Origin of the sequence: Amycolatopsis sp. NPDC005232, from assembly GCF_040607795.1 — a bacterium.
Taxonomy (GTDB): domain Bacteria; phylum Actinomycetota; class Actinomycetes; order Mycobacteriales; family Pseudonocardiaceae; genus Amycolatopsis.
This window is the reverse complement of record NZ_JBEXHL010000016.1, coordinates 1-56,040: the sequence shown is the minus strand read 5'-3', so window position 1 is coordinate 56,040 and position 56,040 is coordinate 1. Positions and strand designations below refer to the sequence as shown.

Here is a 56,040-nt window from a genome sequence, read left to right as displayed (position 1 = left end):
TCGCCGTCGAGGGCGGCATCGCGCACATCCGGCTGAACCGCCCCGAGCGACTCAACGCCGTGGCGCCCGTTCTGGTGGACGACTTCCTGACCGCGCTGGACGGCGTCGCGCGCAGCACCGCCCGCGTGGTTCTGCTGTCCGGCAACGGCCGCGCCTTCTGCGCCGGCCACGACCTCAAGGAGCCGACCCCGGAAGGCGACTCGCGGGCCCGGCTCGACCGGCTGCAGGACGTGACTCGCAAGCTGCGCGCGCTGCCGCAGCCGGTGATCGCCGCCGTGCACGGCTACGCGCTCGGCGCCGGCGCGGAGTTCGCGCTCGGCTGCGACCTGGTACTGGCCGCCGACGACGCCGTGTTCGGCTTCCCCGAGGTCTCGCTCGGGCTGAGCGTGACGGGCGCGGCCTCGCGCCTGCTGCCGCTGCTCGTCGGGCCGATGAAGGCCAAGGAGCTGCTCCTGCTCGGCGAGCGCTTCGACGGCCTGCGCGCCCATGACCTGGGCCTGGTCAACGCCGCCGTGCCCGCCGCCGAGCTCATGACGCTGGCGCTGGGCTGGGCCGAGAAGATCGCGCACCACCCCGCCGAGGCCACCACCATGGCCAAGCGGGCGCTCGACTCCGGCATCGACCACGCACTGGAATCGGCCCTCGAACTGGAGGTCAGCCACGCGCTGATCACCGAGCACTCGGCCGCCGTGCGCGAGTCCACCGAGGCGTTCCGGAGCCGTGCGTGAAGACCCTGCAGCAGGCCGACACCCTCGTGGCGCTGCTCGACCGCGCCGCGCAGCTGTGGCCGGAGCGCACCGCGTGGGTCTTCGACGCGACGGGCGAGCGGTTCACCTTCGCCGACGTCGACGAGCGCAGCGGCCGGTTCGCCGCCGCGTTGCACGAGCTGGGCGTGCGGCCCGGCGACGGCGTGGCCGTGATGCTGCGCAACCAGCCGGAATTCCCGCTGCTGTGGCTCGCGCTGGCGAAGCTCGGCGCGGTGCTGGTGCCGGTGAACACGAACTACCGCGAGTTCGACGGCGCCCACGTGCTGCGCCACTCCGGCGCGCGGTTCGCCGTGGCGGCAGACGAGTTCGTGGAGCTGCTGGAGAAGATCGCGCCGGACACAGCCGTGGAGCGGGTGCTGACGCCGGCGGATCTGCGAGCTTCGGACGCGAAGCCGGCCGCGGACGTCGTCGCCGAGCAGCCCGTGAACATCCAGTACACCTCCGGCACCACCGGCGCCCCCAAGGGCTGCGTGCTGCCGCACCGGTACTGGACCACGCTCGCCGTCAGCCTCGCCACGGACTTCCCCGCCGTCGGCGAAGAAGACATCCTCCTGACCGCCCAGCCCTTCCACTACATCGATCCACAGTGGAACGTCGCGTTGGGACTCGCGGGCGGCGCGACACTCGTGGTGCTCGACCGCTTCCACCCGTCCACGTTCTGGGCCAAGGTGCGCGAGCACGGCGTCACGTGGTTCTACTGCCTCGGCCTGATGCCGACACTCCTGCTGCGCCAGCCGCCGCACGAAGACGACCGCAACCACCGCGTCCGCGCGATCTGCGCGTCGGCCATCCCGCGCGAGCTGCACGCCGAGCTGGAACAGCGGTGGGGCGCGCCGTGGTACGAGGCGTTCGGCATGACCGAGACCGGCGGCGACATCCGCGTACCGGAAGCGGACCACGACGTCGCCGTGGGCACCGGCTGCATCGGCCGGCCCAGCCGCGACCGCGAGGTGCTGATCGCCGACGAGCACGGGAAACCCCTGCCGCGTGGGGAAACCGGCGAGCTGCTCATCCGCGGTATCGGCCTGATGCACGGCTACCACGACGACCCGCAAGCCACCGCGCGCGCGTTCGCCGGCGGCTGGTTCCACACGGGCGACCTCGCGAGCATGGACGCCGAGGGCCGCGTGTTCTTCGCGGGCCGCACCAAGGACATGATCCGGCGCAGCGGCGAGAACGTCTCGGCCGACGAGGTGGAACGCGCGCTGCTGCTGCACCCCGCCGTGCGCCTCGCGGCCGTGCTCGCGGTGCCCGACGAGCTGCGCGGCGAAGAGGTGAAGGCCTACGTCGTCTGCGAAGGCGACGTGGCGCCCGAAGAACTCGCCGAGTTCTGCGCCGAGAAGCTGGCGTACTTCAAGGTGCCGCGCTTCTGGGTGTTCGCCGACGAACTGCCGCTCACCCCGTCCGAACGCATCGCGAAGGGCGAGCTGCGGAAGGTGGCGGACCTGCGCGCGGGCGCATGGGACCGGACCACTGGGACGTGGCTGTGAGCAGCGGGATGCGTGTGCGCGCGGCGGCGGTGAAACTGTTCGCCGCCAAGGGTTTCCACGGCACGGGCATCCGCGATCTCGCGAGTGAGGCCGAGCTGTCGTCGGCGAGCCTGTACCACTACATGGGCACCAAGGAGGACCTGCTCGTCGAGATCATGACCACCGCGTTGCGGCGGCTGCTCGACGCTGCGGACAAGGCCACCGCCGGGGCGGCCGATCCCGTGGCGCGCCTGCGTTCGCTCGTCGCGCTGCATGTGCTCGCCCACGCCGCGCGGCCCGCCGAAACCCGCGTGGTGGACAACGAAGTCGACGCGCTTTCGGATGCCGCGCGTACGCGAGTCGTCGCTCTGCGGGACGAATACGAGGGTCTGTGGGCGCGGGCGATCTCCGACGGCGTGGCGGCGGGCGTGTTCCACACCGCACACCCGGCTGTGACGCGCCTGGCACTGCTGGAGATGTGCAGCGGGGTGGCGCGCTGGTACTCGCCACTGGGGCCGTTGCCGCTCGAAGGGCTGGCCACGCACTACGCGGAGCTGGCGCTGGGCGCCCTCGGCCACCCCGTTGCCGTAGCCGTTCCCGATCTGCGACAGTGCCTCGAAGTGGTCGCCCAGGTGTGGGACATGCCTGTTCAGCCGGGGTTTTAGCGACCTACGCCTTGCTGATTGGGCGAACGTGGGGGACGCTCGAAGGGTGACTGAGCAAACGATCCACCTGGAATTGGACGACTCGGGTCTCGCACCTAGCCTGCCCGCTCCAGCAAATCCCCGCGACCAGGTGCAGGACGTGCCTTACCGCCCGGTCGAGTTCCGCGACGACGATCTGCCGACCGCACTCGAACGCTGTGCCAAGTGGCTGCGTCAAGCTCAGGAGTGGCTCGGTGAACCGCTCGACATCCTGGCGATTCACCTCGACTACGACGACCGCCAGGGGTCGCCCTACTACGACGTCAAGGTGCTCTGCAACGAAGAGGACTTGGCCGGCGTCCCCATCGCCCTCCGCAACAGCAGCAAGTGATTCGCTGAGAACACCATTCATCCTCTGAAGGCCTCGTGGCCGGACCGCGCGTCCCACCACGAGGCCTTCACGGTTTTCACGCCGTTTTCACATTCGGCTCTTACAGCTCAGCCGAGCGCGCCGCCGACCTTCACGTGGCCCTTGAGGAGGTTGCGCGCGATGGTGCGGCGCTGGATCTCGTCGGTGCCTTCGTAGATGCGCAGCAGCCGCAGCTCGCGGTACCAGCGCTCCACCGGCAGCTCGCGCGTGTAGCCCATGCCGCCGTGGATCTGCAGCACGCGGTCCACGATCTCGTTGGCCTTCTGGCCGCCGTAGAGCTTCGCCATCGACTGCGCGTGGCGCGAGTCCATCTTCTGGTCGACCTGCCACGCGGCGTGCAGCACGAGCCAGCGCAACGCTTCGAGCTCCACCCCGGAGTCCGCGATCATCCACTGGATCGCCTGGCGTTCGGCGATCTTCTGCCCGAACGTCTCGCGCGTGTTGGCGTGCTCGATGGCCATGGAGATCAGGCGCTCGCACGAACCGATCGCGCGGGCGGGCAGCAGGTAGCGGCCCTGGCCGATCCACTGCATCGCGAGTTCGAAGCCGCGGCCCTCCTCACCGAGGATCTGCGACTCGGGCACGCGCACGTCCTGGAACACCAGCGCCGCCGGGCCCCACTCGCCCATCGTGTCGATGTACTCGGACTTCCAGCCCATCTCGCGGTCGACGAGGAAGCAGGTGACGCCGCCGTTGGCGCCCTTTTCCGGGTCGGTGATGGCGAAGACCATCACGAAGTCGGCTTCGTTGCCGCCGGTGATGAAGGTCTTCTCGCCGTTGATGACCCAGTCGGAGCCGTCCTTGCGCGCGGTGGTGCGGATGGCCTTCGCGTCAGAGCCGGCGCCGGGTTCGGTGATGGCGAAGCACGACTTGCGCTCGCCGGAGATCGTCGGCAGCAGGTAAGTCTGCTTCTGCTCCTCGTTGGCGTGGAACAGGATGTTGTCCGCGGCGCCGCCGAAGCGGAACGGCACGAAGGTGCGACCGAGCTCGGCCTCCAGCAGCGCGGCCATCACGGCCGAGAGCCCCATGCCGCCGTACTCCTCCGGCGTGAGCACGCCCCAGAAGCCGGATTCCTTGGCCTTGAGCTGCAGCTCCGTCAGCTCCTCGGCCGTGACCCCCGGCCGGCCGGCGCGCTCGCGGCGGAGCACCTCCTGCTCACGCGGCACGAGCTCGCGCTGCACGAACGTGCGCACCCAGTCGCGCACTTCGCGTTCTTCGGTGCTCAGGGTGAAATCCATCGAGTCGTCCCTTTCCAAGCCGTCCGGCTAAGCGCTTGCTTACCCGAGGGTACCGCGTGGTCTCGGGGTCCCCCTAGTACCTGGCCGGTTACCGTGACAACGCGCCCCGGCGCCGGGAAGATCGAGGGTGGACGAGGAGGGTGCCAGGTGACGCAGATCGTGGTCCGGTGGTCGGAGCCGCTCGCAGCGGAGGACCGCTTCCTTCGGCTGCTCGACGAGCTCGAGCACGGCCGCTTCGAGGCCTACCGGCTGGAGCTGGACAAGCGCCGTTTCCTGACCGGCCGCGTGCTGGCGAAGACGCTCACGGCGGCGCGCCTGGGCGTGCCGGTGGAGTCCGTGGTCTTCGACGCCACCTGCGAAGACTGCGGCAAACCCCACGGCCGGCCCCGCGTGCCCGGCTCGGACCTGACGCTGTCCATTTCGCACTCGGGCCAGCTGATCGGGGTGGCAGCCACCGACGGCGTGCCGGTGGGGCTGGACGTCGAGACCTCTTCGCGCCGGGCCGACAAGTCGCTCATCGAGTACGCGTTGAGCCCGGCCGAGCAGCAGGCCGTGGCGGAGTTGCCCGAGGCCTCGCGGTCCGCCGCCTTCTTCGTTTACTGGACACGCAAGGAGGCCGTCATGAAGGCCACCGGCAAGGGCCTGAAGATCCCGCTGCAGAGCATCACGTTCTCGCCCTACGACGCGCCGGCCGAGCTCGTGTCCTCCGGGGACCCGGCGCTGGACCCGGCTCGCACCCGGCTGGCGGACCTCAAGGCGGCCGAGGGCCACCGCGCGGCCGTCGCGGCCCTCACCACGGAGGCGCTGGAGGTCACCGAGGAGCACTGGCTCCCCTGAGAGCCCCGAGCACCCCAATGCGGCGTTCGGTGCGTTGAGCGCACCCAATGCGGCGTTCGGTGCGTTCAGCGCAACCAACGCCGCATTGGGGTGGTGGACGCAGGCGGTGGGCGGGTGAGTCAGTCGAGACCCATCGCGCCCAGCAGGGTCCGGAACTTCGCGATCGTCTCGTCGAACTCCGCCTGCGGGTCCGACGCCGGCACGATCCCGCCGCCCGCGTACAGCCGCATCGACGTGTCGGCCACCTCCGCGCAGCGGATCGCCACGGCCCACTCGCCGTCGCCCACCGCGTCGACCCAGCCGACGCTGCCGGCGTAGTAGCCGCGGTCGAAGGGCTCCAGCTCCTGGACCAGGTCACGCGCGGCAGCGGTCGGGGTGCCGCAGATGGCGGGCGTCGGGTGCAGGGCCGCGGCGAGGTCGAGGGCGGTGACGGCGCGGTCGACGAGCTCGCCGGTGATGGCCGTGCGCAGGTGCCAGATGGCGGGCGTCGACACGAGCTCCGGGGCCGGCGGCACGTCGAGCTTGCGGCAGAACGGCCGCAGGGCCTCCACGACGTAGTCGATCACCACGGCGTGCTCTTCCTGGTCCTTCGCGGACGCCAGCAGGGCCTCGCCATTGGCGCGGTCCGCGACGGGATCCGCCGAGCGCGGCATGGACCCCGCGTGCGGGGTCGTGAACACGGAGTCGCCGGCGCGGGAGAGCAGCAGCTCGGGCGTGGCGCCCACGAGCGTGCGCCCGCCGGGCAGCTCGGCGGCGTAGGTGAAGTGGTGCGGGTTGCCGCGGGCCAGGTTGCGCACGATCTTCTCGACCGGCACCCGCGAGGCGAACTCGAGCTCCAGGGCCCGGGCGAGCACGGCTTTGCGCAGGCCACGGTCGCGCAGGGCCGCCACGGCGGCCCGCACGTTGGCCTTGTGGCCCTCCTCGGACGGCACCTCACGGGTGACGCTCGGGGCGGGCAGCTCTTCCGACGCGGCGACAGCACTGCCTTCGCCCTCGGCCTGCGCCCGGTGGACCGTGCGCGGCAGGACGAGATGACCCGGCGTGGTCGTGCCCGGGCCGGTGTCGAACGGCAGCGTCCCGACCGCGAGCGGCACGCCCGAGCTGGTCAGCTCTTCGGCCACGGTCCTGGCCAGCCGCCGTGGATCGGTATCGGTCACGGCGACGACCGAACCCTGGGCGAGGAGCGCTCGCCGGGCCGTCGCGAACAGGAAGTCGCCACGCTGGTAGCGGACGGTTGTCTCGACCGGGGTCGCCGGTGCGGTACTGGTCGTCACCGCTCCAGCGTCCCAGGATCCGGGAGCTCCGCGGGGAAAGTGTTGCCGGAAGAACACCTTCGGCGCACTTCCCCCGCGGGAGACCGGGGTCCTTACTTCAGCGCGTCGATAAGAGCTTCGCGCTGGCGCTCGCCGAGGCCCGCGGCCCGGCGGTCGGGGTCGATCCCCGCCTGCTCGAGCAGCGCGGCGACCTTGACCGCGCCCAGGCCGGGAACGGCCTTGAGCAGCTGGGTGACCTTCGTCTTCCCGATGGTCTTGTTCTCCTTGGCCTGCTTGAGCACCTTCTCGATGCTCGTGGTGCCGGACTTGATCGACGCGAGCAGCTCCGAACGCGCCTTACGCGCCTCTGCCGCCTTGGCGAGGGCGTCGGCGCGCTGCTCCGGAGTCAACGTGGGCAGAGCCAACGTAGTGTCCTTTCCTCTCAGGTCTCCGCTTACGCGGCCGACGGCTTTTCTCCGATGCTTGCAAGCGCAAGCGCTGGCCAGCCGTCTCTTACCACGGCCCCAGTAAACGCCACACCCTCGAAGAGCGCGCAACCGACACGCACTTATCACCCTCTGACCACCCGGTGGGCAAGTCACGAGATGACCCCTCGCGGCCTGCGGAAACGTCAGACGTCCCTCGTTTTCGACACCATTACCTCACCCGAATGAGGCTCTATTTCGAGACGGTTACGACGCCATTTTTTGTTGTCCCGCAAGGAAAAGTCCGGTAGTAAGTTGATCATGGACGCAGGAGGCCGCCACCCGATACGGGGATGGCCGTGACCGAACGGTTGCCCGAGTTGACCATGCCCCCGCGCCCCGTCCGCCGTTAGAGTCGGCGGCACCCCAGTTCACCGGCGAACGAGCACCACGGGAGTCACCCATGTTGAGCACGATGCAGGACGGGCAGCTTTCGCTGGCGAAGCTCCTGCGGCACGGCACGAAGGTGCACGCGAAGAGCGAAGTCATCACCTGGACCGGTTCAGAAGCCCGCCGGGAGACCTACGCCGAGCTCGGGCAGCACGCCGCCCGCCTGGCCAACGCGCTACGCACCCTCGGCGTGACGGGCGACCAGCGCGTCGGCACGTTCATGTGGAACAACGCGGAGCACCTCGCCGCCTACCTCGCGGTGCCGGCCATGGGCGCGGTGCTGCACACCCTGAACATCCGCCTGTTCCCCGAGCAGCTCACCTTCGTCGCGAACCACGCCGAGGACCACGTGGTGATCGTCGACGGCACGCTGGTACCGCTGCTGGCCAAGCAGCTGCCGCACTTCACCACGGTCAAGCACGTGATCGTGGCCAACGGCGACGCCTCGACGCTGGAGGCGCCCAACGGCATCACCGTGCACTCCTACGACGAGCTGCTGGCCGCCCAGCCGAGCGAGTTCGCCTGGCCCGAGATCGACGAGCGGTCCGCCGCCGCGATGTGCTACACGTCCGGCACGACGGGCGACCCGAAGGGCGTCGTCTACTCGCACCGCTCGATCTGGCTGCACTCGATGCAGGTCTGCATGACCGACAGCATGCGGCTGGCCCAGGAGGACACCGCGCTGGCGATCGTGCCGATGTTCCACGCGATGTCGTGGGGCCTGCCCTACGCCGCGATGATGGTCGGCGCGTCGCTGCTCATGCCCGACCGCTTCCTCCAGCCGGCCCCGATCGCCGCGATGCTGGCGGCCGAGAAGCCGACGTTCGCGGCGGCCGTGCCCACGATCTGGCAGGGCCTGCTCGCCCACCTCGACGCGAACCCGCAGGACATCTCCCACGTGCGCGAGGTCGTGGTCGGCGGGTCGGCCGCGCCGCCGTCGCTGATGCACGCGTTCGAGGAGCGCTACGACGTGCCGATCCTGCACGCGTGGGGCATGACCGAGACGTCGCCGCTGGGCAGCGTCGCGCGGCCGCCGGGCAGCGCGACCGGCGGCCAGCGCTGGGCCTACCGCTACACGCAGGGCCGGTTCCCGGCGTCGGTGGCCGCGCGGCTCATCGGCGACAACGGCGAGGAACTGCCGTGGGACAACGACGCCGTGGGTGAGCTCGAGGTGCAGGGCCCGTGGATCGCCGGCGCCTACTACGGCGGCAACGCCATCGACCCGGACAAGTTCCACGACGGCTGGCTCCGCACGGGTGACGTCGGCAAGATCAGCCCCGACGGCTATCTCACCCTCACCGACCGCGCCAAGGACGTGATCAAGTCCGGCGGCGAGTGGATCTCGTCGGTCGACCTGGAGAACCAGGTCATGGGCCACCCGGCCGTCGCCGAGGCGGCCGTGGTCGGCATCCCCGACGAGAAGTGGGACGAGCGCCCGCTGGTGGCCGTCGTGGTGAAGGAAGGCCAGAGCGTGACGGCCGAACAGCTGCGCGACTACCTGACCGACAAGGTCGCGAAGTGGCAGCTGCCGGAGAACTGGACCTTCGTGGACGAAGTGCCCAAGACCAGCGTCGGCAAGTTCGACAAGAAGCGCATCCGCGCGTCCTACTCAGAGGGAAAGCTCGACATCTCACAGCTCTAACGGGTAATTCTCCGGCGAGTCGCGGATGATCCGGCGCCTGTCTTGAGAGAGTCTTGCGCTCTCAAGGCAGGCGTCGGAGCTCGTCGGAGGAAGTACGGGGATGCAGTCACGCAGCAGGAGGTCGTTCCTGACCCTCGCGGGAACGGCGGCAGTGGGCGCGGTCGCGGCCGCGTGCGGTTCGAACACCGGGCGCCCGGGCGACCCGCCACCGTCCACCGCGATGTCGGCCGGACCGCCGCCGTCGAAACCGGCCGCGAAGGTGACGCTGCAGCAGTGGTACCACGCGTACGGCGAAGACGGCGTACAGGACGCCGTGCGCGGCTACGCGGCCTCGTACCCGGGCGCGACCGTGAAGGTGCAGTGGAACCCGGGTGACTACGACTCGAAGATCGTGACCGCGCTGCAGAACAGCGCCGTGCCCGACGTGTTCGAGGCCCAGGTGAAGATCGACTGGGTGCGCCAGAACCAGGTCGTGGCGCTCGACGACCTCATCGGCCCGGTGAAGAACGACTTCAGCCCCGCGGTGCTGGCCGCGCAGACCGTGGAGGGCAAGGTCTACGGCATCCCGCAGGCCACCGACACGCAGGTGCTCTTCTACCGCCCGAGCCTGCTGCAGGCCGCGGGCGTGCAGCCGCCGCAGACCGTCGACGAGCTGGTGGACGCCGCCGGCAAGCTCTCGCGCGAGGGTGTGAAGGGCCTGTTCGTGGGCAACGACGGCGGCGTCGCCACGCTGACCGGCCCGCTGCTGTGGTCGGCCGGGCTCGACTACCTCAAGCCCGGCGGCCGCGAAGTCGGCTTCGACGACCCGCGCGCGGCCACCGCGCTGGGCAAGCTGCGCGCGTTGAACGCCAACAGCTCCCTGCTGCTCGGCGCGCCCACCGACTGGTCCGACCCGGGCGCGTTCATCGACGGCCTGTGCGCGATGCAGTGGACCGGGCTGTGGAACATGCCGAAGATCCGCGACGCGTTCAACGACGACTTCGCCGTGCTGCCCTTCCCCAAGCTGGACAACAGCGGCGCGCCTTCGGTGCCCGTGGGCGCGTACGGCGCGATGGTGAACGCGAAGAGCAAGCACGTGGCCGAGGCCAAGGCGTTCGTGAAGTGGCTGTGGGTCGACCAGACGACCGACCAGCTGGAATTCGCCACGCGTTTCGGGTTCCACGTGCCCGCACGCCAGAGCGTCATCGACAAGGCCGACACGCTGCGCTCGGGCCCGGCCGCCGACGTCGCGCGGTTCGTGAAGGAGAACAGCCACCTCGTCGGCGGTCCCGTGTGGACCCAGCAGGCGAACACAGCGCTGTCCGACGCGGTCGCGAAGATCGCCAAGGAGGGCGCCGACCCGGTGGCGCAGACCAAGGCGGCGGTGACCGTCGCGCAGTCCGAACTGAAGCGCTTGTTCGGGTGAAGCTGCGTTGAAAGCCCCCGCCCGGAAGACCCGGGACACGCTGGCGTTCTGGGGATTCGTCGGCCCGTTCCTGATCGGGCTGGCCGTGTTCGCGTACCTGCCGATCGGCTGGAGCGTGTACCTGTCGTTCTTCGACGCGCGCAACACGGTGACGCCGAGCGTGTTCGTGGGGCTGGACAACTACGCGCACATGCTCACCGACGGGCCGTTCCTGGCCAGTCTCGGCACGTTCAGTGGGTTCGCGGTGGTGATCGTGCCGCTCACGTTCGTGCTGTCGCTCGCGCTCGCGGTCGGGGTGCACCAGCTGAGGTTCGCGCGCGCGTTCTTCCGCTCGGTGTTCTTCCTGCCCTTCGCGTGCTCGTACGTGGTGGCTTCGCTGATCTGGAAGACATCGCTGTTCTCCGGCGTCCGCTACGGCCTGGCGAACACCGTGTTGGGCCTGTTCGGCGCCGATCCGGTGGCGTGGACGGGCACGGTGGACCCGCCGTTGTACTGGATCGTGCTGGTGACCGCGCGGCTGTGGCTGCAGCTGGGCTTCTACATGATCCTGTTCCTCGCCGCGCTGCAACGGATTCCGGTCCGGCTCTACGAAGCCGCGTGGCTCGACGGCGCGAAGCCGGGCTGGCAGGTGTTCCGCTACATCACGCTGCCACAGCTGCGCGCGACTTCCGTGGCCGTGCTGCTGCTGAACCTGATCAACGCGTACCAGGCGTTCGACGAGTTCTACAACATCATGGGCGACTCCCGCGGTTATCCACCGTTCGCGCGGCCGCCGCTGGTGTACCTCTACTACACGTCGCTGGGTTCGGGCGGCCAGGACCTGGGCCGCGGCAGCGCGGGCGCGGTGCTGCTGGCGTTGCTCATCGCGCTCGTGACGTTGGCGCAGGGCAGGCTGTTCCGCTTCGACCGTGGTGCCCTCTCGTGAACAGCGCTGTCGTGAAGGCCGCATTGCGCTGGACGGCGCTGATCGTGGCGACGGTGCTGTTCCTGCTGCCGTTCTACCTGCTGCTGCGCAACGGTCTCGCCTCGCGCGCGGAGATCACGGCCCCTGATTGGACGCTGTGGCCTCGGCAGGTGCACTGGGAGAACTTCACGCGCCTGTTCTCACTGGAGGACGTGCCGTTCGCGCGAAGCCTGCTCAACTCCGCGGTCGTGGCGACGCTGCAGACGTCGGGACTGCTGGTGATCTGCTCACTCGCCGGCTACGGGTTCGCCCGGATCCCTTACCGCCACTCGAAAACCGTGTTCTACGCGGTGCTCGCGACGCTGATGATCCCGACGTCGGTCACGTTCGTGCCGAGCTTCGTCGTGGTGTCCACGCTCGGCTGGCTCTCGGACCTGCGCGGCCTGGTGATCCCGGGGTTGTTCAGCGCGTTCAGCGTGTTCCTGTTCCGCCAGTACTTCCTGGACTTCCCGCGTGAGCTGGAGGAAGCCGGCCGCGTCGACGGGCTCACGCGCTGGGGCGTGTTCCGGCGCATCGTGGTGCCCAACTCGCGCGGCTTCTTCGCCGCGATCGCCGTGATCTCGGTGATCGGCAGCTGGAACGCGTTCCTGTGGCCGCTGATCATCGCGCAGTCGCCGGACTCGTGGACGGTGCAGGTGGCGCTGTCGGGCCTGCTGACCTCACAGAACCCGCAGCTGAACCTGCTCTTCCTCGCCGCGGCGGTGTCGATCCTGCCGATCGTGCTGCTGTTCGCGTTCCTGCAGCGTTACCTCGTGCGCGGGGTCACGGAGTCGGGGTTGAAGGGCTGAGCCGCGACCGCATCCGGGCCGCCTGGCGCGCGGCCTTCGCGATCGCGCGCGCGGCGCGGTCGAGCACCGTGACGCGCCACCCGATCGCGGTGGTCAATCCGCCGATTCCGCCCCCAGCGACCACCGCATCCCCCATAAGCTCTTTGTACCCGACGTCCGGAACCTGGAGCGCCCGATGACCGATCCGTACCAGCAGCAGCCCCGCCAAGAGGGCCAGTACTACGGCGCCGACGGTTATCCGACGCCCCAGCAGCCCCCGCAACAGCCCTCGGCGCCGCTGCCCGTGCCGTACGCCGCGCCGTATTCGGGGCCGTACCCGACGCCGTACTCGGGACCGCAGCCCATGCCGTACGGGCCGTTCCCGGGTTACGTGCCGCTGCGGACGAGCGGCATGGCGATCGCAGGGATGATCATCGGGATCCTCGCGCTGATCACGTTCTGGGTGCCGTTCTGGGACGTGATCGCGGCGTTCACCGCGATCGGGCTTTCGTGGGCGGGCATGGTGCAGGCGCAGAAGCCCGGCTACACGGGCCAGGGCATGGGCATCGCCGGGCTCGTCTGCGGAATCATCGCCGCGATCCCCGCGGTGATCTTCCTGGTGCTGTTCTTCACGGCGATCGCGGCGACGAGCACGTCGTGCGCGTTCTACTGCTGAAACTTCGCTTCTGAACCCACCTTCGTCGGGTAGTCGAGCCGCAGTACCTGTGACAGAGTCAGCCGCACTGTCACGGTGAATGTGAGCGGGATTCATGTTGCGTTCACCGGAGGTCCACCGCCGTCCGGCAGCGTGCTGGGCAGCCGACACCGGGAGCGAAGATGGCCCAGCTGACCAGGCGGACTTTCACCGCGGCGGGTGCCGCGAGCGTGGGCTTGCTGCTGTGCACCCCGACCGCCAACGCGCTGGACCGGGCGCTCAAGCGCACGGCCTCGCGCACCGTCAGCACCGCCGGCACGACCCTCGAACAGGTCGCCACGGCCGTCTCCCCCGGTACAGCCACGTACTCCCGCCTCACCGGCGGCCCGGGCTGGCCGCTCGTGGTCCGCGGCGACCTTGCCGCGCCGAAGGACGGCCGCGACGACCGGCGCACCGCGCTGGGCGCGTTCGTGCAGTTCACCGACCTGCACATCACCGACACCGAGTCGCCCGCGCGGTTCGAGTACCTGCACCCGTACGTCGGCTCGGCGCACCGGCCGCAGGAAGCCCTCGGCACGGCCGCGACGAGCGCGCTGGTGCAACGGGTGAACAGCGTCGCGAAGGGACCGTTCACCGGTCGGCCGTTCGACTTCCTCGTGACCACCGGCGACAACACCGACAACCACGAGCTGCTGGAGCTCGACTGGTTCCTGACCAGCCTCAACGGCGGCGCCATCACGCCGAACTCCGGTGACCCCAGCCGGTACGAAGGCGTGCAGGCCTCGGGCAACGACGCGTTCTGGAACCCGTCGACCCCGCTCGCCGACGACTACTCGAAGAAGGGCTTCCCGCAGCTGCCAGGCCTGCTCGAAGTGGGTATCGCGCCCTTCACCGCGCCGGGGCTCGACGTGCCGTGGTTCTGCACGTTCGGCAACCACGACGACAGCGTGGTCGGCACGCTGCCGGAAGGTATCCCGGGCATCGAGAACTGGTACACGAGCCGGTACAAGGTGATCGGCAAGGACGAGGGCACCGCGAGGAAGCTCGGCGCGGCCATCAACAGCGGCAAGAGCGTGCCGCTGACCGAGCTGTTCGGCGGCACCGGCACGATCCGCGAGGTCACGCCCGACGCGCGCCGGCGACCGTTCACCACCGCGGAGTTCGTGACCGCGCACCTCGAGTCCGGCAACACCGGCCCGGGTCCGGTCGGCCACGGCTTCTCGGCGAACAACGCCGACGGTCGCAACGCCTACTACACGTTCCGCATCGCCCCTGGCGTCACCGGCATCAGCCTCGACACCACCACGCTGGGCGGTTTCGCCGACGGTTCGATCGGGCTCGGCCAGTTCAACTGGGTGGAGTCGACGCTCAAGCGCAACTCCTCGACGTACTACGACTTCTTCGGCCGCAAGGTCACGCAGCCGGTGACCGACGAGCTGTTCGTGCTGTTCAGCCACCACACGAGCGACACCATGGGCAACCTCCTGCCCGACTCGCGCCACCTGCTGGAGCCGCGCCTGAACGGCGACACCTTCGTAGGGCAGCTCAACCGCTTCCCGAACGTCGTGGCGTGGGTCAACGGCCACACGCACCTCAACAAGATCACCCCGCACGTCGGCAAGACGCCCGCGCAGAGCTTCTGGGAGATCAACACCGCCTCCCACGTCGACTTCCCGCAGCACGCCCGCATCCTCGAACTGGCCGACAACGGCGACGGCACTCTGTCGATCTTCACCACGTTGATCGAGGCTTCCGCGCCCTACGCGGTGGACTACTCCGCGCGCACGCCTTCCGCCCTGGCTTCGCTCTACCGCGAGCTTTCGTACAACGACATCCACGTGGACCTGGGCCGCGTCGGCTCGGCGGGCGACCACAACACGGAGCTGCTGCTCACCAACCCGCTCGGTTGATTACCTCCCGGGTAATCGACGCGCCTCCCCGGCTGCGGTTAGGTCATGGACATGACCGACGCCGAGGGCACTTCGCTGTTCCACCAGACCATGCCGTTCGCCTCCCGGCTCGGCATCGAAGCCCTCTCGCACGCCCCCGACCTCGTCCGCAGCCGGCTGGCGTGGTCCGAGTCGCTGTGCACCCTCGGCGGCGTCCTGCACGGCGGCGTACTCATGTCCCTGGCCGACGCGACCGGCGCCGTGTGCGCCTTCCTCAACCTCCCCTCGGGCGCTTCGGGCACCACGACCTTGGAGTCGAAGACCAACTTCCTGCGCTCCGTCCGTTCGGGCTACGCCACCGCGTCGTCCCGCCCGCTCCACGCGGGCCGCCGCGTGGTCGTCGTCGAGACGGAAATCCACGACGACGAAGGCAAGCTGGTCGCGAAGGTGACCCAGACGCAAGCGGTCCTCTAGGCGGCCCAGTCCACCGCCCATGGTCACCGAGACGGCGTCGAGGTCGAGCACGCCCTCATCGTCCCAGCGCCCGCCACCGATTTCACAGCCTTGCTCTGGTCGGCTCTTTACGAACCCGTCCCAACCGGCGAAAATCTTTCGCTATCACTGGGGTCTCGGGGACGGAGCACGGCATGCGGGTGCGGAGCTTGATCACGCTATTGTCCATCGCCATGGTGACGGCAGGAGCGACGCAAGTCGCCGACGCGGCGCCGGCGCACCCGGCGAACGACGAGGCGATCAACTACCACGAGTGGTCCGGCGGGACGTTCCACGCGGGCCGGCTCGACGGGCTGGCGCTGGGCCGCGACGGGCTGCGCATCACGCGGCCCGCGGGCACCGTCGAGCACACCGAGCCGGGGCTGGGCACGACGAAGACGTACGAGTACGGCTCGTGGACGTCGCCGCTGTTCCGGCAGGGGTTCGACGCGACGCAGCTCATCGCGTCGTGGAACGCGCAGACGCCGGCGAAGACGTGGCTGGAGGTCGAGGCGAAGGGCCGCACGTCGGCCGGCGTCGAGACGACCTGGTACGTGATGGGCCGCTGGGCCAGCGGCGACACCGACATCCAGCGCACGAGCGTCGACGGGCAGAGCGACGACAACGCGTCGGTGGACGTCGACACGCTGGCCACGAAGACCGGCGTCACGCTGCGCTCGTACCAGCTGCGCGTGAGCCTCTACCGTGAGGCGGGCACGCGGGTGACGCCGACGGTGTCCACGCTCGGCGCCGTGACCTCGAACGTCCCGGACCGCTTCGACGTCGCGGCCACCAAACCGGGCCGCGCGCGGGGCATCGAGCTGAAGGTGCCGGCGTACGCACAAAACATCCACAAAGGACAGTTCCCGCAGTACGGCGGCGGCGGTGAGGCCTGGTGCAGCCCGACGTCCACCGAGATGGTCGCCGAGTACTGGGGCAAGAAGCCGACCGCGCAGCAGATGAGCTGGATCCCGTCGGACTACCTTGACCCGTCCGTCGTCTACGCCGCACGCAACACCTACGACTACGCCTACGACGGAACCGGCAACTGGCCGTTCAACACCGCGTACGCCGCTTCGCTCGGCCTGCGCGGCCACATCACGCGCCTGCACGACCTCAACGAGCTCGAGGGCTACATCGCCCGCGGCATCCCCGTGATCACGTCGCAGTCCTTCCTCTCCGACGAGCTCGACGGCGCCGGCTACGGCACGTCCGGCCACATCATGGTCGTCGTCGGCTTCACCCAGGCCGGCGACGTGATCGTCAACGACCCGGCCTCCAGCACCGACGCCCGCGTCCGCAACGTGTACAAGCGTGACCAGTTCGAGAAGATCTGGCAGCGCACGAAGCGCTACACGGCCGACGGCAGCGTGGCGAGCGGGCCGGGCGGAGTGGTGTACATCGTGACGCCGGCCTGAGCAGGCTTTCCAGGAGTGCAAACCGACGCATCGTGGTATGGCCACGTGTGCATGTTCCGTGATTAGCTGCCCCGGCAAAGCAAGGGTGCCGGAAAGGGTGAGCGCATGCCGTACGAGGTCCAGGGAGTCGTGTCCCGCGCGAAGGGCGAGCCGGTGGCGCTCGAGACCGTGGTGGTGCCGGACCCGGGTCCGGGCGAGGCGGTCGTGTCGGTGCAGGCCTGCGGGGTCTGCCACACCGACCTGCACTACCGCGAGGGCGGGATCAACGACGACTTCCCGTTCCTGCTCGGCCACGAGGCCGCGGGGCGGGTCGACAAGGTCGGCGCCGGGGTCACGGACATCGCGCCGGGCGACTACGTGATCCTCAACTGGCGCGCCGTCTGCGGCACCTGCCGGGCGTGCAAGCGCGGCAAGCCGTGGTACTGCTTCTCCACGTTCAACGCCGAGCAGCCGATGACGCTCACCGACGGCACGAAGCTGTCGCCCGCGCTGGGCATCGGGGCGTTCCTCGAGAAGACGCTCGTCCACAGTGGACAGTGCACGAAGGTGGACGAGCGGGCGGAACCCGCGGTGGCGGGCCTGCTCGGCTGCGGCGTGATGGCGGGCCTCGGCGCGGCCATCAACACCGGCGCCGTGACGCGCGGTGACTCCGTGGCCGTGATCGGCTGCGGCGGCGTGGGCGACGCGGCCATCGCCGGCGCCAACCTCGCGGGCGCGACCACGATCATCGCCATCGACACCGACGACCGGAAGCTCGAGTGGGCCAAGGGCTTCGGCGCCACGCACACCGTGAACAGCAAGGGCCTCAGCCAGGACGAGGTGGTGGCGGCCATGCAGGACGCCACGCACTCGTTCGGCCCCGACGTGGTCATCGACGCCGTCGGCCGGCCCGAGACGTGGAAGCAGGCGTTCTACGGCCGCGACCTCGCGGGCACCGTCGTGCTGGTCGGCGTGCCGACGCCGGACATGCGCCTGAACGACCTGCCCCTCATCGACTTCTTCGGCCGCGGCGGCTCGCTGAAGTCGTCCTGGTACGGCGACTGCCTGCCCTCGCGCGACTTCCCCATGCTCGTGGACCTGTACCTGCAGGGCCGCCTGCCGCTGGACAAGTTCGTGACCGAGCGCATCGGCGTCGGCGACGTGGAGCGGGCGTTCGAGCGCATGCACCACGGCGACGTCCTGCGCAGCGTGGTGGAGTTCTGAGGCTTTTCACCGACGCCGACTACCCGGCCGTCCCCTACCCCGGGGCACGGCCGGGTACGTCGTTCGTCCACCTCGACGGCGCCGGGTGGTCGCTGGAAACCGCGCCGGCCGGCTGGCGCGACCGGCTGCCCGTGCTGGCGTACGGGTCCAACGCTTGTCCGTCGAAGATCACGTGGCTGCGTGACGAGCTCGGCCTGACCGGTCCCGTCGTGGCCGCGCGCGTGCGCTGCACCGGCCTGGCCGCGGTGTGGGCCTCGGGCCTGCGCAAGGTCGACGACCAGCGCCCCGCCACCCTCACCGCACTGCCCGGCGTCGAACACCACTTCCTGTGGTTCGTCACGCCCGAGCAGCGCGCGGTCCTCGACGTCTGCGAAGGCCGCGGCACCCGCTACCACCTCGCCCAGCTGGACGGCTACTCCGTCGAGACCTCCGATGGCACGCGTGTCGAGGGTGTCCACGCCTACGTCGGCGCCTCCGCCGTCCGCTACCCACTCCTCGTCGACGGCCACCCGGTCCGCGTCGCCGACGTCGCCCAGTCCGAAGCCGCCCTCCTCCTCGGCGACCCGGCGGGTGAGCACGGCCTGAAGTGCACCGTTGTGGAGCCGGAGCAGATCTTCACCTGACGCGCGGGTCGGGAATCGCCCGGATGGCGAGGAACCCGGTCGGCTCGCTGGAAAGCCGCTCGTACCGCTCGGGATCCACCTCGGCCCCGGCGACCTGCGGCCGAGGCTCGACCAGCCGCTCGATCAGGAACCCCGCCTCCCGCAGCTCGACGCACGTGTCCTGAAGCGGCGAGAGCCAGAACCGCACGTGCCAGCCGTTGACCCACGTCTCCTCCACCACGCGCGGCTCGAAGTAGTTGCCACCGTGGCGAAGCCAGTCGGCCGTCGGGTGTATCCGCGAGAGCACCAGCGCACCACCGGGCCGCAGCACGCGGTGAAGCTCACGCAACATCGCGACCCGGTCGTCCACGTACTCGAAAACCAGCGCCAGCAAAACGAGATCCACCGACGCGTCGGCCAGCCAGCCGAGTGGCGCGCCGAGGTCGTGCACGCGGAACGCCGCGCCCGGCACCCGCGCCCGGCTCAGCTCCACCATGCGCGGGCTCAGGTCGAACCCGGTCACGCGCGCGCCCCGAGCCACCAGCTCTTCCGCGTACAGCCCGGGGCCGCAGGCGGCGTCGAGCACGTCGCGGCCGGCGACGTCTCCGAGCAGCTCAAGGCAGGCGGGGCGATCGACGTGCGCGTTGTAGAACCCGTCGCGGGCGTGGTCGAGGAACTCGTCGGCGAACTTTTCGTACTGCGGGAACGATCCGATCATGCCGGTCAGTCTTCCGGCCGCGCCCGGATCAGCCGAGCAGTTTTCCCGGGTTCAGGATCCCCGTCGGGTCGACCGCCGACTTCGCGGCGCGCAGCACGGACAACCCCAGCGAGCCGATCTCCGCCTCCAAGTACGGCGCGTGGTCGGCGCCCACGGCGTGGTGGTGGGTGATCGTGCCGAGGCCGACGATCGCCTCCGAGGCGGCGTGCTTGGCGCGCTGCCACTGGCCGACGGGGTCGGCGTCGTCGCGGGAGGTAAGGACCGTGAAGTACAGCGACGCGCCCGTCTCGTAGACGTGCGAAACGTGGCACATCACGATCGCGCGGCCGAGCGAAGCCACGAGGGCCGCCCGGACGGCGTCGTGCAGGTCGTCCAGCCGAGACCAGTACGCGGCGGTCTCCAGGGTCTCGACGCACACCCCGAGGTCCATCAACGCGTCGCGCTGGCGCGGGCCCGAGAACCGGCCGTGCCGCCACGACTCGCCGAGCGCGGTGCCGATGCGCAGGGCGCCCGCGCGACGCAGGAACCGCGTCGTGCGGTGGCGGCGGGCCTGCACGTCCCTTTCCCAGCCGACGATCAGCAGACACGGGTGCTTCACACCCCGCGCGGCCAGGTACGCCCGCAGCGCGGACGTCTTCAGACCGGCGTTCAGCGCGAACGACACCGCCGTCTCGTCCACATCGGACAGTCGCGTGACGTCGGCCGTCGCGTGGTTCTGGGCGAGGGTGCGCATGGCCTCAGAACCAAGATCCCAGCCGTCGATCACCCAGCCCTCGTACCGGCGCGCGACAGGCACCGGCCGCACCCGCAGCGCGACCTCCGTGATCACGCCCAGCGTGCCTTCGCTGCCCACCGCGAGCTGCCGCAGATCCGGCCCCGCTGCCGACGCGGGCGCGACCCCGAGCCGCCATTCGCCCTGGGGCGTCGCCACGCGCACGCCCGCCACCATGTCCTCGAAGCGGCCGTAACCCGCCGACGCCTGCCCGGCCGAGCGCGTGGCCGCGAACCCGCCGATGGTCGCTCGCTCGAACGACTGCGGCACGTGGCCGAGGGTGAACCCGTGCTCACCCAGCAGCCGCTCGGCCTCGGGCCCGCGCACGCCGGCCTGCAGCACGGCCAGGTGCGACTGCTCATCCACCGACACCAGCGCGTCGAGCCGCACCAGGTCGAGCGCGATCACGGCCGCCTTGTCGCCGCGCAGCGCCGCGACGCCGCCGACCACCGACGTGCCCCCGCCGAACGGCACGACCCCCACGTCGTGGCGCACGCAGACCTCGAGCACGGCCTGCACCTGCTCGGGCGAAGCGGGCAGCACCACCGCGTCGGGCGCCGGCACCGAGTCACCGAGCCGGCGGTGCAGAAGGTCCAGATAGGACAGACCGCCCGCGCGCTCGAGGCGCGAGTCGGCGTCGACCAGCACGTTCTCCTCGCCGACCACGGCCGAAAGGTCCTCGCGAGCCTGGCCGGGAAGGGCAGAATCGGTCAGGTTCGGGACGGAATCCGGCTTACGCCCTCGATCAGCACCCACCGGGCCGATACGCTGGCCGAGCCACCGGACCGCCCGATCGGGCAGCGAGGCGGTGCCAGCGCCGTCGCCGGTCCACGACTGCCGGATACGGTGGTTTATGAGATCACTCACGACTACAGTGTGACATATGGACGTCAAACGTCACTCCCCACCGGGAGAGACTCCCTCGGCCCTCGCGGGGGCCCGCAGCCGCCAGACCTCAGCGCGCGTTGCCGACGACGTGCTGCTCGACGCCGCGCGCGAGTGCGTGCTCGCGGTCGGTGTCCGGCGCACCACGCTCGCCGAGATCGCGCGCACCGCGCGCGTGAGCCGCATGACCGTGTACCGCCGGTTCCCCGACGTACGCAGTGTGCTCGCCGCGCTGATGACGCGCGAGTTCAGCGGCCTGCTCCAACACGCCAGCCACGCGGGCGACGACGCGGCCAACACCCGCGAGCGCCTTGTGCTCATCGCGGCGGCCGGCGTCAGCGCACTGTCGGCCGACCCGCTGTTCCGCACGCTGCTCGACGTCGACCCGGAGCTCGTGCTGCCCTACATCGTGGAGCGGCTCGGGGCCACGCAGATCTTCGCCGAACAGGTGCTGCGCCAGCTGCTCGAGGCCGGGCACCGCGACGGTTCCGTGCGCCAGGCCGAGGTCACCGCGCAGGCGCGCTCGATCCTGCTGGTCGTGCAGTCGTTCGCGTTCTCGCTGCGGCCCGCCACCGCGGACCTCGACGAGCAGGCGTTGCTCGACGAGTTCCGGTACCTCGTCGATGCGGCCCTCAAGCCATGAGCACCGCCGACGTTCTCCTCCCCGCGGAGGCGGCATGAGCACCGCCGACGCACTCCTCCCCGCGGAGGCGGCATGACCACCGCCGACGTTCTCCTTCCCGCGGAGGCGGCATGACCACCGCCGACGCACTCCTTCCCGCGGAGGCGGCATGAGCACCGGCTCGCTGAACGCACGCCGGCGCGAACGTGAGCTGGACCGGCTCACGAACGGTGAGCGAGTCGATGTCATAGTGGTCGGCGGCGGCGTCACCGGCGCCGGTATCGCGCTCGACGCGGCGGCCCGCGGATTGTCGGTCGCGCTGATCGAGGCCCACGACCTGGCGTTCGGCACGTCACGCTGGTCCAGCAAGCTCGTGCACGGCGGCCTGCGCTACCTCGCGAAGGGCGAGTTCGGCCTCGCGCACGAAAGCGCTGTCGAGCGCGGGATCCTGATGACGCGCACGGCGCCACACCTCACGCGCGCGATGCCGCAGCTGTTCCCCTTGTACCCCAGCACTTCCCGCGCGCAGCAGGCTGTGATCGCCACCGGTCTGCGCGCGGGTGACGCGCTGCGCCGGACCGCGCGCACGCCGTCGTCGGTGCTGCCGAGGCCCCGGCAGATCCCGGTGGCCGAGGCCGTGGCGCTGGCCCCGGGCCTCGCGCCCGCCGGTCTGCGCGGCGCGTTGCTCGCCTACGACGGCGCCCTCGTCGACGACGCGCGCCTGGTCGTGAACCTCGCCCGCACGGCCGCGATGCTGGGCGCGCGGATCCTCACGCACCTGGAAGCCGTGTCGCTTTCGGGCACCGGCGTGCGCGTGCGTGAAGGCTCGGCGGAGTACGACCTCCACGCGCGCCAGGTCGTCAACGCGACAGGTGTCTGGGCGGGCACGCTCACCGACGCCGTGCGGCTGCGGCCGTCGCGCGGTTCGCACCTGGTCCTCTCGCCGGGCGCCGCCGCGGTGGGCGGGACGTCGGTGAACGTCGCCGTGCCAGGAGAGAGCAACCGGTTCGTCTTCCTGCTCCCACAGGTCGACGGCCGCGTCTACTTGGGACTCACCGACGAGCCCATCGAGGGTGAGATCCCGTCGGTTCCCGAGGTTCCGGAGTCCGATGTGGACTTCCTGCTGTCCGTGGCGTCCTCGGTGCTCGCCCGGCCGCTGTCCCGCGCCGACGTGATCGGCTCCTACGCCGGCCTGCGTCCTCTGGTCGCCGGCTCCGCCGGCAGCAGCGCCGATCTTTCGCGCAAACACGCCGTGGTAACCGGCACCGACGGCGTACTCACCGTGGTCGGCGGCAAGCTCACCACCTACCGCCGCATGGCCGAGGACGCCGTCGACGCCGCACTGGTGCACTCGGGCCTGCACGCCGGGCCGTCGCGCACCTCGCGGTTGCCGTTGCTGGGCGCCGCCCCGCGCGCTCGGCTGTCCCTTGTGGACGCTCCGGCCCGCCTGGTCGCCAAGTACGGCACGGAAGCTCCCCGCGTCGCCGCCCTCGGCGAGGTCGACCGGACGTTCGCCGCGCCCCTGTTCGACGGCACGCAGATCACCGCCGCCGAGGTCGTCTGGGCCGTCCGCCATGAGGGCGCACTGGACGTCGAAGACGTGCTCGAACGCCGCACCCGCCTGTCGCTCGTCCCCGCCGAAGCCGACGCCGCGCGCGCCCGCGTGGCGGAGCTCGTGGAAAAGGCCCTGTCCGGACTGTCCTGAACACCGGGAGAGGACACGCGCCGTTCGCTAGAGTTGGCGGCGCGCGGCTCACCACTGTCCACACAGGTGTTCGGAGAGGGGGCGGTTTTGCCCGGAGGAGCACTCGAGATCGACGCGATCTCCAAGCGCTACGGCCGCAAGCTCGCCCTCGACGGCGTGACCTTCGATGTGCGGCCGGGTGAGCTGTTCGGCTTCGTCGGCAGCAACGGCGCCGGCAAGACCACCACCATGCGGATCGCGCTCGGCGTGCTCGCGGCCGACTCCGGGGAGGTCCGCTTCGCGGGCGAGCCGGTGACGCACGAAACCCGCACGCGCTTCGGGTACATGCCCGAGGAGCGCGGTTTGTACCCGAAGATGAAGGTGCTCGACCAGCTCGTTTTCCTCGCGGAGCTCCACGGCCTGAGCACCAACGACGCCCACCGCGCCACCGAGCTGTGGCTCGCGCGGCTCGGGCTGGGCGAGCGCCGCAAGGACGAGGTGCAGAAGCTCAGCCTCGGCAACCAGCAGCGCGTGCAGCTCGCGGCCGCGCTCGTGCACGACCCCGACGTGCTGGTGCTCGACGAGCCGTTCTCCGGCCTCGACCCGATCGCCGTCGACGTGATGAGCGTGGTGCTGCGCGAGAAGGCGGCCACCGGCGTGCCCGTGGTGTTCTCCAGCCACCAGCTCGACCTGGTCGAGCGCCTGTGCGACCGCGTCGGGATCATCCGCGACGGGCGCATGGTCGCCGTCGGCACGGTCGAGGACCTCACGCGCGGCGCCGGCAGCCGGCTCGTGGTCACGGCGCCGGGCGCGCGGCCCGGCTGGGCGTCGACCGTGCCCGGCGCGCGCGTGGTCGAGTCTTCCGGCGCCACGACGGTGCTGGAGCTGGCGTCGAGCGCCGATGACCAGGCCGTGCTCGCCGCCGCGCTGGCCACCGGGCCGGTCACGGAGTTCAGCCGGCAGCGGCGATCGCTGGCCGAGCTGTTCCGTGACGCCGTCACCCAGGGAGGCCCGGCGTGAGCCGCATCAGCGCCGCGCGGGCCGTGCGGCTCGTGGCGAAACGCGAGGTGAACACGCGGCTGCGCACGCGAGCGTTCGTGGTCAGCACGGCGGTGTTGTTGCTGCTGCTTGTCGGATATGTTGCGCTGCAGGCGTTTCTCCTCGGGTCCGCCACCACGACCAAGGTCGCGCTGACCGGTCAGGCACAAGGGATCGCGCAGCAGCTGCAGCTCGCCGGGAAGGCCGGCGGAGAGACGATCGACGTGGTCACCGTCGCGTCCGAACAGGACGGGCTCGCGCAGGTACGCAGCGGCGACGTCGACGCGCTCGTGTCCGGCAGCGCCTCGCGGCTGCGGGTCACCGTTGAGTCCACTGTGGACCCGACACTGCAACACACCCTCGACGGGATCGTGCAGCAGCAGGTGCTCGACGCGCAGCTCTCGGCCGCACACCTCGACCCGGTCGCCGTGCACCAGGCCGTGTCCGCGGCCCACGTCGACGTGCTGCCGCTGGAGCAACGCGATCCGCGGGCCAGGCAGAAGCTCGTGGTCGGCGTGGTCGTGGCGGTGCTGCTTTACCTGAGCATCATCACGTACGGGATGCTCGTGGCCCAAGGCGTGGTCGAGGAGAAGTCGAGCCGGGTCGTGGAGATCCTGCTGGCGGCCGTGCGGCCGTGGCACCTGTTGCTGGGCAAGGTGATCGGACTCGGGCTGGTCGGGCTGGCGCAGCTCGGGATCCTCGCCGTGGTCGGGCTCCTCGCGGCGCTGGGCACCGGTGTGCTGGGGTCGATCTCGGGCATCGCCGTCGGCGCCGTGGTGTGGGGCGTCGTGTGGTACCTGCTCGGTTTCCTGCTCTACGCCATGATCTACGGCGCGGCCGGCTCGCTCGTCTCGCGCCAGGAAGACACACAGACGGTGGCGGCGCCGGTGAACATCGCGCTGGTCATCGGGTTCGTCGCGGGCATCAACCTCCTCACGCAATCGCCCGACGGCGCGGCGACGAGGATCCTCTCGCTCATCCCGCTGCTGTCGCCGATCCTGATGCCGGCGCGCATTGCCACGGGCTCGGCCGAGCTGTGGGAGATCGTGCTGTCACTGGTGTTGACGGCGGCGCTGATCGGCCTCGTGACGTGGGTCGGGGCGCGGATCTACCGCAACGGCGTGCTGCGCGTGGGCAGCCGGGTGAAGGTGCTCGAGGCCCTGCGCGGCTGACAGAGCGCTGATGACAGTGCACGAATGACAGTGCACGAATGACCCTGCGCGGCTGACCCTTAGGTAGCCGAGCCCGGGTTTCTCCCCGATGGCAGGTCGTTCGCGAGTCGAAAGACTCGCTGTCATGAAGAGAAACCCGCTGATCCGCATCGCCGCGGCCGCGAGCGCCGCGCTGCTGCTCACCGCCGCCGTGACCCCGGCCGCGCTCGCCGAGCCCGCCGCACCGGGACATTCAGCGCCGGCGCGTTCCACGCTGCCGCCGATGAACCCGGCCTCGCTGGCGGGCGCCATCGCCGGCCTGCCCAACGCCCAGGCCACCGGCGCGCTCGTGCAGGTCCGCGGCTCGGCCGGCGCGTGGAGCGGCGTCTCCGGGACAGCCGACCTGAGCACCGGGGCGCCCGTCCCAGCGAACGGGCACTTCCGCATCGGCAGCATCACCAAGACGTTCACGGCCGTCGTCGTGCTGCAGCTCGCCGCCGAGCACCGCCTCGACCTCGACGCGCCCGTTCAGCGCTACCTACCGGGCCTGCTGCCCGCGAACTATCCGCGGATCACCGTCGCGCAGCTGCTCAACCACACCAGCGGACTGCCCGGCGTCGACCTGCCCGAGGATCCACAGTGGATCGTCGACCACCGATACACCGTCTTCACCCCGCAGCAGGTGCTGGCCACGGCGTTCCAGCACGACCTGGTCTTCGCGCCCGGCACGAACCAGCAGTACACGAACACCAACTACCTCGTCGCCGGGCTGCTCGTCGAGAAGCTCACGCACCACTCCTACGGCGACGAGGTGCGCGACCGCATCCTGCGCCCGCTCGGCCTGCGCGACACCTCCGTGCCCGGCAACGACCCGAACCTGCCCGCGCCCTACGCCCACGGCTACCAGCTCGTGAACGGGCAGCTCGTGGACCTGACCCGCATGAACCAGTCCATCCCCTGGGCCGCGGGCGAGATGATCTCCACCACCGCCGACCTCGACAATTTCTTGATCGCCCTCTTCCAGGGCCGGCTGGTGCCGAAACCCGTTCTGCAGCGCATGTTCACCGTGCCGGCCGTGACCACCTTCGGCACCGACGACCCCGCGATCTACAGCCAGGGCCTCATGACCGAGACCGTCAACGGCGTCACCGTCTGGGGCAAGACCGGCAGCCGTTACGGCTACACCAACGGCATCTGGGCCACCCGCGATCTGCAACGCCGGGTCGTCTACTCGATCAACACGACCGACAAGGACTTCGACGGCCAGCCGGAGATCGTGCAGAAGCTCGCGCTCGCGATCGCCGGTCTCTGACCCTGAGTGGACGGCCCGGTCCGGGGGTACGGGCCGTCCACTCAGGACCTCAGCACCTCAAGAGCCCGTGATCGCGCCATACCGCTGCAATGCCACCTGCCGCTCGTGCGCGTGATCCACCAACGGCTCCGGGTAGCCCGACGGCCGCTCCTTCAGCTTGTGCACCGCTTTCCCCGCCACCCCACGCAGCTCCGGCACATAACGCCGCACATAATCCCCGTCTGGATCGAACTTCTCCCCCTGCGTGGTCGGGTTGAAGACGCGGAAGTAAGGCGCCGCGTCGGTACCCGAGCCCGCGACCCACTGCCAGTTCAGCTGGTTGGACGCGAGATCGCCGTCCACCAGATGACGCATGAAGTGCCGCGCGCCCCACCACCAAGGCAAGTGCAGGTCCTTCACGAGGAAGCTCGCGACGACCATCCGGACCCGGTTGTGCATCCAGCCCTCGGCCAGCAGCTGGCGCATGCCGGCGTCGACGATCGGGTAGCCGGTGCGGCCGGCGCACCACGCGTCGAACGCGTCCGAATCGGAGTCGTGGTCCATGCGGTCGAAGCGAGAGTCGTAGTTCTCACGGGCGGTTTCGGGGCGGTGCCACAGAACATCCGAGTGGAACTCGCGCCAGCACAGCTCCGAGCGCAGCGCCTGGGCGCCGTCGCTGGAATCACCCGACAAGTCGGCGAGCATCGTGCGCGGGTGAATGGCTCCCCAGCGCAAGTAGGGCGACATCCGCGTGGTGCCCGGACGGTCCGGGCGGTCGCGGTCGGTGGCGTAGGAACGCACGCCCGAGTCCAGGAAATCGTGCCAAGCCGCGAGTGCCGCCGGTTCGCCGGGCGCAGGCAACGCCATCTCCCCGAGGTCCGGAAGTGCGGGGAGCTTCCGCGACGCAGCAGGCGTCACCCAGTCCACAAGGGACGCACCCGTATCCGCCGGCCGCCGCCAGCCGTGCCGTGTCCACGCGCGGTGGAACGGCGTGAACACCCGGTACGGATCACCGTCCGGTTTGGTCACCCGCCCCGGCGCCACCGCGTAGGGCGACCCGGTGACCACCCACGAAATGTCGTGCTCCGCCAAGGCTTCCGCCACGGCAGCGTCACGGCGCCGGCCATAAGGACCGGCATCGGCGCTGACGTGCACCGCCGAAGCGCCCACCGACCGCGCCACCCGCACGACTTCCCGCACCGGATCGCCGTGGACCACCATCAGCCGGCCGTCCAGCGCGGCGTCCAGCGATTCCAGACACCCCAACAGAAACGCCCGTCGCGGCGCGCCCGATGGCTTCAGCAGCTTCTCGTCCAGCACGTACAACGCCAGCACCGGCTCGGCGGCCTCCGCGGCCGCCAGCAGCGCCGCGTGGTCGCCGAGCCGCAGGTCTCGCCGGAACCACAGCACGCTCGTCATACCCGCCAACGCTAAACGCCCCGCCGTGCGGCTGCACGGCGGGGCGTTCAGAACAGTCCAGAGCGGGAACTCAGCGCTCCGAGATCGACTTGTAGTCGCGCGACGCGTGACCGGTGTAGATCTGGCGCGGGCGCCCGATCTTGGTCTGCGGGTCGTTGATCATCTCGCGCCAGTGCGCGATCCAGCCGGGGAGCCGGCCGAGCGCGAAGAGCACGGTGAAGAACTTCGTCGGGAACCCGAGCGCCCGGTAGATGAGGCCGGTGTAGAAGTCCACGTTCGGGTACAGCTTGCGCTCGACGAAGTAGTCGTCGGAAAGCGCCGTCTCCTCGAGCTTCTTGGCGATGTCGAGCAGCTGGTCGCCGCCCGCGATCTTGCCGAGGATCTCGTCGGCGGTGTTCTTGATGATCTTCGCGCGCGGGTCGTAGTTCTTGTAGACCCGGTGCCCGAAGCCCATGAGCTTGACACCCTTTTCCTTGTTCTTCACGCGGTTCACGAACGAGGCGACGTCGCCACCCTCGTCGCGAATGCCCTCGAGCATGTCGAGAACGGCCGCGTTGGCACCGCCGTGGAGCGGGCCGAACAGCGCGTTGATGCCCGCCGAGATGCTGGCGAACAGGTTCGCCTCCGACGAGCCGACCAGACGCACCGTCGACGTCGAGCAGTTCTGCTCGTGGTCGGCGTGCAGGATGAACAGCAGGTCGAGCGCCTTGGCGACGGCCGGGTCCACCTCGTACGGCTCCGCGGGGAAGCCGAAGGTCATCCGCAGGAAGTTCTCCACCAGGCCCAGCGAGTTGTCCGGGTACAGCAGCGGCTGGCCCACGGACTTCTTGTACGCGTAGGCAGCCAGGGTCGGCACCTTCGCGAGCAGGCGGATGGTGGACAGCTCCACGTTGGGCTCGTCGAACGGGTTCAGCGAGTCCTGGTAGAAGGTCGACAGCGCCGAGACCGCGCTCGAGAGCACGGGCATCGGGTGCGCGTCGCGCGGGAAGCCCGAGAAGAAGGCCTTGAGGTCCTCGTGCAGCAGCGTGTGCCGCTGGACCTTCTCGGTGAAGTCGGCGAGCTGGGCCTCGGTGGGCAGCTCACCGTAGATGAGCAGGTAGGACACCTCGATGAAGCTGGACTTCTCGGCGAGCTGCTCGATCGGGTACCCGCGGTAGCGCAGGATGCCCGCATCACCGTCGATGTAGGTGATGGCCGACGACGCGGCACCGGTGTTCACGAACCCGGGGTCGTAAGTGATGTACCCCGTCTGCGCGAGCAGCTTCCCCAGCTCGATCCCGGGTGCGCCCTCCACCGGGTGGACGACCTTGAATTCGTGCTCGCCACTCGGCAGGCGCAGCGTCGCGGTTTCGCCGCCGGACTGCCCCGCATTCGTCGCGTCGGACATGCAGGTCCCTCTCACGTTGGCACGGGCCGGCGGCGCCTGTACGTTCCACAGGTAGCCACGTGTTCACGCGAGGAAACACGCGCCTCGCTGCACACCGCCCCGCTGGGGTATGAATTCCCCCCTACGCTAGTCGAAATAAGGGTGTGCGCGCAGCCGCTGCGTTGCCCTCAATAGCCCCTTTGGGACCAGGTTCACACGGTGGAAGCCATTTCCCGCGCCGTCGGCGGCTCCGCGCCGCTGCGCGAGACGGTGATCGAGGCCGCTTTCGCGGCGTAGCCGAGAGCCTCGCGCCACGCGTCGGCGTCGAGTGCGGCCAGGTCACGGACCTCGCGGGTGTGCAACCACGCCAGCAGCGCGCCCTGAACGGTGTCGCCCGCCCCGATCGTGTCGAGGACCGGTACCCGCCGCGAAGGCACGTGGGCCAGCTCACCTGCGGCGGTGATCACGGACAGCCCTTCGGCGCCGCGGGTCAGGACAACCGCGTCCACACCGGACTCGACCCACGTCTTCGCGGCCGCCACCGGATCGGCTCCTTCGGTGAGCCACGCCGCATCGTCGTCGGAGATCTTCAGCAACCGGACATCGGGCAGCCACGACGCGAACCGTGCGCGGTAGGCGGCCGGGTCGGCGATGAGCGCCTCGCGGATGTTCGGGTCGAGCGCGGTGAGCGTGCCGCGCGCGGCCTCGCGGCTCAGCATCGCTTCGTATGCGCTGGCGCCGGGCTCCAGCACCAGGCCGAGCGTGCCGAGCGAAAGGGCGGTGGCGTCGTCGGGCAGCGTGCCCGGGTCGGTCACGAGCCGGTCGGCCGTGCCCTCGACGTAGAAGGTGTATCGAGCGGCACCCGTTTGGTCCAGTGCCACCACGGCGAGCGTGGTCGGCTCGTCGCCGCGCTGCAGCAGCGAGGTGTCCACGCCGGAGTCGACGAGCCGGTCGACGAGCGCGACACCGAACCGGTCGGTGGACACGCGGGACAGGAACGACGCCGGCACACCGAGCCGCGCGGCGGCCAGCGCGACGTTGTAGGGCCCACCGCCCAGCCGTGGCAGCAGAGCGCGCAGCCCACCGTCCACATTGGAGTCAAGCAGTTCACCCGGAACGAGGTCGACCAGCGCCTCTCCACCCACCACGATCACGAGCGCGAGTGTAGAGGACGGTTTCGTGACAAATCCTGTCCTCAGTCCTTGTTCAACCCACCGAGGAGGAGCTCACCGAGCGCGGTGAACGCCTCGGCGTCGGACACGTCGGTGCGGCGTCCGAGCACGCCGGTCTGGATGCCCTCGACGATCAGCCCCGTCATCTCGGCGACGAGGCGGGCGTGCACGTCGCGGAACACGCCGTCGGCCACGCCCTTGTCGATGAACGCGCGGATGCGGCGGGCGGCGGCGCGGCTGTTGAGCTGGTAGGTGTCGCGGGCCGGCTCGAACTGCGCGATGTCGGTCATGAAGGCGGGCGACGCGCGATTCAGGTGCTCGGAGACGCCAGCGAGGTACTCCCCGATCAGCTTGCGCGCGTCGTCGATGCCCTCGATGCGGGTCTCGATGCGCTTCGCGGCACCCCTGAAGAAGTGGGCGACGACCTTCACCGCGAGCTGTTCCTTGCTGGGGGCGAGCGCGTAGAGGGTCGACTTGGAGCAGCGCAGGCGGGCGGCCAGGTCGTCGAGCGTGAAGCCGGCGAAACCCTCCGCGAGGAACAGCGCCTCGAGCTCGGCGAGCAACGCCTGCTGCCGCGCCGTCGGGCGACGTCGGGCTTCGGGGTCAGACGGTACTGCCATCGGGGGGCCACCAGCTTTCCTGATCGCGTCACTATCCCTCATTGACGCGGGACAGCTCCCACCTCCGTACGGTACTCTCAAACGGCCCCCAGTACTGTTTTCAGTACTCCTGCCACTGGAGGAGCCATGCCGGCGGAACGTTTGCTGCCCACCCCCGAGGCCGAGGACCTGCTCGCGCTGGTCAGGGAGATCGCGCGCGACGAGTTGAAGCCCCGCGCCGCGGCGGCCGAGGAGGCCGAGGAGTTCCCGCGCGACGCGTTCACACTGCTGGGCAAGTCCGGGCTGCTGGGGCTGCCATACGCCGAGCGCTGGGGTGGCTCCGACCTGCCGTACGAGGTGTATCTGCAGGCGCTGGAGGAGATCTCCGCTGCGTGGATGACCGTCGGCGTGGGGCTGTCGGTGCACACGATGTCCTGCTACGCGCTGGCCCACTACGGGTCCGACGAGCAGCGCTCCCGCTGGCTGCCGGACATGCTCGGCGGCGCACTGCTGGGCGCGTACGCCCTGTCGGAGACGCAGGCCGGCTCCGACGCGGCCGCTTTGTCGACCCGCGCGCGCCGCGACGGCGACGACTACGTGGTCAACGGCACCAAAGCCTGGATCACCCACGCCGGCGCCGCCGACTTCTACACCACCATGGTCCGCACGAGCGACGACGGCGGCCACGGCATCTCGTGCCTGCTCGTCGACGCCGCCACTGCCGGTCTGTCCGCGGCTCCTCGCGAACGCAAGATGGGCCTCACGGGCTCCCCGACGGCGCAGATGATCTTCGACAACGCGCGAGTGCCGGTCTCCCGCCGGATCGGCGACGAGGGTTCCGGCCTGAAGATCGCCCTGTCGTCTCTGAGCTCCGGCCGCCTCGGCATCGCCGCGTGCGCCGTGGGCCTGGCACAGGCCGCGCTGGACGAGGCCGTGGCCTACGCCAAGGGCCGCACCCAGTTCGGCAAGCCCATCATCGAGTTCCAGGGCCTGGAGTTCCTGCTCGCCGACATGGCCGCCACCGTCGAATCCGCCCGCGCGACCTACCTCGACGCCGCCCGCCGCCGCGACCGCGGCCTCGACTTCCAGCGCCAGTCGTCCGTCGCGAAGCTCGTCGCCACCGACGGCGCCATGCAGGTGACCACCGACGCCGTCCAGGTCCTCGGCGGCGCCGGCTACACGCGCGACTTCCCTGTGGAGCGGTACATGCGCGAAGCGAAGGTCCCGCAGATCTTCGAGGGGACGAACCAGATCCAGCGGATGCTGATCGCGAGGGCGCTGAAGGCTGCCTGACCCCCGCTTCGTGGGTGCTGCCGGCCGAAGCGGGCAGCACCCACGCGCAGGTCAGCGGGTTTCGCGGTACCGGCGGTCCGCCGCGACGCCCTCGCCCGTCGACTCGTCGTAGTGGTAGACATCGCGGCCGCGGACGAAGACGCGCAGGGCGCGGTTCATGACATCCAGCGGGTCGCCCGACCAGAGGACCACGTCGGCGTCCAGGCCGGGCGCCAGGGAGCCGATTCGGTCGTCCAGGCCGAGCATCTCGGCGGGGTGCACGGTGAGCGAGCGCAGCGCCGTCTCGGGGTCCAGGCCGTCCTTCACGGCGAGGGCGGCCTGGTAGACGAGGAAGTTGATCGGCACCACCGGGTGGTCGGTGGTGATGGCGATCTTCACGCCCGCGCGCGCCAGGATGCCGGCCGAGCGCAGGGAGCGGTTGCGCAGCTCGACCTTGGACTTGGTGGTGAACAGGGGGCCCAGGATGATGGGCACGCCGCGTTCGGCCAGCAGGTCGGCGATGAGGTGGCCCTCGGTGCCGTGGTTGATCACGAGTTTGTAGCCGAACTCGTCGGCCAGCCGGATGGCCGTGACCATGTCGTCGGCGCGGTGCACGTGCTGGTCCCAGTACAGCTCGCCGTCGAGGACCTTCGACAGCGTCTCGTGCGTCAGGTCGACCTCGTGCGGCTTGCCTTCCGCGAGGGCGTGCTCGCGCTTGGCCTGGTAGTTGCGGGCCTTCGTGAACGCCTCGCGCAGGATCGCGGCCACGCCGAGGCGGGTCGACGGCGTCTGCTTCTTGTCGCCGTACACGCGCTTCGGGTTCTCGCCCAGTGCGCTCTTCACGCTCACCTGCTCGGCGAACGTCATGTCCAGGATGCTGCGGCCCCACGTCTTCACGCCGATGGTCTGGCCGCCGATCGGGTTGCCCGACCCCGGCTTGATCACCACGCTCGTGACGCCGCCGGCCAGCGCGTCGTCGAAGCCCGGCTCGTACGGGTCGATGCCGTCGACCGCGCGGAAGCGCGCGCCGTTCGGGTCGGTCATCTCGTTGGTGTCGTTGCCGGCCCAGCCTTCGCCGTCCTCGTGGACGCCGAGGTGCGCGTGCGCGTCGATGAAGCCGGGCAGAACCCAGCTGCCGGACGCGTCGACGAGCTCGGCGTCCTCCGGTACGTCCACGTCGGCGGCGGCGCCGACCTGGACGATCCGGCCGTCTTCGATGAGCACAGTGCCGTCTTCGATGGGAGCCGAACCGACGGGGACGACGTAGCCCCCCACAATCGCCTTAGAAGCCATAGTTTGACACGCTAACGAATTGCCGCCGGCGCCCGCTCGCGGGGTTTCTCCAGGTAGATGAGCTCGTAGTCCGCCTCGGGGCTGCGGTGGGTCTCGCGGTAGCCCAGCTTCGCGTACAGCCGCAGCGGCCCGGCCGAGCGTTCGCCGGTGAACAGCCGGAACCGCGTGACCTCCGCAGGGGCCAGCTCCTCCGCCGCGAGCAGCAAAGCCGTGCCGAGGCCCTCGCCCTGCCGGTCCGGCGCCACGGCCAGCCGGCCGACCTCGCCGACGTCGCCGTTCACCCGGACCCGCACCGTCGCGATCAGCCGCGAGCCGGCGCGCACACCCCACACCGGCAGCGACGGATCGGCGAGCGCCGCGCGCACGCTCTCCAACGGCTCCACCAGCGGCGGGAGCTCGAAGTTGTCGTGCGCGCGGGCCTCGCTGAGGTACGCGGCGCGCTGCAGCGTGAGCAACTCACCGGCGTCGGCCTCGGTCAGCAAGTCGGGCGGCACCGTCACGGAACGCGGATGCCCCAGCTGCCGGTCCACGACGTCGCGGGCTCCAGCTCGATCAGGTCGGTGCCGGTGTTGAGCGCGTCGGCCGGGCAGGTCATCGGCTCGAGCGCGACGGCGCGGCCACGGCCGGTCAGGTCGTCGGGCGTGAACACCTGCACCCAGCGGAAGTCGGGACCGGTCCAGACCACCAGCCGCTGGTCCTCGTACGAGAGCACGTGGTGGTGGGTGCCGTCGTCAGCAAGGGAAAGCGACCCGAACGCGGTGTCGAGGTCGACGCCCGCGAGCACCTGGCCGCCGCGGAAGTCGTACTCGGTGTCCGCGACATCCTGCTCGTCCGCGTACGGCATCTGCTTGTCACCGACATACGGGCGCACGCGCGAAGCCGGCAGAGTGAGCGTGAGCTCGTCGGTCGGCACGTCGCCGATGCGGAAGTACGGGTGCGTGCCCACGCCGACGCCGATGGGTTGCTCACCCTCGTTGCGGATCTCGTGCGTGATCGTGAGCTCGCGCGGCTGCAGTTCGTAGGTGATGGTGGCGCGCAACGGCACCGGCCAGCCCGGCTGCACCTCGACGGCGACCGCGAGCGTGATCGACGATTCCGCGTGCTCCAGAAGCTCCCACTCCTTGTGGCGAGTGAGACCGTGGATCGCGTTGCCACGCGCGGCTTCCGTGATCTCCAGCTGCTGCTTCTCGCCCTGGAACTCCCACTCGCCGCCCTTCGTGCGGTTCGGCCACGGGAGCAGCACCTGGCCGAGGCCCTTCGGCGGCATCTCGTCGGCCGCGTACTCCTCGACGTAGGGCACGCCGCCGACCTCGAACGCACGCAGGCCGGCACCGATCTCGGTGACGATGGCGCGCGCGTTGCCGCGGGTGATTTCGAACTGCTCTCCGGTGGGGTTGGCCATGCCGCAGACATTACCGGCGGACACCACGTGGATGCGGCCGGTCAAACTAACTAGACCGGTCGTCATAGTTCGAGCTACGGTGAGCCGCATGGTCCGCCGCACCGACTCCCGCCGCCGCATGCTCGACTCCGCCGCCGAGCTGTTCCAGGCGCAGGGTTACCACGCCACCGGCCTCACGCAGCTCGTCGCCGCGGGCGGAGCCCCGAAGGGCTCGCTGTACTTCCACTTCCCCGGCGGCAAGGAGCAGCTGGCGGCCGAGGCCGTACGGCTGTCGAGCGAACGGGTGGCCGACGTGCTGACCGCCGTGGTCGCGGCCGCGCCGAACCCGGCTTCGGCGATCGACGCGTTGGTCGACGCCCTCGCCGCCTCGCTCACCGAGTCCGGCTTCCGGCGCGGGTGTCCACTTGCGACAGTCGCGCTGGAGGCCGCCGCGGAGAGCGAACCGATCCGCGAGGCCTGCCAGGACGGTTACGCCGGCTGGCACACGCGTCTGGCCGAGTACTTCACCGCCCAGGGTCTTGCGGTTGACCGCGCTGCGTCCCTGGCCACGGTGGCGCTCGCGTCGATCGAAGGCGCGCTGCTGTTCGCCAAGACCCGCCGCGACGTAACGCCTCTTCGCGACATCGCCGCCCACCTGCACACCACCGTCGAGAGGGAGTTCGCCTGATGCGCGTGCACCACCTGAACTGCGGCACCATGACCCCGATCGGCGGCCGCCTCGTCGACGGCCGCCCCGGCCTGTTCCGGCACGCCACACTCGTGTGCCACTGCCTGCTGCTCGAGACCGACACCGGCCTTGTCCTGATCGAGACGGGCATGGGCACGCCCGCCGTCGCCGACCCGGAACGCTGGCTGGGTCGCCGGTTCCTCACCCTGTCGAAGCCCATGTCCCGGGCCGCGGAAACCGCCGTGAGCCAGATCCGCGCCCTCGGCTTCGACCCGGCCGACGTGCGCGACATCGTGCTGACCCACCTCGACCTCGACCACGCGGGCGGCCTCGTCGACTTCCCGCAGGCCCGTGTGCACGTCTACGCGGCCGAACTGGCGGCCTACCACGCGGGCAACAAGCGGTACCGGCGCGTGCAGTTCGCCCACGGTCCACAGTGGACGCCCTACGAAGACGCCGGCGACGACTGGTTCGGCTTCTCCGCCGTCCGCGAGCTCGACGGCGTGCCCGACGTCGCGCTGATCCCCCTGGCCGGCCACACCACCGGCCACGCCGGCGTCGCCGTGCACACCGACACCGGCTGGCTCCTCAACGCCGGCGACGCCTACTTCTACCACTCCGAAATCGACGAACCGGCCCGGATCCCGCCGGGCCTGAAGCTGTTCGAACGGTTGGTGCAGACGGTGCCCGAGCAGCGCATCGAGAACCAGCAGCGCCTCCGCGAGCTGCGGCTGACAAGCGACGTCACCATCTTCGCCGCCCACGACCTCACCGACTTCGAACGCCTCAGCCAGAGGACCCGGACATGAGACCCGAACTGCTGAACGAGCTCGCCCAAGGCCTGCGCCCGCTGGACGAAGGCGTGGCCTTGTTCGAATCCCTCGACCAGCATGGCCGCCGCACCGCACTGAGCCGACTGCAGGAGTACTGCAGTCAAGCCAGGGCAACCGCCGACGACGTGGCGGAGGCCGCTACTCGGGTCGGGCTGAAGCCAGGCAACACCGCGGTGGTGGTCGCGTTGGCCGGACGGATACCCGAACCGATGGCGGTCCAGCTACGCAAGCTCACCGAGCTGCGCCCGCCCGACCAGCAGCGCAGTGCGTTCCGCCTCCTCGTCGGCCTCCTCAGCGTCGCGGACGAGCGTCGTCGACAGCGCTGCGGCGGCGATTGCACTCACTGGTGGCACCACCCGCCTACCCCACGCTCTCCGAACGGCGGTCAAGACCCCGCTTGACCAACCAGTTCACGAACCACAGCACCACACCCACCCCCAGCAGGATGGCCGCCACGCGGTAGTCGCTCGCCGGGCGGCCCGACAGCGGGCTCACGAGGTAGAGGCAGAAGATCGCCGCGAGCACGGGGATCACGGTGGGTGCGCGGAAATGCTTGTGCGCCACCTTGTCCTTGCGCAGCACGAGCAGTGCGACGTTGACGATGGCGAACACCACGAGCAACAGCAACGCCGTGGTGCCGCCGAGCGCACTGATGTCCACAAAGGACACCAGGAGGATCGCGATGGCGCTGGTGAAGATGATCGACACCCACGGCGTGCGGCGCGTCGGGTGCACGCGGCCGAAGACCGACGGCAGCACGCGCTCGTTGGCCAGGCCGTAGAGGAGGCGGCTGGCCATGAGCATGTTGATCAGCGCCGAGTTGATGACCGCGAACAGGCCGATGGCCGAGAAGATTTCGCGCGGGAAGCCGGGGGCGCCGACGTCAAGCACGGTGAGCAGCGCGCTGCTCTTGGCCGCGGCCAGGTCACCGGCCGGGACGAGCAGCGAGGATGTGATGGACACCAGCACGTAGATCGTCGCCGCGATGACCATGCCCCAGAGCATCGCCTTCGGGAAGATGCGGACGGGGTCGTGGCACTCCTCGGCCATGTTCACGGAGTCCTCGAAGCCGACCATGGCGAAGAAGGCCAGCGAGGTGGCCGACGTGATCGCCACCAGCCACGTCTTGTCGGCGGTGTTGATCTCGACCAGCCGCGACGGCTCGCCGTCGCCGTTGATCACAGCCCACACCCCAACGCCGATGATGATCAGCAGGCCGGACAGCTCGATACAGGTGAGCACCGCGTTGGCCTTCACCGATTCGCCCACGCCGCGAAAGTTGATCAGTCCCAGCGCGATCACGAACACGATCCCGACCAGCACCATCGGCAGCTTCACGAACGCCGCCAGGTACGTCGCACCGAACGCGACCGCGGCCGACGACGCCGACGTGATGCCGGAGCACATCACCGCGAACGCGACCATGAACGTCAGGAACGGCACCCCGAACGCCTTGTTCGTGTACAGCGCGGCGCCCGCGGCTCGCGGGTACTTGCCGACCAGCTCCAGGTAGCTGAACGCGGTCATGAACGCGACCACGAACGCCAGCAGGAACGGCAGCCACAGCGCGCCGCCGACCCGGCCGGCGACCTGGCCGGTCAGCGCGTAGATCCCCGTACCGATGATGTCGCCGACCACGAAGAACAACAGGAGCTTCGGCCCCATCACGCGTCGGAGACCCGGCCCACCCACCTGCGGACCGTCCGCCCTAACGTCCGTCATGGGCGAATAGTCTGCCTTGTCCGGCTGACTCGCGAAAGTCAGATGGCGGTGACAGCCGTTTTGACCAGCGGAACCATCATCTGCTGGGTCATCTTCACCGGACCGGTGTAGTTGACGAGCACGGGCACACCCTTGGCGATCTTGGCCGTGGCGAGCGTCGCGGTCTTCTGCTCATCGACGTAGTACACGGCGCCGTTGGCGAAGCCCGGCACGTCGACGGCGCCCGGCTTGGCCTTCTTGATCGCCGCGACCATCTCGGCCGGGTTGGCCTGGCGGCCCTCGTAACGGGTCACGGCCAGCGCGCCGGCCTGCTTGTCGCCGACGAGGTACTCGCAGCTCGTGGCTTTGCCGCCGTTGCCGGCGTTCTCCTGGTTCGGGCCGACCTTCGACGTGACGCCGGGGATCTTGATGGCGTTGCCGACCTCGCCGGCCGACAGGAGCGAGCACGTCGAACCTGGCGGCGCGGGCGTCGTGGAAGACGGTTTCGGCGGAGCGGCCTGCTGCTCACCCGAGGAGCAGGCAGTGAGCGCGGCGGCGGTGAGCAACAGGGCGACCGGATAAACACGCATGCCCGGCATGCTAGGCCGTTCGGACTAGTCCCCCGCGACCGGTTCGGCGCCCTTGGCCGCGACCGGCTCCGGCTTGGCCTCTCCCGTGGGCGCGCGGTAGCGCCAGAACGCGGGCAGCACCAGCATCGCCGCGAGCACCAGCACGATCACCAGCAGCCCACCGCCCGTCGCGGCGGCTTCGGTGCCCCACTCGGCGCCGGCCCAGCCGTGCGTCAGGTCGGCCAGCCGCGGCCCGCCCGCGACGACGACCGTGAACACGCCCTGGAGGCGGCCGCGCATCTCGTCGGTGGTGGCGGTCTGCAGGATGGCCTGGCGGTAGACGGAGCTGACCATGTCGGCGCCGCCGGCCAGCGCCATGAAGATCACCGCGAGCCACAGCGAGTGCGCGAGCCCGAACGCCGCGACCGCCGCACCCCACAGGCAGATCGAGACCACGACGGCCACGCCCTGCCGCGAAACGCGGTGCAGCCAGCCGGAGAACAGGCCGATCAGCATCGCGCCGGCCGGGAGTGCCGCGTAGAGCAGGCCCAGCGCCGGACCGCCGCCCGGCGGGTCGCCGAACGTGCGCTCGGCCATCTCCGGGATCAGCGCGCGCGGCATTCCGGCGACCATCGCGATGATGTCGGCGACGAACGACGCCAGCAGCACCTTCTGCTTGGCCAGGTAGCGGAACCCCTCGACCACATCGCCGAAGCCCGCGCGCCGCGACGGTCCGTTCAGCGGCGGGATCGGCGGCAGCCGCCACACGGAGATGAGGGTGATCAGCAACGCGCACACGTCGACGAGGTACAGCGTCGACAGGCCGATCACGGGGATCAGCGCCCCGCCGAACAGCGGCCCGAACACCGCGCCGAACGTCGACATCGTCGTGTTCAGCGCATTCGCCGACGGCAGCAGTTCAGGCGGCACCAGCCGCGCGACGACGGCGCCGCGCGTGGGCATGTTGATCGCGAAGAACGCCTGGTTGGCCGCGAGCAGCACCAGCACGAGCGTCACGGAGTGGAAGTTCGCGAAGGCCTGCAACCACAGCAGCGCAGAGGAGACCGCCACACCGATGTTCGTGACCAGCAGCAGCTTCCGCCGGTCGACCGCATCAGCGATCGCGCCGCCCCACAACCCGAACACGAGCAGCGGCACCAGCGCCACGGCCCCGGTCAGCCCCACATACCCGGACGACCCCGTCAGGTCGAACACCTGCTTCGGCACCGCCACGGCAGTCAGCTGCGACCCGACCGCGGTCACCGCCGTCGACATCCACAACCGCCGGAACGCCGGAATCTTCAACGGCCGCGTATCGACCACGATGCGCCCGAGGACTCCCCGCGCCCCCCGACGAGGGCGCGCCGCCCCCGGATCAGAACTCACGACTCACTATCTTAGCCGCGCTAACTATCGCCCCGCGGGTGATTTTGATCGCCGACCACACCGCCCGAAATGCCGCTTTCAGTAGAGCTCACCCACCACAACCCGACAGCCGAACCCACCTACCCCACGGCCACCGATGCACCCAACTCACCGTGCACCCAGACCCGCCCCTGCACCTCGATCCCCGCGCCCTTCACAGAAACAATCAAAGATCGGGGTGCCCACCGCTCACCGCAACGGCGACGAACCCACCCGAAGCAACCAGCGGACACTCGGCAACGGAAAACCAGATCAGGGAGCCAACCTCTCCACCAGCCACCCATCATCCGTCCGCCTGAACCTCAACCGGTCATGCATCCGGTCTTCCCGCCCCTGCCAGAACTCCACAAAATCAGGCCGGATCCGCCAGCCACCCCAGTGCGGCGGCGCCGGAATCTGCTCCACATCTCCGAACCGCCGCTCGATCCCGCGCAGCGCGTTCTCCAACGCCCGCCGGCCGTCGACGATCCGCGACTGCGGCGAAGCCCAAGCCCCAAGCTGAGACCCGCGCGGCCGCTGCGCCCAGTACGCAGCCGTCTCCGCGGAGCCGACCTTCTCCACCTCACCCCGCACCGTCACCTGCCGCTGCAGCGAGTACCAGGGGAACGTGGCCGACGCATACCGTGTGGCCGTGAGGTCGTGACTCTTCGCCGACGTGTAGTTCGTGTAGAACACCACGCCGCGTTCGTCCAGCCCCTTGCACAGCACCGTGCGCGACGAGGGGTGACCCTCGTGATCCGCCGTGGCGAGGACCATCGCGTTGGGTTCGGCGACGCCTTCGGAGATCGCCTGGCCCAGCCAGTTCTGCAGTTGCTCGGTCCAGGTGGCCGCGAGCGCCGTCTCGTCGAACGGAGCGCCGTCGTAGGCCACCCGCATCCCGGGCAGCCGGACCACCGCGTCGGCTACGTCGGCCACCTCGTCGGTCTCCGGCATCATGGCCCCAACCTCCGTACCCCTGGTGAGGGTGTCGACTCATCGGTATCCGGAGACGGTATTGGCTCCCCAGCTGCGGCGAAACCCACCGAACGGTGACTCCTGCCACCCTCACCGGACCGGGTGGCGTAACCCGCGGTTAACCCCGTGGTCCCGAATCGATCAAGATCGCGTGATCGCCGCCAGCATCAACCCCCGCAGCTCGGTGCCGACGTCCTCTACCGGCAACGGCGGTTCGTGCGCCTGCCATTCGCGCAGCAGACCCGTGGCGGCGCCGACGAGCGCGATCGCCGTGAGCCGGTAGTCCCGATCCGGCGCGGCGCCGGCTTCGGCCGCGCGGCGCGCCTCCGTCTCGATGAACGTGGCCCAGCGGTCCACCCACACCTGGTGCTGCGCTTCCAGCTCCGGGCTCACGCCCACGGCCTCGACGTAGTTCAGCCGTGGCATGCGCGGGTCGATGGTCACGGTCGCGACGAAGACGTCGAGCAGCTTCGCGATGCGCGTCATCGCGTCGGCGTCCTTGACCTCCTCCAGCGCGGCGGAGACGTGCGTGAGCGCGAGCGAGTTGATCCGGTCGTGCAGAGTCCGCAGCACCTCTTCCTTGCTGCCGAACTCCTCGTAGAAGTTCCGGGTGGACACCCCGGCACGAGTACACAACTGGGTGATCTTCGCCTGCCGGAAGCCCGTCGAGGTGAACAGCTCCAGCGCGGCCGTCAGCAGCCGCTCCCGGCGCTCGGCGCGTCTCTGCTCCGGCGGGACGCCACCGTAGGTACGGGCCACCGGCCCTCCTTCCCGCCGCGCGCCGCCCAAGGGCGACACCGGCGTCCATCTTGTGAAAATCCCAATTACCGATCGAACGGACGCGGGAGCGCTCGAAAATTGATTCCGGTAATCGCGGTGGCCACTCCGTCGAGCATTCACGAAACGCGGCCCACGCGCACGGTCCGGCGGACGGTCGCGCCGTCGAACCCGCGGCGATCACGGTATCGAGCAGCGGAACACCGGCTCGCGCAGGCCCCACCACAGGCGATCACCGAAAGCTAAGTCGTTGCCACGCCTGGGAATCGTCCCTGCACCTCGCGCTTGAACACTGTTCTGCACCGGTGCGTCACGGCGGCACGCGCCGATCCGCGGTCCGGCGTGCGCGACACAGCGCGGACGCCGCCGCGCGCTCGGTACCGACGTGGACTGGCAGGGCTTCCCCTCGCTGGAACACCGTGTCGGCGTTCCCGGTCGACGTGCGCTGGCTGGGCACGAAGTTTTAGCAGCCCAAGCGTTTCAAGGCAACAGCCGCAAGGCAACCACGGCGTCTTCCGCCAGCGCCGTGGTGAGCGTGACGCCGGCGGCCGGCGAGGTGCGCGCCCACCAGTCGCCCGAAGCCGTGGGACGCGCGGGAAAACCCACCTCGAGGTCGGTCGCGAGCACCCGCTTGCCCGCCAGCACCGCCAGTCCGCCGTCCAGCGCGGGGTCGCCGATCGTCTGCGTCTGGCGCAGCAGCGGCACTCCGCCGCGGAGCACGTGCGTGGACGTGGTGAGCCGGCCGGGCCGTTCACCCGCGCGGCCCAATACCAGGACTTCCCGGGTGTGGAAACGGGAATTTTCCCCGAGCCTCGCGCGCAGCACGGCCACGTGGTCCGCGCGGGCGGTGACGACCATCGGCTCGGGCAGGTAGGCCAGCGAACCATCGTCGGCCACCTCGATGTCCACAGTGGACGAACTGCGGCCACCGGACGGCCCCGGCAACGCCAGCGTCGCCGCCACCCCGGACAGCCGCAGCTCCGCGCGGGGCCCGACGCGGACGTCGAGCAGCAACTCGTCGCCGCCCAGCGGCGCGGTGGCGGAGCTGACGAGGTGCACCACGGCTTGCCGCCCGGTGCGGCGGCGCGGGAACAACGTCAGCGGCGCCATCGAGCGCAGCTCACGCAGCACCGTGCGGCCGTCCTCGAAGCGCGCGACCACCCGCGCGTGGGCCTTCACCCCGCGCGCACCGGCAGCACCGACCGCACCCACTGCGCGACGGCGGCCGCGTCCGGCGTGTCCACGAGCGACTGCGCGATGACCGGCAGCTCGCCGCGCATGCGGTGCGCGTCGGAGGTCATCACGTCGAGGTCCGCACCGACGAGGTGGGCGATGTCGATCTTGTTGATCACCAGCAGGTCGGCCGTCGTCACGCCGGGGCCGCCCTTGCGCGGCACCTTGTCGCCGCCGGCGACGTCGACCACGAACACCTGGCTGTCGGCGAGGCCGCGGCTGAACACGGCGGTGAGGTTGTCGCCGCCGCTCTCGATGATGACCAGGTCCAGACCGGGGAAGCGCTCCTCGAGCTGCTCGACGGCGTCGAGATTGGCGGTGATGTCGTCGCGGATCGCGGTGTGCGGGCAGGCGCCGGTCTGCACGGCCGCGATGCGCTCGGGCGCGAGGACGCCGGCCTTGCGCAAGAAGTCGGCGTCTTCGGTGGTGTAGATGTCGTTGGTGACCACGGCGAGGTTGAGCTCACCGCCGAGCGCGCGGCACAGCGCCGCCGTCAGCGCCGTCTTGCCGCTGCCGACAGGACCGCCGATGCCGATGCGGTAAGCGCGCCCGGCCGTCGGGGCGGGTGCGTAGTGGTCCGGTTCGGTCTTCGTCGGATCGAAGCTGACCGGATGGGCGTGACCGTGACCATGACCGTGGCCGTGTTCAGCTGGCAAAGAGACGCACCTCTTCCTCGTGGTGCCGGGCATGCGCCTCGGCGAACAGGTCCAACGCGGGTGAGCCCGGCGCAGGCAGGTCCGCCGGGTCCAGCCCGACGACGTCGGCGGCGGCCCCGGCCACGGCGCGCACCTCGGCGCCGAGGTGCGCCACCACGGCGTTGACGGCGAACGGGTCGAGCCCCAGCAGCCGCACGGCCGCGCTCGCCGGCCCGCTCACGGCCAGGTACGCCACGGCCGCCGCGGCCTCGGCCGGCTCACCACCGGCGATACCCACCAACGCTCCGCAGACGATCGGGTGGTGCGGCCGCGGCGTCTCGGCGAGCAGCGCGGTCAGCACCGGCGACGGCCACGCGATGGCCCCGGCCCGCGCGGTGCCACGGCCCTGGGCCCGCGACGCCACGCGTTGGGCCGGAGAGGGCGTGCGCGCGTCGAGCTCCTGGTCGAGCCGCCGCCAGTGTCCACTATGGACACCACGGCCGGCGGCGTGTGCCGAGGCCGCGGCGAACGCGGCCGACAGCGCGCCCGCCGTGCGCAGGCGGCTGAGCAGGAAGCCCGGCAGGTCGGCCTCGGTCCTCACGAGCTTGCGGCTCACGGCTTCCTCCAGGCCGCCGGAGTGCACGTGTCCGCCCCCGGGGAACCGGGAGTCGGCGAGGATCAGCGCGGAGAGGTCCATCAGAACAAGAAGTACCGTTGAGCCATCGGCAGCTCCGTCACCGGCATCGGCTCGATCAGCTCACCGTCCACGAGCACCGCGAAGCTGTCGGGCTCCACGCGCACGTCCGGGGTCGCGTCGTTGAGCACCATGTCGGCCTTGGTCCGCGCCCGCGTGTTCGCGACGGCGACCAGCGGCCGGTTGATGCCGAACGTCTCCGCGAGCCCCGAATCGAGAGCCTCCGGCGCCACGAAATGGAGACTCGACGCGGCGGCCACCCGCGGCACGGCGCCGAACATCGGCCGCGCCAGCACCGGCTGCGGAGTGGGGATCGACGCGTTCGCGTCCCCCATCGCCGCCCACGCCGGGAAGCCGCCCTTGAGCACCACGTGCGGGCGCACGCCGAAGAACTTCGGTTCCCACAGCACGAGGTCCGCGAGCTTGCCGACCTCCACCGAGCCGATCTCGGCGTCCATGCCGTGGGCGATGGCGGGGTTGATCGTGTACTTGGCGACATAGCGACGCGCGCGCAGGTTGTCGGCCGCGCCGTCGCCGGGCAGGGCGCCGCGGCGGCGTTTCATCACGTGTGCGGTCTGCCAGGTCCGGATGATCACCTCGCCGATGCGGCCCATGGCCTGCGAGTCGGAGCTCATCATCGAGATGGCGCCGAGATCGTGCAGCACGTCCTCGGCGGCGATGGTGCTCGGCCGGATCCGGCTCTCGGCGAACGCCAGGTCCTCGGGCACCGACGGGTTGAGGTGGTGGCAGACCACGAGCATGTCGAGGTGCTCGTCGAGCGTGTTGACGGTGTGCGGGCGCGTCGGGTTGGTCGAGGACGGCAGGATGTGGGGCAGCGAGACGACCTGGATGATGTCCGGCGCGTGGCCACCGCCGGCGCCTTCGGTGTGGTACGCGTTGATCGAGCGGCCGCGGATCGCCTCCACAGTGGACTCGAGGAAGCCGGCCTCGTTCAGCGTGTCGGTGTGGATGGCCACCTGCACGCCGGACTCGTCGGCCACGGTGAGGCACGCGTCGATGGCGGCGGGCGTGGTGCCCCAGTCCTCGTGCAGCTTGAACCCGCCGGCACCGCCGGCCAGCTGTTCGCGCAGAGCCTCGTGCCGGACGGTGTTCCCCTTGCCCAGCAGCAGGACGTTGACCGGGTAACCGTCCATTGCGGACAGCATGCGGCCGAGGTTCCACGCGCCGGGCGTGACGGTGGTGGCCTTGGTGCCCTCGTTCGGCCCGGTGCCGCCACCCACGAGCGTGGTCAGGCCCGCGGCGAGCGCGGTGTCCACGAGCTGCGGGCAGACGAAGTGCACGTGGCAGTCGATGCCGCCCGCGGTGAGGATCTTCCCGTTGCCCGACAGGACTTCCGTCGCCGGACCGATCACGAGCGCCGGGTCGACACCGTCCATCGTGTCGGGGTTGCCGGCCTTGCCGATGCCGACGATCCGCCCGTCGCGCACGCCGACGTCGGCCTTCACCACACCCCAGTGGTCGAGGATCACGGCACCGGTGATGACCAGGTCGGGGGCGCCTTCCGCGCGCGTGGCCATGCCCTGGCCCATCGACTCGCGGATGACCTTGCCGCCGCCGAAGAGCACCTCGTCGCCGGAACCCGACGGGCCCATCGACCGGTCTTCGGTCACCTCGATGAGCAGGTCCGTGTCGGCCAGCCGGATCCGATCACCGGTGGTCGGACCGAACAATTCCGCATAACGCTCACGATCGATTCGGGGCATTTCAGAACTCCCCGGCATATTCGGTGCGCAACCCCGGCACCCGCCGGTTTCCCCGCAGCGGAACAAGATCGACTTCCCGCTCCACGCCCGGCTCGAACCGCACGGACGTCCCGGCCGGCACGTCGAGCCGGTGCCCTCGCGCGGCTTCGCGGTCGAACTCCAGACCCGGGTTCACCGCCGCGAAGTGGTAGTGCGAACCCACCTGCACGGGCCGGTCACCGAGGTTGCGCACGAGCAGCCGCACCCTCTCCCGTCCGGGATTCAGCTCCACGGGCTCGTCGCCGGGGATGATCTCGCCTGGCCGCACGCGCTTCTCCTAGACGATCGGGTCGTGCACGGTGACGAGTTTCGTCCCGTCCGGGAAAGTGGCCTCCACCTGCACGGAGTCGACCATTTCGGGCACTCCGGAAAGCACCTGCGCACGCGAGAGCACGCTGCGTCCGCTCGATGCGAGCTCGCTCACGGAAAGGCCGTCGCGCGCCCCTTCGAGCACGTGGTCGGTGATCAGCGCGACGGCCTCGGGGTAGTTGAGCAGCACGCCGCGGTCAAGCCGGCGGCGCGCGACATCGGCGGCGACGTGGACCAGCAGCTTGTCGCGTTCCTGCGGGCTCAGGTGCATGCGACAGGTTGTATCACCGGGCCCGCCGCGTCGCCGGGTTCGGAAACACAGGATTTACCTCCGGTACACCGCGCGTCTTCGGGCTCGGTCACAGCCCGTTGCCGAAGAACTTGCCGCGACACGCCTTCCTGGACTGAATCGTTCTCGGAATCGTGACCGAAACCACCACATCTTTCATTGCCCACGGCTCGGCAGAGGAGCAAGGTTTGTCCAACCGTGCGATGAGGCGCGCCGAGTTGCGTGTATCCCGTCAGCGCGAGTGGTCAGACAAAGCCGGGGAAATGCGCATCGAAAGGTTCGCGAAGTGACTACCTCCACCATCAAGCAGACGAACTCCGACCAGGCCGACGACGGCTTCCGCCCCGGCCTCGAAGGCGTGGTGGCGTTCCGCACCGAAATCGCCGAACCCGACCGGGACGGCGGCGCGCTGCGGTACCGCGGTGTCGACATCGAGGACCTCGCCGGCAAGGTGAGCTTCGGGGACGTGTGGGGCCTGCTCGTAGACGGCCGTTTCGGCAACGGGCTCCCGCCGGCCGAGCCGTTCCCGCTTCCGGTGCACACGGGCGACGTACGCGTGGACGTGCAGGCGGCGCTGCCGATGCTCGCGCCGATCTGGGGTTACGAACCGCTGCTCGACATCACCGACGAGCAGGCCCGCGACCAGCTCGCGCGCGCGTCGGTGATGGCGCTGTCCTACATCGCGCAGTCGGCGCGCGGCATTTCGCAGCCGGCCGTGCCGGAGTCGAAGGTCGACGAGGCCTCGACGATCACCGAGCGCTTCATGGTCCGCTGGCGCGGCGAGCCGGACCCGGCCCACGTGAAGGCGCTCGACGCCTACTGGGTCTCGGCCGCCGAGCACGGCCTCAACGCGTCGACCTTCACCGCGCGCGTGATCGCGTCGACGGGCGCCGACGTGGCCGCCGCGCTCTCGGGTGCCATCGGCGCGATGTCGGGCCCGCTGCACGGTGGTGCGCCCGCGCGCGTGCTGCCGATGATCGAAGAGGTCGAGCGGACCGGTGACGCCGCCGGCCTGGTCAAGGGCATCCTCGACCGCAAGGAGCGCCTGATGGGCTTCGGCCACCGCGTGTACCGCGCGGAGGACCCGCGCGCCCGCGTGCTGCGCCGCACCTGCCAGGAGCTCGGCTCCGAGCGCTACGAGGTCGCCGCGGCGCTGGAGCAGGCCGCGCTGACCGAGCTGCGCGAGCGCCGCCCGGACCACCCGATCGAGACCAACGTGGAGTTCTGGGCCGCCGTGATCCTGGACTTCGCGAAGGTGCCGCCGCACATGATGCCCGCGATGTTCTCCTCCGCGCGCACCGCCGGCTGGGCGGCGCACATCCTGGAGCAGAAGCGGACCGGCCGCCTCGTGCGCCCGTCGGCGAAGTACGTGGGCCCGGAGCCCCGCAAGCCCGAGGACGTCGAGGGCTGGGAAACCGTCACCAAGCACTGACCAAAGCACCCCAATGTGGCGTTCGGTGCGCTCAACGCACCCAATGCGGCGTTCGGTGCGTTGAGCGCAACCAACGCCGCATTGGGGTGGTCGGGTCAGGCAGGGTCGTGGGCGGCGGTCGTGGTGAGCATCGCCGTGAGCTGGTCTACGAGCCAGCCGTCGAGGATTTCGCGGGGCACGTCGCGTTCCTGAAGCCACGACAGCAGCGCGCCCTCGACCACGGCCGTCCAGCACCGCAGTGTGAGCAGCACCAGCGGCGACGGCTCGGCCAGGCCCAGCGCGTCGAGGATCAGCTCCACGGACCGGTTGCGCACCTCGTCGATGGCCGCGTCCGTCTCCGAGGTCGCGATCACGGAACCGCTGCGCAGCAAGGCGACGTAGCCCGCGCGGTAGTGATCGGCCACGTCGATGAGCCCCCGCACGGCCGTGCGCAGCCGGTCCTCCGGCGGCCCCTTCTCGAGGTGCGCGAGGCCGTCGACGAGGCCGTCGGTCACCGTGCGCAGCGCCTCGACCTGCAGCTCGCGCAGGCTCGGGAAGTAGCGGTAGAACAGCGGCCGCGACACCTCGGCGCGCGCGACGATGTCGTCCACCGTCACCAGTTCCGGCGCGCGGCTGCCGAACAGGTCCAGCGCGGCGGCGATCAGGTCGTCGCGCCGGGCCTGCGGGGTCATCCGGCGCGGGCGGCTCACGGGGTGACGTCCAGTTTCGCCGCCGCGCGCAGCAGGCCGGGCGTCAGGCGCGACAGGACCAGTGCGACCTTCGCCTCCGGCGTCGACGGCTGGATCGCGCGGTCGCGCTCGACGGCCCGCAGGATGTCGCGCGCCACCTTCTCCGGGCCGAAGCCGCGCCGCGCGTCGAGCTTCGTCGACGCCTTCTGCCGCCGCGCTTCTTCGTCCGGCGCGACGCCGACGAATCGCGTGGTGCTGGTGATGTTGGTGTTCACCAGACCCGGGCAGATCGCCGTGACGCCGATGCCGTGACCCGCCAGTTCCGCCCGCAGCCCGACGCTCAACGCGAGCACCGCGGCCTTCGTGGTGCCGTACGCCGTGAGCACCTTCGACGGCAGGTACGCGGCGGCTGACGCGAGGTTCACGATCTGCCCGCCCTCGGCGCGCTCGACCATCATCGGCGCGAACGCGCGGCACCCGTGGATCACGCCCCACAGGTTCACGTCCACCACCTTCTCCCAGTCGGCGAGCGACGTGGCCAGGAACGGCCCGGACATTCCGATCCCGGCGTTGTTCACCACGATGTCGGGCACCCCGAACTCCGCGCGCATCTGCTCGGCGAACCGGGCCACAGCGTCGCCGTCGGCGGCGTCCACTGTGTACTCACCGGCTTCGACGCCCTTGTCCCGCACCAGCTTCGCCGTCTCCGTCGCCGCGACCTCGTCCAGGTCGGTGACGATCACGTCGGCACCTTCGTCGGCGAATGCCAGCGCGGTCGCACGCCCGATGCCACTGCCGGCCCCGGTGACGACCACGAGCTGGTTGGCGAAGCGGCCACGCCCGGCGTCGCCGACGCGAGCGCGTTTCAACGCCCGGCTCTCCTCGCCGCCCTCGACGTGGTCGATCAGCTCCGCCGTCGCCGAGGCGATGACGTCCGGATTGCTGCGGGCGATCCAGTGCGAACCGGTCAGCCGCCGCACGCGCAGGTCCGGCACCCAGCGCGAGATCTCCGTCTGCAGCGGCGTGGTCACGAACGCGTCGCCCGACGGCGCGAGCACCTGCACCGGCACGTCTGCCGAACGCGGCGCGGGCCGGGAAAGGCGCGTGAACATGTTGGCGCGATACAGCTTCAGCCCGTGCACGGCGTCGGCCGTCGAGACGTGTCCCTCGGCCGGATCGAGCCGGCGGATCAACGCGGGCACGATCCCCGAGCGCCAGCCCAGCTCCGGCACGAGCGGGAGCTGGAAGAGCAGGATGTAGTACGAGTGCAGGAATTGCCTCAGTGCACGCGGCAGACCCGACGGCCGCCGCAGCTGCGAGCGGAACCACGCACCGGCGTGATCGAGGCTCGGGCCCGAGATCGACGTGTACGAAGCGATCCGCCCGCGCAGCTCGTCGCCGGTGACCGCGTGCCAGGTCTGGATCGAGCCCCAGTCGTGGGCGAGCAGGTGCACCTTGCCGGTCGGCTGCACGGCGTCGACGACCGCGGCGAGGTCGGAGGCGAGCTGGTCGAGGCGGTACGCGCTGCGCGCCTTCGGCTTGTCGGACTCGCCCGCACCGCGTACGTCGTAGACCACGACGCGGTGGCGGCGGCCGAGCTCGGCCGCCACGCCGTCCCACATCGAGCCGTTGTCCGGGTAGCCGTGCACGAGCACGACCGTGGGTCCGTCCGCGGCGCCGGTCACGCGGACCGAGAGGCGGACACCGTCACTGGCGGTCACCTGCTTGTGAGACATTCTGTCATGTTAGACAATTCGTCAATAGGGACGGTTCACCTCGGCGGCGGTTGCCGTCTGCCGGGCGTTCGTGCAGTGGGTGATCTCCGGGGTTCGCAACGGCGTTTTCGCTGGTTCCACGGGAAACACCGGCTCGTGTCCACCGTTCGGTGGACAGCCGGATTCCACTGGCCGGACGTTCCGCGGCGACAGTGCGTGGCCGCAGGATTGAGCCATGACCACAGCAGTGAGGGTGCGCGGACTGCGCAAGGAGTACCCCGGCCACGTCGCCGTGGGTGGGCTCGACCTCGACATCCACCACGGCGAGGTGTTCGCGCTTCTGGGGCCCAACGGCGCGGGCAAGACCACCACCGTCGAGATCCTCGAAGGACACCGGCAGCGCACGTCCGGCGAAGCCGACGTGCTCGGCGAAGACCCCGGCAGGGCCGGCCGTGCGTGGCGCTCCCGGCTCGGCATCGTGCTGCAGACAGCGACCGACGCGGCGGAGTTGACCGTCACGGAAACCGTGCGGCACTTCGCGAAGTACTACCCCAACCCGCGAGACCCGGAGGCGGTGATCGACCAGGTTGGCCTCACGGAAAAGGCCGGCGCCCGCGTGAAGTCCCTTTCGGGCGGGCAGCGCCGCCGTGTCGACGTGGCGCTCGGCATCATCGGCCGGCCCGAGCTGCTCTTCCTCGACGAGCCCACCACGGGGTTCGACCCGGAGGCGCGGCGGCAGTTCTGGGGCCTGATCGAAGGTCTCGCGAAGGAGGGCACCACGATCCTGCTGACCTCGCACTACCTCGACGAGGTGGAGGCGCTGGCCGACCGGCTCGTGGTGATCGCCGACGGCAGCGTGGTCGCCCAGGGGTCCCCGGAAACGCTCGGGGGCCGCGGCCAGGCCGAGGCGATCGTGCGGTGGAGCGACGAAACCGGGGAGCACGAGGAACGCACCGCTTACCCGACGAAACTCGTCACGCAGGTGTCCGGTGGGACGAGGGAGCTCACCGGCCTCACCGTGACGCGCCCCAGCCTGGAGGACATCTACCTTGAACTGATCGGGGAGAAATCGTGACCACCGCACTCGCCCTCCCGGGCACCTTCACCCTCGGCGCCGCGCGAGGCAGCTTCGAGCTGCGGCAGTTCTTCCGCAACAAGGAGCAGGTGGTCTTCACCTTCTCCATGCCCGCGGTGCTGATGATCCTGCTGGGGTCCATTCTGGACGGACCGACCGGACAGGCCGGCGTCTCGTCGGGCCAGCTGCTCGCCGCGAGCATGATCGGCGCGGGCATCGTGTCGACGTCGTTCAACAGCGTCGGCATCGGGATCGCGGCCGACCGCGAGGTGGGCGCGCTCAAACGCCTGCGCGGCACGCCGATGCCCGCCGCGTCGTACTTCATCGGAAAGATGATCATGGTGCTCGTGACGAGCGTGGCGCAGACGGTGATCATGGCCGCGGTCGCGATGCTGCTGTTCGGGCTGAAGCTGCCGGCCGACGGCGAGAAGTGGGCCACGCTGGTCTGGGTGATGCTGCTCGGCGTGATCTCCTCGACGCTGCTCGGCATCTCGATCAGCTCGCTCACCCGCACCGCCAACGGCACGGTGGCCGTGGTGCAATTGGTCTACCTGGTGCTGCAGTTCATCTCGGGCGTGTTCGTCACGCCGATCACGCACCTGCCGAAAATCATGGTCGACATCGCGTCCTTCTTCCCACTGAAATGGATCTGCCAGGGTTTCCGGTCGGTCTTCCTCCCGGAGGCGGCCGCGAGTCAGGAGATGGCGGGGTCATGGGAACTTCCGATGGTGGCGCTGGTGCTCGGCGCCTGGTGCGTGGCTGGGCTCGTGCTCGCGAGGCTCACGTTCCGGTGGACGAACGAAGCGAAGTGACGCCCCCGGACGACGCGTGGGAGCGCTCGTTCTGGGTCTGGGAGGTGCTGTTCGCGGTCGTCTACCTGGCGACCGCCCTCCTGGTGTTCTTCGACGACGTCTCCGTGGCGGAGAAGGTGGTCGCGGAGACCGTGCTCGCGGCGCTGCTGCTCGGCTACTTCGCGGCGGGGCGCCGGATCGTGCGCACCGACGACAACCCCGTTCCCCGCGCTGCCGCGACGGGTGTGCTCGTGGTGTTCGTGGCCACGGCGATCTTCTCCGACACCACGGCCTCGTTCATCCTGTTCATGGCGTGCCCGATGCTGTTCATGCTGCAGGAGATCCGCCCGGGCATCGTGCTCACGACGGTGCTGATCCTGCTGGACCCGGTGGCCGCAGTCGTCCGTGGCGGCTGGGAGAACCCGAGCCTGCCGATCCTGCTGCCGATGACCGCGATCCTCGTGGTGTTCAGCGTGCTGGCGGGCAAGTTCACCACCGACGTCATCAAGCAGAGCGCCGCGCGTGCCGAGCTCATCCGGCAGCTGGAAGACAGCCAGGCCGAGGTCTCACGGCTCTCGCGCGAGGCCGGCACGGCGGCCGAACGCGAACGCCTGGCGCGCGAAATCCACGACACGCTGGCGCAGGGGTTCACCAGTATCGTCACGCTCGCGCAGGCCATCGAGTCCGAACTGGACACCGACCTGGTGGCGGTCCGCCGGCACCTCGCGCTGGCGTCGGCCACGGCCCGCGAGAACCTCGCCGAGGCCCGCGCGATGGTGGCGGCGCTCGCACCTTCGGACCTCGCGGCCGGGACCCTCACCGACGCGGTGCGCCGCGCGGCCGAGCGCCTCGCCGACGAAGCCGGCCTGCACGTCGAGTACGAAGTGGACGATCCCCTGCCACCGCTGGCCATGGCCACCGAGGTCGTACTGCTGCGCGGCGCGCAGGAGGCGCTTGCCAACGTCCGCAAGCACTCGGGCGCGGACTCGGTGCTGGTGCGACTGTCCGCTGTGGACGGAGCGGTACGGTTGCGTGTGCGCGACGACGGCCGTGGCTTCTCCCCCGACGCGCCCACCGAGGGCTTCGGCCTGCGCGGGATGCGCTCGCGCGTCGAGCAGGTGGGCGGACGGCTGAGCCTGCGCGGCGGCGCGGACGGCGGTACGGAACTCGAGCTGGAGGTGCCCGCGTGATCACGATCATGCTGGTCGACGACCACCCCGTGGTGCGCGAAGGCCTGCGCGGGATGCTCGAGGCCGAGGCCGATCTGACCGTCGTCGGTGAGGCGGGCTCGGGCCACGAAGCCATCGCGCTCGACCGCGTGAAGCAGCCCGACGTCGTGCTGATGGACCTGCGCATGCCCGGCCTCGACGGCGTCGGCGCGATCCGCGGCATCCTCAAGGAGACGCCGAAGCGGCGGATCGTCGTGCTCACCACGTACGAGACCGACGCCGACATCCTGCGGGCCGTCGAGGCGGGCGCAGCGGGGTACCTGCTCAAGGACGCTTCCCGAGCCGAGCTGGCCGGCGCGATCCGGGCGGCGGCGCGCGGCGAGACGGTGCTGGCGCCGTCGGTGGCGGGCAAGCTCGTGAACCGCGTGCGCAACCCGGAACCCGCGTCGCCACTGTCGGCGCGCGAGGTCGAGGTGCTGCGGCTCGTCGCGAAGGGACTGACGAACGCCGAAATCGGGCGCTCGCTGCACATCGGCGAGGCGACGGTGAAAACGCACCTGCTGCGCGTGTTCGGCAAGCTCGGCGTGTCCGACCGCACCGCGGCCGTGACCACGGCGCTGGACCGGCAGCTGCTGGGCTGAGCCGCGCGGGGCAGAATGGCCCGCATGCTCGCTTCCACCGAACTCGCCCTGTACCGCCGGCTCGCGCGGGAGCAGGCGTCCTCCCGCACGCCGTCCCTCGTCGCCGCCGTGGTGCGCGACGGGAACCTCGTGTGGTCCGGCGCGCGCGGCCGCGTCGGCTCCGCGCGCCCCGACGACGACACGCAGTACCGCCTCGGCTCGATCACCAAGACGATGATCGCCACGGCCGTGCTGCGCCTGCGCGACGAGGGCCGGCTCGAGCTCACCGACCCGATCGAGAAGCACCTGCCCGGCACGGCGTTCGCCACGGCGACGGTGGCGCAGCTGCTCTCGCACACCTCCGGCCTCACCTCGGAGTCGCCGGGCCAGTGGTGGGAACGCACGCCGGGCGGCAACTGGGCCGCGCTCGTGGCGAGCCTCGACAAGGACGCGACGAAACTGCGTCCCGGCTTCAAGTTCCACTACTCCAACGTCGGCTTCGGCGTGCTGGGCGAGCTGGTGGCGCGCCTGCGGGGGAAGCCGTGGTTCGACGTCGTGCGCGAGGAGATCCTCACGCCGCTGGGCATGACCCGCACGACGCCGCACCCCCAGGGCGCGCACGCCGAGGGCTTCGCCGTGCACCCGTTCGCCGACGTCCTGCTGCCCGAGCCCTCGCCCGACGCCGGCGCGATGGCCCCGGCCGGCCAGCTCTGGTCGACGATCAAGGACCTCGGCCGCTGGACCTCGTTCATCGGCGGCCACACCGGTGGCGTGCTGAGCGAGGACACCGTCGCCGAGATGCGGATGATGAACACCGTCGACGACACCGAGGTCTGGACCACGGGCTTCGGCCTCGGCGTGATGGTGGTGCGCTACGAGGGTCGCCACCTCGCGGGCCACACCGGCTCGATGCCGGGCTTCCTCGCCGCTTCGCTCGTCGACGCGGCCACCGGCACCGGCGCGCTGTGCCTCACCAACGCGACCGCGGGCGTCGGCATCACGCAGCTGACCCTCGACCTGCTCACGATGACCGACGAGCTCGAGCCCGCGCTGCCCGACGAGTGGGAGCCGTCCACTGTGGACCCGGCGCTGCTCGCGCTCACGGGCCTGTGGCACTGGGGCCCGACGCCGTACCACCTGCGCGTGCTGAGGTCGGACCTCATCTCGCTCGACCCCGCCAACGGCGGCGGGCGCGCGTCCCGTTTCCGGTCCACCGGCCCGGACACCTGGCTCGGCCTCGACGGGTACTACACCGGCGAGACCCTCACCGTCGGCCGCGACGCGTCGGGCACGGCGAACCACCTCGACCTCGCGACGTTCATCTTCACCCGCACGCCGTACGACCCCGCCGCGCCGGTTCCGGGCGGTGTCGACGAGAACGGGTGGCGCTGAGCACCCCAATGTGGCGTTGGTTGCGTTGAGCGCACCCAACGCGGCGTTCGGTGCGTTGAGCGCACCGAACGCCACATTGGGGGCGGTAGCGGTAT

General features: G+C 70.3%; 56 protein-coding genes (1 of these 56 only partly in view). 31 read left to right on the top strand and 25 right to left on the bottom strand.

All coding sequences use genetic code 11. From position 1 onward, the window contains the following. The 4 genes in view from ABZU76_RS28415 to ABZU76_RS28400 are tightly spaced (at most 46 nt apart) and all read left to right on the top strand, a layout consistent with a single transcriptional unit that may run on beyond the window. Positions 1–728 carry the 3' portion of an enoyl-CoA hydratase/isomerase family protein gene (locus ABZU76_RS28415; protein ID WP_354874805.1) on the top strand. It extends 16 nt beyond the left edge of the window, so 728 of the gene's 744 nt are visible here — the last part of the coding sequence; its start codon lies off the left edge, out of view; it ends in the stop codon at positions 726–728. After that, a complete protein-coding gene (locus ABZU76_RS28410) occupies positions 725–2,257 on the top strand; it encodes an ATP-dependent acyl-CoA ligase (RefSeq protein WP_354874803.1) in 1,533 nt (510 codons plus the stop codon). The genes ABZU76_RS28415 and ABZU76_RS28410 overlap by 4 nt, the downstream gene beginning before the upstream one ends. After that, entirely contained in the window at positions 2,254–2,901 is a 648-nt protein-coding gene (locus ABZU76_RS28405) for a TetR/AcrR family transcriptional regulator (RefSeq protein WP_354875086.1), read from the top strand. The genes ABZU76_RS28410 and ABZU76_RS28405 overlap by 4 nt, the downstream gene beginning before the upstream one ends. 46 nt (positions 2,902–2,947) lie before the next feature. Beyond that, positions 2,948–3,271, top strand: coding sequence for a hypothetical protein (locus ABZU76_RS28400; protein WP_354874801.1), 324 nt, complete (start codon positions 2,948–2,950; stop codon positions 3,269–3,271). Between the two features lie 107 nt (positions 3,272–3,378). Here ABZU76_RS28400 and ABZU76_RS28395 read toward each other — a convergent pair whose 3' ends face one another. Then, the gene (locus tag ABZU76_RS28395; protein WP_220244540.1) at positions 3,379–4,548 is read right to left on the bottom strand and encodes an acyl-CoA dehydrogenase family protein; all 1,170 of its coding nucleotides are present in this window, start codon (positions 4,546–4,548) and stop codon (positions 3,379–3,381) included. A 147-nt stretch (positions 4,549–4,695) separates the two neighbouring features. Here ABZU76_RS28395 and ABZU76_RS28390 point away from each other — a divergent pair, with 147 nt between their 5' ends. Next, a complete protein-coding gene (locus ABZU76_RS28390) occupies positions 4,696–5,385 on the top strand; it encodes a 4'-phosphopantetheinyl transferase superfamily protein (RefSeq protein WP_354874799.1) in 690 nt (229 codons plus the stop codon). 119 nt (positions 5,386–5,504) lie between these two features. Here ABZU76_RS28390 and ABZU76_RS28385 read toward each other — a convergent pair whose 3' ends face one another. Both ABZU76_RS28385 and mihF read right to left on the bottom strand, forming a co-directional pair. Continuing rightward, complete coding sequence (locus ABZU76_RS28385) at positions 5,505–6,659, bottom strand: isochorismate synthase (protein ID WP_354874797.1); 1,155 nt, start codon at positions 6,657–6,659, stop codon at positions 5,505–5,507. A gap of 92 nt (positions 6,660–6,751) precedes the next feature. Beyond that, complete coding sequence (gene mihF, locus ABZU76_RS28380) at positions 6,752–7,063, bottom strand: integration host factor, actinobacterial type (protein WP_220244543.1); 312 nt, start codon at positions 7,061–7,063, stop codon at positions 6,752–6,754. Between the two features lie 463 nt (positions 7,064–7,526). Between mihF and ABZU76_RS28375 the strand changes: the two genes are divergently transcribed. The 10 genes from ABZU76_RS28375 to ABZU76_RS28330 all read left to right on the top strand — a co-directional run bounded on the left by ABZU76_RS28375 (position 7,527) and on the right by ABZU76_RS28330 (position 18,571). Further along, positions 7,527–9,155 carry a long-chain fatty acid--CoA ligase gene (locus ABZU76_RS28375; protein WP_354874795.1) on the top strand — a complete coding sequence of 543 codons (1,629 nt, stop codon included), beginning with the start codon at positions 7,527–7,529 and terminating at the stop codon, positions 9,153–9,155. A 100-nt stretch (positions 9,156–9,255) separates the two neighbouring features. After that, positions 9,256–10,560: a sugar ABC transporter substrate-binding protein gene (locus tag ABZU76_RS28370; protein WP_354874793.1), complete on the top strand. Its 1,305-nt coding sequence runs from the start codon at positions 9,256–9,258 to the stop codon at positions 10,558–10,560. 7 nt (positions 10,561–10,567) lie between these two features. After that, on the top strand, positions 10,568–11,485 hold the full coding sequence (locus ABZU76_RS28365; RefSeq protein WP_354874791.1) for a sugar ABC transporter permease: 918 nt from the start codon (positions 10,568–10,570) through the stop codon (positions 11,483–11,485). A gap of 44 nt (positions 11,486–11,529) precedes the next feature. Next, positions 11,530–12,312, top strand: a complete 783-nt coding sequence (locus tag ABZU76_RS28360) for a carbohydrate ABC transporter permease (RefSeq protein WP_354875085.1) — start codon at positions 11,530–11,532, stop codon at positions 12,310–12,312. 175 nt (positions 12,313–12,487) lie between these two features. Then, positions 12,488–12,967 carry a DUF4190 domain-containing protein gene (locus ABZU76_RS28355; protein ID WP_354874789.1) on the top strand — a complete coding sequence of 160 codons (480 nt, stop codon included), beginning with the start codon at positions 12,488–12,490 and terminating at the stop codon, positions 12,965–12,967. A 161-nt stretch (positions 12,968–13,128) separates the two neighbouring features. Further along, positions 13,129–14,856, top strand: a complete 1,728-nt coding sequence (locus ABZU76_RS28350) for a TIGR03767 family metallophosphoesterase (protein WP_354874787.1) — start codon at positions 13,129–13,131, stop codon at positions 14,854–14,856. A gap of 51 nt (positions 14,857–14,907) precedes the next feature. After that, positions 14,908–15,309, top strand: a complete 402-nt coding sequence (locus tag ABZU76_RS28345; protein WP_354875084.1) for a PaaI family thioesterase — start codon at positions 14,908–14,910, stop codon at positions 15,307–15,309. Positions 15,310–15,482: 173 nt separating this feature from the next. Beyond that, positions 15,483–16,745: a peptidase C39 family protein gene (locus ABZU76_RS28340; RefSeq protein WP_354874785.1), complete on the top strand. Its 1,263-nt coding sequence runs from the start codon at positions 15,483–15,485 to the stop codon at positions 16,743–16,745. 105 nt (positions 16,746–16,850) lie between these two features. Next, positions 16,851–17,948: an S-(hydroxymethyl)mycothiol dehydrogenase gene (locus tag ABZU76_RS28335; protein ID WP_354874783.1), complete on the top strand. Its 1,098-nt coding sequence runs from the start codon at positions 16,851–16,853 to the stop codon at positions 17,946–17,948. A 92-nt stretch (positions 17,949–18,040) separates the two neighbouring features. After that, positions 18,041–18,571: a gamma-glutamylcyclotransferase gene (locus ABZU76_RS28330; protein WP_354875083.1), complete on the top strand. Its 531-nt coding sequence runs from the start codon at positions 18,041–18,043 to the stop codon at positions 18,569–18,571. On the opposite strand, the gene ABZU76_RS28325 is transcribed toward ABZU76_RS28330, so the two are convergent. Further along, on the bottom strand, positions 18,564–19,268 hold the full coding sequence (locus ABZU76_RS28325; RefSeq protein ID WP_354874781.1) for a class I SAM-dependent methyltransferase: 705 nt from the start codon (positions 19,266–19,268) through the stop codon (positions 18,564–18,566). The two genes, ABZU76_RS28330 and ABZU76_RS28325, sit on opposite strands and share 8 nt — an antisense overlap. Positions 19,269–19,296: 28 nt before the next feature. Next, a complete protein-coding gene (locus ABZU76_RS28320; protein ID WP_354874779.1) occupies positions 19,297–20,907 on the bottom strand; it encodes an FAD-binding oxidoreductase in 1,611 nt (536 codons plus the stop codon). Positions 20,908–20,923: 16 nt separating this feature from the next. Between ABZU76_RS28320 and ABZU76_RS28315 the strand changes: the two genes are divergently transcribed. From ABZU76_RS28315 to ABZU76_RS28295, 5 genes are all read left to right on the top strand, one after another. Beyond that, positions 20,924–21,568, top strand: a complete 645-nt coding sequence (locus tag ABZU76_RS28315; protein ID WP_354874777.1) for a TetR/AcrR family transcriptional regulator — start codon at positions 20,924–20,926, stop codon at positions 21,566–21,568. 148 nt (positions 21,569–21,716) lie between these two features. After that, positions 21,717–23,252: a glycerol-3-phosphate dehydrogenase/oxidase gene (locus ABZU76_RS28310; protein ID WP_354874775.1), complete on the top strand. Its 1,536-nt coding sequence runs from the start codon at positions 21,717–21,719 to the stop codon at positions 23,250–23,252. A gap of 87 nt (positions 23,253–23,339) precedes the next feature. Next, positions 23,340–24,251 carry an ATP-binding cassette domain-containing protein gene (locus tag ABZU76_RS28305; RefSeq protein ID WP_354874773.1) on the top strand — a complete coding sequence of 304 codons (912 nt, stop codon included), beginning with the start codon at positions 23,340–23,342 and terminating at the stop codon, positions 24,249–24,251. Then, the gene (locus tag ABZU76_RS28300; protein WP_354874771.1) at positions 24,248–25,441 is read left to right on the top strand and encodes an ABC transporter permease; all 1,194 of its coding nucleotides are present in this window, start codon (positions 24,248–24,250) and stop codon (positions 25,439–25,441) included. Before ABZU76_RS28305 ends, ABZU76_RS28300 begins: the two co-directional genes overlap by 4 nt. 124 nt (positions 25,442–25,565) lie before the next feature. Continuing rightward, positions 25,566–26,732, top strand: coding sequence for a serine hydrolase domain-containing protein (locus ABZU76_RS28295; protein WP_354874769.1), 1,167 nt, complete (start codon positions 25,566–25,568; stop codon positions 26,730–26,732). Positions 26,733–26,789: 57 nt separating this feature from the next. Here the strand turns inward: ABZU76_RS28295 and ABZU76_RS28290 are convergent, their stop codons facing one another. The 4 genes from ABZU76_RS28290 to ABZU76_RS28275 all read right to left on the bottom strand — a co-directional run bounded on the left by ABZU76_RS28290 (position 26,790) and on the right by ABZU76_RS28275 (position 31,288). Beyond that, positions 26,790–28,130, bottom strand: coding sequence for a deoxyribodipyrimidine photo-lyase (locus ABZU76_RS28290; RefSeq protein ID WP_354874768.1), 1,341 nt, complete (start codon positions 28,128–28,130; stop codon positions 26,790–26,792). Positions 28,131–28,200: 70 nt separating this feature from the next. After that, complete coding sequence (locus ABZU76_RS28285; RefSeq protein ID WP_220244560.1) at positions 28,201–29,517, bottom strand: citrate synthase; 1,317 nt, start codon at positions 29,515–29,517, stop codon at positions 28,201–28,203. A gap of 191 nt (positions 29,518–29,708) precedes the next feature. Continuing rightward, a complete protein-coding gene (locus tag ABZU76_RS28280) occupies positions 29,709–30,650 on the bottom strand; it encodes a carbohydrate kinase (RefSeq protein WP_354874765.1) in 942 nt (313 codons plus the stop codon). 41 nt (positions 30,651–30,691) lie between these two features. Continuing rightward, positions 30,692–31,288: a TetR/AcrR family transcriptional regulator gene (locus ABZU76_RS28275; protein ID WP_220244562.1), complete on the bottom strand. Its 597-nt coding sequence runs from the start codon at positions 31,286–31,288 to the stop codon at positions 30,692–30,694. A 126-nt stretch (positions 31,289–31,414) separates the two neighbouring features. Here ABZU76_RS28275 and ABZU76_RS28270 point away from each other — a divergent pair, with 126 nt between their 5' ends. Continuing rightward, positions 31,415–32,560, top strand: a complete 1,146-nt coding sequence (locus ABZU76_RS28270) for an acyl-CoA dehydrogenase family protein (RefSeq protein WP_354874763.1) — start codon at positions 31,415–31,417, stop codon at positions 32,558–32,560. A 51-nt stretch (positions 32,561–32,611) separates the two neighbouring features. Here the strand turns inward: ABZU76_RS28270 and ABZU76_RS28265 are convergent, their stop codons facing one another. Genes ABZU76_RS28265 through ABZU76_RS28255 form a run of 3 tightly spaced genes read right to left on the bottom strand, consistent with a single transcriptional unit; the run spans position 32,612 to position 35,234 of the window. Then, on the bottom strand, positions 32,612–33,832 hold the full coding sequence (locus ABZU76_RS28265) for an amidohydrolase (RefSeq protein ID WP_354874761.1): 1,221 nt from the start codon (positions 33,830–33,832) through the stop codon (positions 32,612–32,614). An 11-nt stretch (positions 33,833–33,843) separates the two neighbouring features. After that, positions 33,844–34,362 (bottom strand): GNAT family N-acetyltransferase, encoded by a 519-nt coding sequence (locus ABZU76_RS28260; RefSeq protein ID WP_354874759.1) that lies wholly within the window; start codon positions 34,360–34,362, stop codon positions 33,844–33,846. Further along, entirely contained in the window at positions 34,329–35,234 is a 906-nt protein-coding gene (locus ABZU76_RS28255; protein ID WP_354874757.1) for an aldose 1-epimerase family protein, read from the bottom strand. Before ABZU76_RS28255 ends, ABZU76_RS28260 begins: the two co-directional genes overlap by 34 nt. Positions 35,235–35,322: 88 nt before the next feature. On the opposite strand from ABZU76_RS28255, the gene ABZU76_RS28250 reads away from it, so the two are divergent. The 3 genes from ABZU76_RS28250 to ABZU76_RS28240 are packed head-to-tail and all read left to right on the top strand — an operon-like array spanning position 35,323 to position 37,135. Then, the gene (locus tag ABZU76_RS28250) at positions 35,323–35,901 is read left to right on the top strand and encodes a TetR family transcriptional regulator (protein WP_354874755.1); all 579 of its coding nucleotides are present in this window, start codon (positions 35,323–35,325) and stop codon (positions 35,899–35,901) included. After that, the gene (locus ABZU76_RS28245) at positions 35,901–36,710 is read left to right on the top strand and encodes an MBL fold metallo-hydrolase (protein WP_354874754.1); all 810 of its coding nucleotides are present in this window, start codon (positions 35,901–35,903) and stop codon (positions 36,708–36,710) included. Before ABZU76_RS28250 ends, ABZU76_RS28245 begins: the two co-directional genes overlap by 1 nt. Beyond that, positions 36,707–37,135 (top strand): DUF5958 family protein, encoded by a 429-nt coding sequence (locus ABZU76_RS28240; RefSeq protein ID WP_354874752.1) that lies wholly within the window; start codon positions 36,707–36,709, stop codon positions 37,133–37,135. Before ABZU76_RS28245 ends, ABZU76_RS28240 begins: the two co-directional genes overlap by 4 nt. Here ABZU76_RS28240 and ABZU76_RS28235 read toward each other — a convergent pair. From ABZU76_RS28235 to ABZU76_RS28185, 11 genes are all read right to left on the bottom strand, one after another. Beyond that, entirely contained in the window at positions 37,095–38,456 is a 1,362-nt protein-coding gene (locus ABZU76_RS28235; protein ID WP_354874750.1) for an APC family permease, read from the bottom strand. The two genes, ABZU76_RS28240 and ABZU76_RS28235, sit on opposite strands and share 41 nt — an antisense overlap. A gap of 38 nt (positions 38,457–38,494) precedes the next feature. After that, on the bottom strand, positions 38,495–39,025 hold the full coding sequence (locus ABZU76_RS28230; RefSeq protein WP_354874748.1) for a hypothetical protein: 531 nt from the start codon (positions 39,023–39,025) through the stop codon (positions 38,495–38,497). Positions 39,026–39,049: 24 nt separating this feature from the next. After that, complete coding sequence (locus ABZU76_RS28225) at positions 39,050–40,390, bottom strand: MFS transporter (RefSeq protein WP_354874746.1); 1,341 nt, start codon at positions 40,388–40,390, stop codon at positions 39,050–39,052. A gap of 291 nt (positions 40,391–40,681) precedes the next feature. Further along, positions 40,682–41,365, bottom strand: coding sequence for a pyridoxamine 5'-phosphate oxidase (pdxH, locus tag ABZU76_RS28220; protein ID WP_354874744.1), 684 nt, complete (start codon positions 41,363–41,365; stop codon positions 40,682–40,684). 159 nt (positions 41,366–41,524) lie between these two features. Next, a complete protein-coding gene (locus tag ABZU76_RS28215) occupies positions 41,525–42,142 on the bottom strand; it encodes a TetR/AcrR family transcriptional regulator (protein ID WP_354874742.1) in 618 nt (205 codons plus the stop codon). Between the two features lie 498 nt (positions 42,143–42,640). Further along, on the bottom strand, positions 42,641–43,339 hold the full coding sequence (locus tag ABZU76_RS28210) for an urease accessory protein UreD (protein WP_354874740.1): 699 nt from the start codon (positions 43,337–43,339) through the stop codon (positions 42,641–42,643). Then, entirely contained in the window at positions 43,336–44,082 is a 747-nt protein-coding gene (gene ureG / locus ABZU76_RS28205; protein ID WP_354874738.1) for an urease accessory protein UreG, read from the bottom strand. The genes ABZU76_RS28210 and ureG overlap by 4 nt, the downstream gene beginning before the upstream one ends. Continuing rightward, positions 44,039–44,725 carry an urease accessory UreF family protein gene (locus ABZU76_RS28200; protein WP_354874736.1) on the bottom strand — a complete coding sequence of 229 codons (687 nt, stop codon included), beginning with the start codon at positions 44,723–44,725 and terminating at the stop codon, positions 44,039–44,041. Before ABZU76_RS28200 ends, ureG begins: the two co-directional genes overlap by 44 nt. Continuing rightward, a complete protein-coding gene (locus ABZU76_RS28195; RefSeq protein WP_354874734.1) occupies positions 44,725–46,446 on the bottom strand; it encodes an urease subunit alpha in 1,722 nt (573 codons plus the stop codon). Before ABZU76_RS28195 ends, ABZU76_RS28200 begins: the two co-directional genes overlap by 1 nt. 1 nt (position 46,447) lies before the next feature. After that, positions 46,448–46,753: an urease subunit beta gene (locus ABZU76_RS28190; protein ID WP_354874732.1), complete on the bottom strand. Its 306-nt coding sequence runs from the start codon at positions 46,751–46,753 to the stop codon at positions 46,448–46,450. Positions 46,754–46,762: 9 nt separating this feature from the next. Then, positions 46,763–47,065: an urease subunit gamma gene (locus ABZU76_RS28185; protein WP_220244579.1), complete on the bottom strand. Its 303-nt coding sequence runs from the start codon at positions 47,063–47,065 to the stop codon at positions 46,763–46,765. A gap of 152 nt (positions 47,066–47,217) precedes the next feature. Between ABZU76_RS28185 and ABZU76_RS28180 the strand changes: the two genes are divergently transcribed. Together ABZU76_RS28180 and ABZU76_RS28175 are read left to right on the top strand one after the other, a co-directional pair. Continuing rightward, positions 47,218–47,373, top strand: coding sequence for a hypothetical protein (locus ABZU76_RS28180; RefSeq protein ID WP_354874730.1), 156 nt, complete (start codon positions 47,218–47,220; stop codon positions 47,371–47,373). Further along, on the top strand, positions 47,370–48,515 hold the full coding sequence (locus ABZU76_RS28175) for a citrate synthase 2 (RefSeq protein ID WP_354874728.1): 1,146 nt from the start codon (positions 47,370–47,372) through the stop codon (positions 48,513–48,515). The genes ABZU76_RS28180 and ABZU76_RS28175 overlap by 4 nt, the downstream gene beginning before the upstream one ends. A 95-nt stretch (positions 48,516–48,610) precedes the next feature. Here ABZU76_RS28175 and ABZU76_RS28170 read toward each other — a convergent pair whose 3' ends face one another. Together ABZU76_RS28170 and ABZU76_RS28165 are read right to left on the bottom strand one after the other, a co-directional pair. Then, positions 48,611–49,186, bottom strand: coding sequence for a TetR/AcrR family transcriptional regulator (locus ABZU76_RS28170; protein ID WP_354875082.1), 576 nt, complete (start codon positions 49,184–49,186; stop codon positions 48,611–48,613). A 14-nt stretch (positions 49,187–49,200) separates the two neighbouring features. Continuing rightward, positions 49,201–50,919: an SDR family oxidoreductase gene (locus tag ABZU76_RS28165; protein ID WP_354874726.1), complete on the bottom strand. Its 1,719-nt coding sequence runs from the start codon at positions 50,917–50,919 to the stop codon at positions 49,201–49,203. 214 nt (positions 50,920–51,133) lie between these two features. Between ABZU76_RS28165 and ABZU76_RS28160 the strand changes: the two genes are divergently transcribed. From ABZU76_RS28160 to ABZU76_RS28140, 5 genes are read left to right on the top strand one after another with little or no spacing between them, the layout of a single operon-like run. After that, entirely contained in the window at positions 51,134–51,973 is an 840-nt protein-coding gene (locus ABZU76_RS28160) for an ABC transporter ATP-binding protein (protein WP_354874724.1), read from the top strand. After that, on the top strand, positions 51,970–52,785 hold the full coding sequence (locus tag ABZU76_RS28155) for an ABC transporter permease (protein ID WP_354874723.1): 816 nt from the start codon (positions 51,970–51,972) through the stop codon (positions 52,783–52,785). Before ABZU76_RS28160 ends, ABZU76_RS28155 begins: the two co-directional genes overlap by 4 nt. Then, a complete protein-coding gene (locus tag ABZU76_RS28150; RefSeq protein WP_354874721.1) occupies positions 52,782–53,954 on the top strand; it encodes a sensor histidine kinase in 1,173 nt (390 codons plus the stop codon). Before ABZU76_RS28155 ends, ABZU76_RS28150 begins: the two co-directional genes overlap by 4 nt. Continuing rightward, positions 53,951–54,574: a response regulator transcription factor gene (locus tag ABZU76_RS28145; RefSeq protein WP_220244584.1), complete on the top strand. Its 624-nt coding sequence runs from the start codon at positions 53,951–53,953 to the stop codon at positions 54,572–54,574. Before ABZU76_RS28150 ends, ABZU76_RS28145 begins: the two co-directional genes overlap by 4 nt. Positions 54,575–54,598: 24 nt before the next feature. Further along, positions 54,599–55,945: a serine hydrolase domain-containing protein gene (locus ABZU76_RS28140; RefSeq protein WP_354874718.1), complete on the top strand. Its 1,347-nt coding sequence runs from the start codon at positions 54,599–54,601 to the stop codon at positions 55,943–55,945. The last annotated feature ends 95 nt before the right edge of the window (positions 55,946–56,040 follow it).

Bases quoted from the DNA above. Each gene is read 5' to 3' on its own strand.
- ABZU76_RS28315 (WP_354874777.1), top strand. From the start codon at position 20,924: ATGGACGTCAAACGTCACTCCCCACCGGGAGAGACTCCCTCGGCCCTC.
- ABZU76_RS28355 (WP_354874789.1), top strand. From the start codon at position 12,488: ATGACCGATCCGTACCAGCAGCAGCCCCGCCAAGAGGGCCAGTACTAC.
- ABZU76_RS28335 (WP_354874783.1), top strand. From the start codon at position 16,851: ATGCCGTACGAGGTCCAGGGAGTCGTGTCCCGCGCGAAGGGCGAGCCG.
- ABZU76_RS28170 (WP_354875082.1), bottom strand. From the start codon at position 49,186: ATGACCCCGCAGGCCCGGCGCGACGACCTGATCGCCGCCGCGCTGGAC.
- ABZU76_RS28350 (WP_354874787.1), top strand. From the start codon at position 13,129: ATGGCCCAGCTGACCAGGCGGACTTTCACCGCGGCGGGTGCCGCGAGC.
- ABZU76_RS28285 (WP_220244560.1), bottom strand. From the start codon at position 29,517: ATGTCCGACGCGACGAATGCGGGGCAGTCCGGCGGCGAAACCGCGACG.
- ABZU76_RS28325 (WP_354874781.1), bottom strand. From the start codon at position 19,268: ATGATCGGATCGTTCCCGCAGTACGAAAAGTTCGCCGACGAGTTCCTC.
- ABZU76_RS28195 (WP_354874734.1), bottom strand. From the start codon at position 46,446: ATGCCCCGAATCGATCGTGAGCGTTATGCGGAATTGTTCGGTCCGACC.
- ABZU76_RS28200 (WP_354874736.1), bottom strand. From the start codon at position 44,725: ATGGACCTCTCCGCGCTGATCCTCGCCGACTCCCGGTTCCCCGGGGGC.
- ABZU76_RS28295 (WP_354874769.1), top strand. From the start codon at position 25,566: ATGAAGAGAAACCCGCTGATCCGCATCGCCGCGGCCGCGAGCGCCGCG.
- ABZU76_RS28345 (WP_354875084.1), top strand. From the start codon at position 14,908: ATGACCGACGCCGAGGGCACTTCGCTGTTCCACCAGACCATGCCGTTC.
- ABZU76_RS28165 (WP_354874726.1), bottom strand. From the start codon at position 50,919: ATGTCTCACAAGCAGGTGACCGCCAGTGACGGTGTCCGCCTCTCGGTC.
- pdxH (WP_354874744.1), bottom strand. From the start codon at position 41,365: ATGATGCCGGAGACCGACGAGGTGGCCGACGTAGCCGACGCGGTGGTC.
- ABZU76_RS28160 (WP_354874724.1), top strand. From the start codon at position 51,134: ATGACCACAGCAGTGAGGGTGCGCGGACTGCGCAAGGAGTACCCCGGC.
- ABZU76_RS28275 (WP_220244562.1), bottom strand. From the start codon at position 31,288: ATGGCAGTACCGTCTGACCCCGAAGCCCGACGTCGCCCGACGGCGCGG.
- ABZU76_RS28310 (WP_354874775.1), top strand. From the start codon at position 21,717: ATGAGCACCGGCTCGCTGAACGCACGCCGGCGCGAACGTGAGCTGGAC.
- ABZU76_RS28185 (WP_220244579.1), bottom strand. From the start codon at position 47,065: ATGCACCTGAGCCCGCAGGAACGCGACAAGCTGCTGGTCCACGTCGCC.
- ABZU76_RS28240 (WP_354874752.1), top strand. From the start codon at position 36,707: ATGAGACCCGAACTGCTGAACGAGCTCGCCCAAGGCCTGCGCCCGCTG.
- ABZU76_RS28250 (WP_354874755.1), top strand. From the start codon at position 35,323: ATGGTCCGCCGCACCGACTCCCGCCGCCGCATGCTCGACTCCGCCGCC.
- ABZU76_RS28340 (WP_354874785.1), top strand. From the start codon at position 15,483: ATGCGGGTGCGGAGCTTGATCACGCTATTGTCCATCGCCATGGTGACG.
- ABZU76_RS28395 (WP_220244540.1), bottom strand. From the start codon at position 4,548: ATGGATTTCACCCTGAGCACCGAAGAACGCGAAGTGCGCGACTGGGTG.
- ABZU76_RS28370 (WP_354874793.1), top strand. From the start codon at position 9,256: ATGCAGTCACGCAGCAGGAGGTCGTTCCTGACCCTCGCGGGAACGGCG.
- ABZU76_RS28255 (WP_354874757.1), bottom strand. From the start codon at position 35,234: ATGGCCAACCCCACCGGAGAGCAGTTCGAAATCACCCGCGGCAACGCG.
- ABZU76_RS28290 (WP_354874768.1), bottom strand. From the start codon at position 28,130: ATGACGAGCGTGCTGTGGTTCCGGCGAGACCTGCGGCTCGGCGACCAC.
- ureG (WP_354874738.1), bottom strand. From the start codon at position 44,082: ATGCCCGGCACCACGAGGAAGAGGTGCGTCTCTTTGCCAGCTGAACAC.
- ABZU76_RS28235 (WP_354874750.1), bottom strand. From the start codon at position 38,456: ATGACGGACGTTAGGGCGGACGGTCCGCAGGTGGGTGGGCCGGGTCTC.
- ABZU76_RS28140 (WP_354874718.1), top strand. From the start codon at position 54,599: ATGCTCGCTTCCACCGAACTCGCCCTGTACCGCCGGCTCGCGCGGGAG.
- ABZU76_RS28265 (WP_354874761.1), bottom strand. From the start codon at position 33,832: ATGGCTTCTAAGGCGATTGTGGGGGGCTACGTCGTCCCCGTCGGTTCG.
- ABZU76_RS28270 (WP_354874763.1), top strand. From the start codon at position 31,415: ATGCCGGCGGAACGTTTGCTGCCCACCCCCGAGGCCGAGGACCTGCTC.
- ABZU76_RS28375 (WP_354874795.1), top strand. From the start codon at position 7,527: ATGTTGAGCACGATGCAGGACGGGCAGCTTTCGCTGGCGAAGCTCCTG.
- ABZU76_RS28230 (WP_354874748.1), bottom strand. From the start codon at position 39,025: ATGCGTGTTTATCCGGTCGCCCTGTTGCTCACCGCCGCCGCGCTCACT.
- ABZU76_RS28245 (WP_354874754.1), top strand. From the start codon at position 35,901: ATGCGCGTGCACCACCTGAACTGCGGCACCATGACCCCGATCGGCGGC.